Here is a 43,149-nt window from a genome sequence, read left to right on the forward strand (position 1 = left end):
AATATTATGTTTAAAATAATATTTTCAATACATTTGTCTACAAATTAGAATAATTATGTATGACAAGTTGGTGAGATCCGAAGTGATGAGGACGATGAGCAAGGAGGTTGACGGCTTCATTGAAAAATATTTGACGCCAGTTGAGAAAATTTGGCAACCTTCTGATTTCTTACCAGATCCAAGTAGTGCAGATTTTAAGCATGATTTGGAGGAAATTCAGACCTTTTCGAGAGAGATGGATTATGATGTTTTCGTTACTTTAATTGGTGATTGCATAACAGAAGAAGCATTACCAAGTTACGAAAGTTGGATTATGGGGATTGATGGGATTAATCAGGAAGACCGAGAAGATGGTTGGGCAAAATGGGTAAGATTTTGGACTGCTGAGGAAAATAGACACGGAGATTTGTTGAACAAGTATTTGTATCTTTGTGGAAGAGTTAATATGAGGGAGATGGAGATTACCACTCAATATTTGATTCAAGATGGATTTGATTTAGGTACTTCAATGGATCCTTATAGAAACTTTGTCTACACCAGTTTTCAGGAAACAGCAACTAATATTTCTCACCGAAGAGTAGGTACTTTTTCCAAGCAAACGGGAAATAAAAAATTAGCAAAAATGTGTGCGGTGATTGCAGCTGATGAGGCGCGTCACGCAAAGGCATATAAGAATTTTGTAGAAAGAATTTTTGAACTTGATCCGTCTGAAATGATGTTGGCATTCGAAGATATGATGAAGAAGAAAATTGTGATGCCGGCGCATTTGATGAGAGAAAGCGGACAAAAAGCAGGAGAATTGTGGAGTCATTTTTCTGATGCAGCGCAGAGATGTATGGTCTACACAGCACAAGATTATATTGATATTCTGAAGGAGTTATTAGATGATTGGAAGATTGAGCATATTGATGGACTTACAGAAAGAGCTCAGAAAGCGCAAGAATATTTGATGAAACTTCCGAGTAGACTACAAAAAATTACGGACAGAATTGCAACTCCAGATTTGCAATATCAGTTCCGATGGGTGAGATCCTAATTTAGATTTATATTTTTATAGAGAGAGGGATGGTGCTTTTTGGCATCATCCCTTTTATTTGTATCTTTGCGAAACACAAAATTTTTATTGATGAGGAGTAACAAAAAACTAGCAATTGATTTTGATGGAACTATCGTTCAGGATGCGTATCCGGGAATTGGGAAACCTATGACCTTTGCATTCGAGACGCTTAAGAAACTTCAAAGTGAAGGTTACAGATTGATTCTTTGGACGTACCGATCTGGAAAAACTTTAGAGGAAGCAGTCGAATTCTGTAAAAAAAACGGAATCGAATTTTATGCTGTTAATTCAAGTTTTGAAGGGGAAGTTTTCGATCACAAAACACAATCAAGAAAAATTGATGCTGATCTCTTTATCGATGATAGAAACTTGGGAGGTTTTCCAGGTTGGGGAGAGATCTATAACATCATCAATGAAAAAATAGAATTCAGAGTAGAAGGAAAAGAAGTCTTAGCTTATTCTAAATTAAAAAGAGAAAAGAAAAAAGGGCTATTCTGGTAATATTGAACCAAGATACAAGAGCCAAGCATCAAGATATTTTTGTCTCGATTCTTGGCTCTTGGTTCTAAAATCAAAAAAAATGATTCATCTAAAAACTATAGAAGAACTCCGATTAATGAAGGAGGCAGCTCAATTGGTTTCCAAAACTTTGGGAATGTTGGCTAAAGAGATAAAACCTGGAGTGACCACTAATTATTTAGACAAATTAGGAGGGGAGTTTATCAGAGATCACGGTGCCGAACCAGCCTTTTTAGGAATGTATGGTTTTCCAAAGAATTTGTGTATTTCTCCAAATACTGAAGTCGTACATGGGATTCCTAATGACGTTCCGTTGGAAGATGGGGATATCCTTTCTGTTGATTGTGGAACCTATATGCATGGATTTTATGGTGATCATGCCTACACTTTCGAAGTAGGAGAAGTTAATGCGGAGACCAAGAAATTACTCAAAATTACCAAAGAATCTTTATACAAAGGTATCGAACAATGTGTTCGTGGGAAAAGGGTTGGTGACATTTCCAATGCCATCCAGACTTATTGCGAGAAAGAAGGTTATGGTGTAGTAAGAGAATTGGTAGGACATGGTTTGGGTCGCAAGATGCACGAAGATCCGCAAGTTCCCAACTACGGAAGAAAAGGGAGTGGAAAAGTTTTGAAAGATGGAATTGTTCTTGCCATAGAACCTATGATTAATATGGGAACCGAAAAGGTAAAATTCCATAAAGATGGATGGACTGTAACAACTTTGGATAACAAACCATCAGCTCATTTCGAGCATGACGTGACCATTATCGGAGGAAAGCCAGTATTGTTGTCAACCTATCAATATATCTATGACGCGCTTGGAATCGTGAGTGACGAAGAAAAACCATTTCAATTGGATTTTTGATGAAGAAATTAGCCAAATTTTTTCTGAACAAAGTGCCAAGACCAATGCTGATTAACTTCAGTATTGCAATGCGTCCAATTACAGACTTTTACTTCAAAGGAGATCACTTTGTAGATCCTATCAATGGGAAATCTTATCGCAAATTTCTGCCTTATGGTTACGGAAAGCAAAGAGAAAATGCACTTTCTCCAGGAACTTTAAGCCTTGAAAGACATCGTCAAATGTGGCTTTACCTTCAGAATGAAACCGACTTTTTTACTAAAAATTATAAAGTTCTTCATATAGCACCAGAGCAAGAATTCTTGAGAAAATTCAAGAAGATGAAGAATTTGGATTACATTTCAGCTGACTTATATTCTCCGATTGTTGATGTCAAAGCTGATATTTTAAATTTACCTTTTGAGGACGAGTCATTTGATGTTGTTTTTTGTAATCATGTTTTAGAACATATTCAGGATGATCGAAAAGCAATGTCCGAATTATATCGGGTAATGAAGAAAGGAGGGTGGGGAATTCTACAAGTACCCATGAAAAACTCTCTGGAAGTGACCTATGAAGATTTTAGCATTACTGATCCTAAGGAACGTCAAAAGCATTTTGGTCAATATGATCATGTGAGATGGTACGGAATGGACTATTTTAATCGTTTGGAAAGCGTCGGTTTTGATGCACAAAAGCTTTTTTATTCTCAGAAGTTTTCTAAGGAGGATCAAAAGAAATTTGGCCTTATGGAAAACGAAATTCTCCCAGTAGTTAACAAAAGATAATTTTTTTCATTTTTTCTTAAATTTCATATTTAACAATTTTGTTAAATCATTTGTTTGACATACATTTGCACGAAATTGTTTAACAAAAATGTCAAACCAAAATAAGGAACAGACCGAAAAGCTGATTAAAGAGACGGTGAAGAACCTTCTTTTTGTCCAAGGTCGCTTTAATGCGACGACTCAGGAAATCGCTGATGAAGCTGGAGTTAATCGTACTTTGATTAACTATTACTTCCGTTCTCGAGACAAGCTGATGGATATTGTTTTCAAGGAAGCGCTTGAAGTAGAGAAGGGGAAATCACAGCACGTACTTAATTATAATTTAACTTTCAAGGAGAATCTTTCTCTGTTTATAGAGAAAAGTTTGCAAACCAATCTCAAATATCCTTACCTAGAAACATACATAGTTTCTCAGATGAACACTCAGGATTGTCAACCTCTCAAGGAAGGAAAAGGAGAGATGATGGAGTATTTTCATGCTGCTTACAAAGAGGAAGTTAAAAACGGGAATATTGAGGACGTTGGAGCGTTCCAATTTTTGCTAAATCTCATTTCACTACTCGTTTTTCCAAGTGCATCAAGGCCATTGCTTATGGAGAATTTTGATCTAGATGCGGCGGAATACGACCAGCTAATTTCCGAGAGAAGGGATATTATCCTTAATGTACTTTTTAAAAAATAAGAAACAAACAATAATAATGAGAAACAAAAATCGAAACCTTGCTAGTCCGCTGAAGATTGGGATTGCAACTGCTTTTATGATTTTTGGAGTTAATGCTATAGAAGCACAACAGGTGGTGACTTTGCAGGATGCCATCACACAGGCGCTTCAAAATAAGGCTGAAGCCCAAAAGGCATCTCTGGAAATTCAAAAAGCCGAATACAAAATCAAGGAAGCGAAAGCAGGGGCGTTGCCACAAGTCTACGCAAGTCCACAACTTACATATAATCCTATGATTCAGCAGAATGTTTTGACGATGACCAACGGTCAAACTGGTGAATCGACAACTATGTTGCTTCAGATGGGGCAGCCATGGACATCAACGATTGCAGCTTCAGTTCAGCAGACCATCTTTGATCAAAGAGTTTTTACTGGTCTTAAAGCTGCCGAAACCACGAGAGAATTCTATGTTCTCAATGCGCAGTTGACCAATGAACAGATTATAGAGAATGTCGCTTTGGCGTACTATGATGTATTTGTTCAGAAGGAAAACCTTCAAACAGCAGAGGAAAGTTATAAGAATATGGAGAAGGTCAGAAATGTTATCAAAAGTTTGGTTGATAATGGTCTTGCAAAACCCATTGACTTAGACAGAACGACAGTACAATTGACCAATATTGCCGCAACAAGACAGAGGTTGATTAATGCGGTTGAAATTACGCAAAATACTCTTAAATTCTATATGGGAGTTCCAATCTCGACACAGATTGCACTTAACGACGAAGATATCGAGCCTAATGAACAATTGATTGCTGAAGGAGTTGACCTTGAAAATCGTTCTGAAATGAAAGTTCTAAAAAAGCAAAAAGAACTTTTGCAACTTAACAAAAAAGCAACCGAAGCCTATCTTTATCCAACTGTTGGTTTGCAAGGTAATTATGGTTGGTACGGCACAGGAAGCAAGTTTCCATGGGTGAACGGTGCCAATAACGGTGTTAACTGGAGTGACTTTGCGAGTATTGGACTTAATATTAATATTCCAATTTTTACAGGAGGAGCGACCAAATCTAGAATTCAACAGGCTGAAATTGACATCCAAAGTCTTCAACAAGATATTAATAATACGGAGTTAGCATTGGATTTAGAATACAGAAATTCGGTTTCTAATCTAGAGAACTCATTGATTAATCTTGAAAACATGAAAGATAATGTGGCTCTAGCAGAGAAAGTTCAGAAAAATACTCAGTCCAATTATCAATATGGTTTGGCTAATTTAACTGAAGTTTTGGACTCGGATAATGCATTGACACAAGCCAAGCAAAATTATGCAACTGCTTTATTAGAGTATAAAAGTGCAGAAATCAAAGTCATAAAATCAAAAGGATTACTCACCACATTAGTTCAACCAAAAAATTAATTAACACATGAAAAAGACGCTTATATATATCGTTATCGCTGCTGTATTAATCGGACTTGCAGCTTGGAAAATTACTGGAAACAAAGAAAAACAAACCGCTGAGGTTGCTGAAGTTGCAAAGCAAGTGGATAAGGTTAATGTTAACGTACTAACGACAAAATACGAAGAAATCAACACGGATTACCTTGCCAATGGTAATTTTATCCCAAAACAAGAATTGTCTTTCCCATCAGAAATTGCGGGAAGAGTGACAAGAGTAATGGTTGACGAAGGTTCTAGAGTTGGTGTTGGACAAGTTCTCGCGATTATTAAAAAAGATGCAATCGAAGTCGATATGACGCAAGCCAATAATACGTTACAAAATGCAATTATTGACAATCAACGATATGAAAATGCTTATAAAACGGGTGGTGTGACCAAGCAGCAATTGGATCATTCTCGTTTGCAATTGAAGAATGCCCAAGCTGCTGTTAGAGCGCAAAATATTAGAGTTAATGATACTTACGTTAAAGCAACAATTCCAGGAATTGTTAATAAAAGAATGATTGAACCGGGTTCTGTAGTGGCACCAGGAACACCAATGTTTGATATCGTTAATATCAACTCACTGAAACTTTTAGTTTTGGTGGACGAAAGTCAAGTTGGAAAAATCCAAATTGGTCAGAATGTGAGCATCAATGTCAACGTTCTTCCTGACGATACTTTCTCTGGTCGAATTACATTTATCGCTCCTAAAAGTGACGCTTCTCTTAATTTCCCTGTGGAAATAGAAGTAGCTAACAACGGAAAGCTAAAAGCAGGGATGTATGGTACAGCTCTTTTCAAAACCAATGGTGGAAGCGAGACAAAAGCGATGTTGACCGTCCCAGCTTCATCTTTTGTTAATGGAGTAAGTGCCGGAGAAATCTTTGTAGTTCAGAACGGCGTTGCCAAATTGGTTAAAGTTGGAGTTGGAAGAGTGTATGGAGACAAAGTTGAGATTTTAAGTGGATTGAAGGAAGGAGAACAAGTCGTGACAAGCGGTCAGATTAACCTTGATAATGGGTCCAAAATTAATATTATAAAGTAGTGGATTTATGAAGTTAGCAGAAATATCCATAAAAAGGCCCACGTTAATCATCGTACTCTTTACGATATTGACTTTGGGTGGTTTGCTTAGTTATTCGATGATGGGGTATGAATTGATTCCGAAATTCGAAGTTAATATCATTACCATTTCTACTGTTTATCCTGGTGCATCACCAAGTGAGGTAGAAACCTCGGTAACTAGAAAAATTGAAGATGCAGTTGGAGCGTTAGAAGATGTCAAAAAAGTGGAAGCTTCATCATACGAAAGTCTTTCGGTAGTGATGATTCAGTTAAATGACGGAGCTGATGTTGATAATATCTTGAACGACGCCCAAAGAAAGGTGAATGCGATTCTCGGTGATTTGCCAGAAGATGTTGATGCGCCTTCTCTTAATAAATTCTCTTTGGATGATTTACCGATCATCACGATGAGTATTTCGAGTGACAAACTCAATGATAAGGAGTTGTATGACCTTCTTGATAAGAAGATTCAGCCTGTCTTTTCGAGAGTAAATGGTGTAGCGGAAGTGGATCTTGTTGGAGGACAAGAAAGAGAGATCAAAGTTAATATCGATGATAAAAAATTAGAAGGTTACGGATTGTCAATTGGCCAAGTTCAACAGGCGATTTTGTCTTCTAATTTGGATTTCCCAACAGGGAATATCAAAACAAGAACAAGTCGGTCTACCATTCGTATTTCTGGTAAGTACAAGACAGTAGAAGAACTTAATAACTTGGTGATTTCTGATATCAGTGGAGCACAGGTGAGATTATCTGATGTTGCAACCGTTTTCGACACTCAAAAGGACGCAGATAAGATAGCACGATATAATCAAAAGCCAACCATTTTGCTTCAAGTTAAAAAGCAAACTGATGCTAATGCGGTTGCTGTTTCGGAAAGCGTTAGAAAGACAATAGAGAAAGTGCAAAAAGACTACGTACAGCAAGGCATAAAACTAAATATCGTTGATGACTCCACCGAATTTACATTAGAGTCAGCTGACCACGTTATTTTTGACTTGTTTCTTGCAATTGTGTTAGTGGCAATCGTGATGTTGTTGTTCTTGCATTCAGTTAGAAACGCATTTATCGTAATGATTTCGATTCCAATGTCATTGATTGCAACATTTATTGGAATGAATTTGATGGGCTACACCCTTAACTTGATGTCATTATTAGGGCTTTCCCTTGTTGTTGGTATCTTGGTGGATGATGCGATTGTTGTGCTTGAGAACATCTATCGACATATGGAGATGGGTAAAGGCAAAATAAGAGCAGCCTATGATGGAGCTTCGGAGATTGGATTTACGGTATCGGCGATTACTTTGGTAATTGTAGTAGTATTCTTACCAATTGCGATGAGTTCTGGTTTGGTAGCAAATATTTTAGCACAGTTTTGTGTCACGGTAGTTATTGCAACGATGCTATCCTTATTGGCTTCCTTTACGATTATTCCATGGTTATCTTCAAGATTTGGAAAATTAACCCACTTAACTGGGAAAAATCCATTTGAGAAATTTATTCTATGGTTCGAAAGAATGATTGACGCATTCACCCATTGGATTACAGATATTTTAGAGTGGTGTCTTAAGACCACTTTAAGAAGAGTGTTGACGGTGGTTATAACTTTCATGGTTTTAATTTCTTCTTTCGGGTTGGTTGGAGCAGGTTATATCGGAGGCGAATTCTTCCCAGGAATGGACCGCGGACAGTTTTTGGTACAAATGGAATTGCCTAAAGATGCCACCATTGAAAAAAGTAACCAAATTACACTTGAAGTTGAAAAATTCCTTAGAGGAGATAAGGATGTTCTCAATATGATTACGACGGTTGGTCAACAATCTAACGGTTTTGGTGGAGCACAGTCTACGCCATATCAATCGGAAGTTCAGGTTATTTTGGTTGATAAATCAAAACGTCCAGATAACACCAATATTAAAGCGGCAAAAATTAAAAGAGCCTTAGAAGAAAAATTCACGGGAGTTGAATTCAAAACTGCACCAATTGGAATTATGGGTGCTGAAAACGCACCAGTGGAATTAACAGTAACGGCTCCTGATAACGAAACTGCAAATAAAGAAGCGAACCGAATTTTAGCTTTATTGAAAAAAGTTCCAGGTGCAGTTGATGCAGAATTATCTACAGATACTGGTAGTCCAGAAGTTCAGGTGAGTATCAATAGAGATAAAATGGCAGCTTTGGGACTGAATTTGGCGACTGTTGGTCAGACGATGCAGACTGCATTTAGCGGAAATACTGATGGTAAATTCAAGGCAGGAGAGTACGAATACGATATCAACATTCGTTTTGCAGACAACGATAGAAAATCTATTGATGACGTAAGGAATTTGATTTTTACAAATAATAAAGGCGAACAGGTCCGTCTAAGTCAGTTTGCCGATGTTGAAATGGGTTCTGGACCGAGTTTACTTCAACGTAGAGACAAAGCTCCAGCGGTAAAAGTTTTAGCAAAAGCAGTAGGACGACCAGTGGGGACCGTAGCTCAAGAATGGGCTGACCAATTCATGACATCGGATAAAAAGCCTGCGGGTGTTAACTATCTGTGGGGTGGAGATATGGAAAATCAGGAAGAAGGATTTGGTACTTTAGGTATCGCTTTATTGGCGGCTATCGTTTTGGTTTACTTGGTAATGGTATCATTGTATGATAGTTTTGTATATCCTTTTGTGGTATTATTCTCTATTCCATTGGCGTTAATTGGAGTAATGCTAATCCTAGCTTTAACTGGTAACTCTTTGAATATTTTCACCATGTTAGGGATGATCATGTTGATTGGTTTGGTGGCGAAAAATGCGATTTTGATTGTCGATTTTACCAATATGAGAAAAGCAGCAGGAGCAAGTACGCATGACGCTTTGGTTCAAGCTAATCACGCTCGTCTTCGTCCAATCTTGATGACAACTATTGCGATGATTTTTGGTATGTTGCCGATCGCTTTAGCAGAAGGAGCAGGAGCAGAGATGAACAAAGGTCTAGCTTGGGTAGTTATTGGAGGTTTGACTTCCTCTTTATTCTTGACATTGATTATCGTACCAGTGGTATATTCGATATTTGATTCGATATTGAGAAGATTTGGTAAAGATATTAAAGTGGATTACGATGCCGAAATGAAGGCTGATTACGTTCACCGCGAATTAAGTGAGGACGGATATACTCCGAAACATATCGATGATGATATGTTGTAAAACATATTTAATAAAACGGCACTTCCAGAGAAGTGCCGTTTTTGTTTATTTCGTGTTGTCCGTTTTTTTCTTTTTAGCGATATTTTCACTTCGTACTTTCAGGGAAAGTCGGGTTCTTTTATCAATCATTTTTCTATTGATCGTATTCCATTCTTCACGTGTAATCCACTGAAGGTTATTGGCTTTGTTGTTAGCCGCTTTTTTATCAATATGATGTAGTATTTTTTTACCTTCTTCTGGTTCTGGCAAAAATAATTCTGCAACCAAGTGAGCAACACTGAAGCTTTTAACCGTATTGATTTTATTAATGGTTTTTGAGAAAGTAACTTGCGCTGTAAATCCTCGACTCAACCTTGTTTTCAATAGAGTCTCTCTTCCACAGCGTCTCACTCTACCATGATTTGATACTTCGTAATCAAATTCATGATACTTTTTCCAAATTTCTTTCATGAGTAGATGTTTTTTAATATTTAATAACTTGCAGCTTATATAATAAAATTTCTAGACCTCTCTTTTGACTAAGCTAAAATCGTAACTCCTTTTTGCAACATTTCGTAGATGGCATCTTTACCATTTTCAGGTTTTACATTAACAGCACGAGTCCCACTAAAGTGCAGGCAAGTAATAAATCCAGCATTAACGGCATCAATACAAGTGTATTTAACACAATAATCCAATGCGAGACCAACAATTTCGACCAATTCTATGTCGTGAAATTTCAAAAAATCCTCCAATCCTGTTTTTATGAAATGGTTATTATCCTGAAATCCACTATAGCTGTCAATATCCACGTGGGTTCCTTTTTGGATAATGTGGGTAGCTTTTTCGATTTTCAAATCTTTATGAAACTCCGCTCCGAAGCTTCCTTGGACACAATGATCTGGCCACATAAATTGGGGAAGACCGTTCAATAATATGGTTTCTCCCACTTTTTTTCCGTTGGTAGATGCAAAACTTTTGTGATTTGCAGGGTGCCAATCCTGAGTAAAGACAATTTGATCGTAATTATTTCTATCTATTAAGAGATTAACAAATGGAATGATTTCGTTAGCGTTGGGGACTTCGAGAGCACCTCCTTGGCAAAAATCGTTCTGAACATCAACAACAATAAGCGCTTTTTTCATTTACTATTTTTTATTTGAATAAATTTGTTCCTATTTTAAAGTCGTAAATTTACAAAACATAATTTCTAAAAGAGTTACCAACTATAATTCTTTTGGACAAAATCAGATACTATGGGATTTTTAGATTCAATTTTTGGAAGTTCGGAAGGTGGACAATTGCCTGCTTTTTGGAATGTTATCGATTCGGAAGAGGCTTTGGATAAGGCTATTGAAGCTTCATTTCAAAATAAAGTTGTGATCTTCAAACATTCTACCCGATGTTTTATCAGTAAATCTGTTTTGAAAAATTTTGAAAAGGAAATCGAAAACAGTGATGCAGATTACAAGTTTTATTATTTGGATCTGTTGAATTATCGACCTTTTTCTAATCGTATTTCGGAAGAGTTTGGGATTCATCACGAAAGTCCTCAAATGATTGTTCTCGAAAATGGAAAATCAATAGCAGATGCTTCTCATGAAAGTATAAGCCTACAATTGGTATAAAAAATATGGAAAATATAGAAATTTATCTGTCAGAAGTTTTGGAGATTCCCAAAGATGCGGTCTCAGCCTGCAGCAATTTTTATGTGGCGAAAACCGTTTCGAAGAACGAGTTTCTTTTAAGAGAAGGAGAAATTTGCGAATACACTTTCTTTGTAGAAAAGGGATTGTTAAGGATGTATTCCATTGACAAGAACGGGAAGGAGCATATTATCCAGTTTGCGCCTGAGAAGTGGCTTATTTCGGATAGAAGTTCGCTTTACTTCAATGAAAAGTCTAAATATTTTATTGAAGCAGTTGAAGATTCAGAAATCCTATTGTTAAAGAGTGATTTTTTTCAAAATATGTCCAATGAGTTTCCGAAAACGTTGGGTAATAATGACTTGTTGCTTCAGAAACATATCAAGAATCTTCAGAATCGAGTCAATTCTTTGCTTGCAGAAACAGCGGAAGAAAGATACATGAATTTCATCAAGATGTATCCCGATATTTTGCTTCGAGTCCCGCAATGGATGGTCGCTTCTTATCTTGGAATTACTCCCGAAAGTTTGAGTAGGGTAAGAAAAGAATTGGCCAAGAAAAATTTTAAAACTTCATAAAAAAAAAGGAATCCAAACTGGATTCCTTTTAAATGTTGTTACCTAAAGAAATTATTTACCCAAATACGATTTCAAGATTTTGCTTCTCGTATTGTGTTTCAATCTTTTGATTGCTTTTTCCTTAATCTGTCTTACACGCTCTCTCGTCAAGTCGAATGTTTCTCCAATTTCTTCCAAAGTCATTGGGTGTTTCCCATTAAGACCGAAGTACAATCTTACCAAATCAGCTTCTCTTGGAGTCAAAGTTTGTAATGCTCTTTCGATTTCGATTTGAAGTGATTCCAACATCAAGTCTTTATCTGGACTTGGAGACTCTCCAGAACGAAGTACGTCATACAAGTTAGAATCTTCTCCTTCAACCAACGGCGCATCCATAGAAAGGTGTCTTCCGCTGTTTTTCATAGATTCCTTGATGTCTTCTTCGCTCATATCCAAAACTTCAGCCAATTCTTCAGGAGAAGGTGGTCTTTCGTTTTCTTGCTCTAAGTGAGCATACGCTTTATTGATTTTGTTGATAGAACCAATTTTGTTAAGCGGAAGACGTACAATCCTAGATTGTTCTGCTAAAGCTTGTAAAATAGACTGACGAATCCACCATACAGCATACGAAATAAATTTGAAACCTCTGGTTTCATCGTATCTTTTGGCAGCTTTCATCAATCCGAGATTTCCCTCGTTAATCAAATCTGGAAGAGATAAACCTTGATTTTGATATTGTTTAGAAACCGAAACAACGAAACGAAGATTGGCTTTGATTAATTTTTCCAAAGCTGCTCTGTCTCCAGCGCGAATACGCTGTGCTAATTCTACTTCTTCGTCTGCGGTGATTAGGTCAACTTTTCCAATTTCTTGTAAATACTTGTCGAGTGAGGCGGTTTCCCTGTTGGTAACCTGTTTAGTAATTTTAAGTTGTCTCATTTATAAATGTCTCGATTTTTTTTCGAACTGTACTTACATATACGAAGCAACTTTGCCAAAGGTTACAAATATTTCGGAAATAGATGATTTATTTTTGAAAAGAATTTTCGTTTTACTTCACAAAAATTGAAATAGAGGGTAGTAATTCTCCTATTTATTTTAGAATTTCCCTTATTTTATTGGCGTTGACAATGAGTTCTTCTAGAAATTCCCAGTTCTCTTTCTCCAAAGCGGATTTAAATTTCCTTAACTGCGTAATATGTTCGTTCAAAACATCCAAAACATTTTCCTTATTTTGTTTGAAGATTGGAACCCACATTTCTGGATGCGACTTTGCCAATCGAACAGTACTGGAAAAACCAGAACTCGCCAGCTGAAAAATGGTGTCCTCTTCTTTTTCTTTTTCCAAAACAGTATTGGCGAGGGCGTAAGAAGTGATGTGGGAGATGTGCGAAATGTAAGCGGTGTGAATATCATGGTCTTTACCAGACATATAGATAGGGTGCATCTCTAATTGTGAAGTTAAATTTTTGACAACTTCTAACGCATCCACATCCGAATTTTCTTGATCACAAATGACGGCAGCTTTGCCCAAAAAGCTTTCTGAAGTTGCTGCTTCTGGACCAGAGTTTTCAGTTCCCCACATGGGATGAAATGCCACAAAGCGGCTTCTCATTGGGTGATTTTTGATGTTTTCTAAAATTTCAAATTTGGTTGAACTTACATCAACTACTGTTTGAGATTTTGTCACTTGATCTAGAATTTTTGGAAGCAAGTCTTTAACGATACTTGCTGGAATAGCAAGAATGATCAAGTCAGATTGAGAAATACCTTCTTCTAAAGTCACTGATTGGTCGATGATTCCTAAGTTTAAGGCTTTTTCTAGATGTTGAGGATTGTTGTCAACACCGAAAATATGCGTGACAAAATTTTTTTTTCTAAGCTTTAACGCAATGGAACCTCCAATGAGTCCGACTCCGATAAGGGTAATATTCATTTATCTCAATTTTTTAAGTGTCAAAAATTTTGCATTTTCTTCACACTTTTCGAAAGTGATAATGTATTGTGGATTTTCTTTTGGGTATTGCAAAAGATAGTCAGGGCAAGGTTTTTTCTGCGCATGACTTTTATCAAAATCAACGTATCCACCCATAATAATACTGTCTTTGAGAAATTTCTCATTGACGTTATTGAGTTTCATCTCCTGAGAAAAAGTAGGGGTGTACTCAAGATCTTTGCTCAATGTTTCGGCAATTACTCTCGAATTCGGGAGATATCCACTGCAGCTTGCGCCTTTTTTGTTCAAAATAAAAAACACAATAATGAGTCCAGGAATTACCCCGATAAGATAGAATTTCAGTTTTCTTAACATTGAAATTGATTAAAAAATAAGTAAATTAATATCGTGATAGGTCAAATCGAATCGATCACAAATTGATTTGTTAGTGTGTCTGCCTTTGTACATATACAAACCTGGTTTCAGATGGTTTTTGCGCAAAAGCATATTTTCCAAACCGCCTTCTTCATCATAGTTAAGAAGATAGGATAGGAAAAAGTTAGAAATAGCCTTGGTGGTTGTTCTAGGCATTTTCGACGTGATATTAGGTAACCCACAATGCACGATATCGTGTTTGATAAAAAATGGATTTTCCATTGTTGTAAGCTCCGAAGTTTCGAATATCTTACCATTGTCAATTGATATATCCAATATGACGCTCCCTTTCTTCATCCTCATTACCATCTCCTCACTTACAATTGGAGTTCTGTTCATCGTTGGAAGTGCACCAATCACCACATCTGCTCTTCTCAAAGCTTTTTTTAATTCTTTTGGGTCTATAATTGAAGTGGGGATTCTACCATCAACTACGGTCTGAAGTCTTCTCAACTTAGAAAGGGAATTGTCAAATACTCTAACACTGGCTCCAAGCCCTAGTGCAGCCTTTGATGCGTATTCGCCGACGATTCCTGCTCCGATAATGAGGACTTCTGCAGGTCTAACACCCGTAATTCCTCCAAGCATTAATCCATTGGAAAGGGCTAAAAGTTCACTTGCATAAAGGATCGAAATGTTTCCCGCAATTTCACCAATCATCCTTACTAAAGCCAATTGCTTGTATTCGTCTAAAATAAATTCAAAAGCAATAGCGTTGACTTTCTTTTCAGCAAGTTGCTTGAAGTAATCAGAGTCTCTCAAGTTGATCTGAAGAGCAGATACCAAGTAGGAATTACACTTTAGATACTGGATTTCCTCTGTTGTTGGAGGGTTGATTTTTAGGACAATATCTTGTCCAAAAGCAACTTTGGGGTCATCTGTAATTTTTGCCCCTGCTTCTGCATACTGTAAATCGGTAAAAAAGGAACTTTTTCCTGCGTCTTTTTCAATGAAAATTTCATGTCCGTGATCTGTAAGAACTTGTACTGCATCAGGTGTGATGCATGTTCTTCTCTCATTAAGACAGGTTTCCTTTGGAATCCCGATGCTGAATTTTTTGCCTTTTTTTACAACTTCTAGTTTTTCTTCAGTTGGCATCAGTTCCGTTTCGGAAAAAGGGGTAAAGATTGGTGAGTTTCCCATTGTTTACAGTTAAGTTGCAAAGATAAAAAATTACCTTACACAAAATGCAATGTTCTGGAATCTCCGTCATGTTCGATGGTGATTTCGTGATAATCCCAGTTTTTGAGTTCGGATTCGTAGATTTCTGGCCACTCGATAATCGAAAGGTAGCCTCCTTCCAAATATTCTTCGATACCGATATCAAAAGCTTCATTAATATTTTTTAATCGGTAAAGGTCGAAGTGAAAAACATTGCCTTTCGGCGTGATATATTCGTTTACAATGGCGTAGGTCGGAGAGGAGACTTCATCTGTACTCCCCATTTCTCTTAATAAAAATTGGGTGAATGTTGTTTTTCCAGCACCAAGATTTCCTTTTAACAAAAGGATGTTATGTTTCAGTTGAGGAAGAATGGCTTCAACTATCTGTTGCCAATCTTTTTCTGTTGGAACTTGCATTTTCATGTTGCAAAATTACTCAAATTTCTAGCCTATTGAAAACTAAATTTATAATCAGTTTTTCGTTTTTTAATCCTATTTTTGAATTAAATCATTCATGCATTCCCATTAATTGTCATATGATTTTCCGTATTTTTACGCCATGATTACGAAACAGACCATAGACAAGATTTTTTCAACCATAAGAGTGGAGGAGATTATCGGAGAATATGTTCAGTTAAAAAGAGCGGGGACCAATTTCAAGGGATTGAGTCCTTTTCATGATGAAAAGACTCCAAGTTTTGTAGTGTCTCCAAGCAAACAGATATGGAAAGATTTCTCTTCTGGGAAAGGAGGAACTGCTATATCTTTCTTGATGGAAATCGAAGGGTTTACCTATCCCGAAGCACTTCGCCATGCTGCTAAAAAGTATGGAATCGAAGTTGAAGAAGATATCCAAGAACTCAGCGAAGAGCAAAAGCAAGCGCAGACAGACAGAGACTTGCTTTTCAAAATTCATGAGGTCGCCAACGATTTTTATCAAAATCAATTATACGAAACTGAGGAGGGTAAACTTATTGGACTTTCTTATTTCAAAGAAAGAGATCTTAAGGAAGATACGATTAGAAAATTTCAGTTAGGGTACTCTCCCGAACAGAAAAATGCCTTCACTGAGTTTGCTTTAGAGAAGGGGTATTCCAAAGATATCTTGGAAAAATCAGGATTGTCCATCTTTCCAGAGAATTCACCTGCGGGAATCGACCGTTTCAGAGAACGAGTAATTTTTCCTATTCATAGTTTTTCTGGAAGAGTTTTAGGCTTCGGAGCAAGAATTTTGAAGTCTAATGTTAAGACAGCCAAATACCTTAACTCTCCCGAAACTGAAATCTATCACAAGTCCAACGTTTTATACGGACTTAATCAAAGTAAGCAATCCATTTCAAGAAATAATCTTTGCCTTTTGGTGGAAGGTTATATGGATGTTATAGCGCTACATCAGGCTGGTATAGACAATGTGGTGGCAAGTTCTGGAACTTCGTTGACCGTCGAACAAATCAAACTTATCAAGCGGTTAACGGAGAATGTGACCATTCTTTTTGATGGTGATGCTGCGGGAATTAAGGCAAGTTTCCGAAGTATTGACATGTTGTTGACGGATGGGATGAATATTCGCGTGGTCCTTTTTCCAGATGGAGATGACCCAGACAGTTTTTCCCGAAAACATCCTCGTGAATTTGTCGAAAATTATATCAAAAGCGAAGCAAAGGATTTTATTGATTTCAAAGCTGAAATTCTTTTAAAAGAAGCAGGAGAGGACCCGATAAAAAAAGCCGAAGCTATTAGAGATATCGTGAAATCGGTAGCTTTGGTTCAGAACTCTTTGAAGCAAGAGGTTTTCTTGAAGGAAGTTTCAACGAAATTTGGAGTTTCGGAGCAGTCTCTTTTCAATGAATTGGGTGTCCAGAAGGACCAGAATGTCGAAAATAAAAGACGCGAAAAACCTTCCATTCCGACCAAATTAGAAGTCGTTGCACCTCCTAAAATAGAACTGAGTGCCCTTCTTATTTTGGAAGAAAAATTGGTGGAGTTGATGTTAAAATATGGAGAACAGATTCTGCATCGTCGAGACCTCAATAATGAACCTTATGATATCACGGTGATTGAGGAGATTATTCATCATTTGGAGGAGGATAATTATCGAATTCAGTCCGAACTTAATAACAAAATTATTTCTCATATCAAAGAAGGAATGGGGCAGAATGAACTTCGGTCGGGTAACTTTTTCTTTGGATTAATGGATGAAGAAATGGACGGAAAAATTGCAGATGTTTTTGTGGAACCTTATGAAACCAGCAATTGGGAAAAACATAATATCTATTTCGGAAGAGAAAGCGAATTGGTTCCTCAGATTGTAAGCGATGTAATCATCCGACACAAGAGGGAGTTTATTGTACAAATGATTCGAGATATCAAGATAGAGCTTGATTATACCGATGAAAAGACGGAGTTATATCAAAAAATTGTACATCTTACTCAGCTCAAAAACCAAATCGACACAGACTTATATCGAATTCTGTGACATTTTGGCTATATTTGAAATAGGAATGGTTTTTGGAAAAAGCAAGGAAACCTTTCATTAAAAATAGGTTTTGAAACAAAACTTTCAGTATTAGTAAAATTTAAAAACGTATGAATATTAAAAAAGAATTTAGGGATTTTTCCGTAAAACACATGGGAAACAGCGGATTAGCTACTGATGAATATATGGGATTAATGCCTCAGAATCTTACACCTTACATTATGGAAGAACGTAGGATGAACGTGGCTCAAATGGACGTTTTTTCTCGTTTGATGATGGACAGAATCATCTTTTTAGGAACAGGAATCGATGACCAAGTGGCAAACATTGTAACAGCGCAGTTGTTATTTTTAGAAAGTTCTGATCCTAATAAGGATATTCAAATCTATATTAATTCTCCAGGAGGAAGTGTATATGCTGGTTTGGGTATCTACGACACGATGCAGATTATTAAGCCAGATGTTGCTACTATCTGTACAGGAATGGCTGCGTCAATGGGTGCTGTTCTTTTGGTTGCAGGTGAAAAAGGAAAAAGATCAGCGTTGAAGCATTCAAGAGTAATGATTCATCAGCCATCAGGAGGAGCTCAAGGTGTAGCTTCTGACATGGAAATCAACCTTAGAGAAATGTTGAAGTTGAAAAAAGAACTTTACGATATTATCGCTCAACATTCTGGTCAGTCATATGACTGGGTGGAGAAATCTTCTGACCGTGACTATTGGATGACTTCTTCCGAAGCAAAAGAATTCGGAATGGTTGATGAAGTATTAGAAAAGAAGAGCTAATAGAGCTTTCGATAAAATAAAAAGGAGCGATTAATTATCGCTCCTTTTTATTTTATATTTTTTTAGAATTTAACTTGCAGTCCCAAACCGTTTTGATTAGCTACTACAAAGTACTCTTTTTTTGTATAGGCTTCTAACATTGCTGTCTTCTTTGCCTCTTTCATTTGGCTGTGTCCACTGATTTTCAGTATTGCTCCAACACCCATTGCTCCAAGACCAATCAGGACAGGTACTTTTGCACCCCCTGTTGAAGTGGAGGAAACGCCATCCTGTGTTGGAATATTTAAAATAACTCCAACAAGAGCAATGGTACCGCCACCAATTAAAAAACCGTTGCCAACGCTATTTAATTTTTTTCCACGGATGTAATCCACATTGGTTTCATACTTTTTAGAATCAGCTTTTTGAACATCATCTTTAAAAGAGCTTGTTTCCTGAGTATTGATAGTCTTAATAGAATTAACATATAAAAACTCAGCAACATTGGTTTCTGCATTTACAAAATTGACCTTGTCACCATTGTGAACTAGATCCCTGTAAGGAATTTTAAGGTCTGTAATCGTCGTAATAATGCCTTTAGGTGATTTTTCTGGAATGGTGGTTTGTCCAAAAATTGTCAAACTACAAAACAAGGCAAAACACAGAATGAGCGTTTTCATTATGGATTAAATCCTTCAATAATTTTTGAAAAATCAGCGATATTAAGAGCTGCACCACCAATTAATCCTCCATCAACATCTGGTTGAGAAAAAATTTCTTTAGCGTTATCTGGTTTTACAGAACCTCCGTAAAGGATAGAAACTTCGTCAGCCACTTCTTGACCATATTTTTCAGCAATAAGACCACGGATATAAGCGTGAACTTCTTGTGCTTGTTCTGCAGTAGCTGTTTCACCTGTTCCGATTGCCCAAACTGGTTCGTATGCGATAACTACTTTTTTGATTTCGTCAGCAGAAAGCGTGAAAAGAGCAACTTGCGTTTGATTTTTGATCACTTCTAGGTAAGAACCATCTTTTCTTTGCTCTAATTTTTCACCATTACAATAGATAGGAGTAAGACCGGCATCCAACAGCAATTTAACTTTTCTATTAGCATGACTATCCGTTTCACCATGATATTGTCTTCTTTCCGAATGTGCGATGATAGAACCATCTAATCCGATAGATTTCAACATTTCTACAGAAATTTCTCCTGTGTAAGCACCACTTTGATACTCGCTCATGTCCTGAGTGTAGACTTCAACTCTGGAATTTTCAAAAATATCTTTTGCCAACATGCTGTAGACAGCAGGAGGTGCAATATACACTTCGCAGTTGGAGTTATGGCTATTGGTATAAGCCAATAAATCGTTCATCAACTGTTGCGCTCCGGATAAATCTTTGTTCATTTTCCAGTTTCCGGCTACAATGTTCTTTCTCATAATTTTTTTTATTTTTTTGTTCTTTAATTATTCTTTAATTCCCTCTAACTTAAACATAAATGCATACACTAATGCCACATCTTTGAGATAATCAAATCTACCTGAAGCTCCACCATGTCCGTAAGACATGTCTGTTTTTAGAAAGATGATATTATTTCCAGACTTGATGTCTCTAAGTTTTGCGGTCCATTTTGCAGGTTCAAAATACTGAACCTGAGAATCATGAAGTCCAGTGGTTATCAATAGATTGGGATAGTTTTTCTTTTCAATATTTTCGTAAGGCGAATACGATTTCATATAGAAATAGGCTTCCTTATTATTTGGATTTCCCCATTCGTCATACTCATTGGTTGTCAATGGAATGCTTTCGTCTAACATGGTGTTGACCACATCTACGAAAGGAACTTGTGCAATAACACCTTTCCACATTTCTGGTGCCATATTAGCAATTGCTCCCATCAACAATCCTCCAGCTGAACCTCCTTGAGCATAAAGTTTTTTTGATGACGTGAAATTTTGTTCGATTAAATATTTTCCAGAATCAATGAAATCGGTGAAAGTATTTTTCTTTTTCATCATTTTTCCATCTTCATACCACTGTCTTCCCATTTCTTGTCCGCCTCTTATATTCGTTAATGCATAAACAAACCCTCGATCTAACAACGAAAGTCGAGCACTGCTAAATGTAGCATCCATCGAATTTCCATAAGAACCATACGCATAGAGAAGCAAAGGATTTTTACCATTTTTAACCAATCCTTTTTTGTACACCAGCGAAATTGGAATTTTAGTGCCGTCTTTTGCTGTTGCGAAAACTCTTTCAGTTACATATTGATTTTTGTCGTAACCACCGAGAACCTCCTGTTGTTTAAGCAAAATTCTTTTTCCCGAAGCTAAATCTTGCTCATACTGAGAAGATGGAGTAATCATGGATGTGTATCCGAATCTGAAATTATCTGTATTGTATTCTGGATTTCCTGATGGATAAACGGTATAAGTTGCTTCGTCAAATTTTAGAAACTCCTTCTTGCCAGTCTTTCTGTTCATAATTACCAATTGCGAAAGACCATTCTGACGTTCAGAGAAAACCAAAAAATTTTTGAATTCAGAAATACCTTCCATCAAGACATCTTTGCGATGTGCAACAAAATCTTTCCAGTTTTCGACCCCCGTATTATTGATAGGAGTTTCTATAACTTTGAAATTAAGCGCATCTTTATTGGTGGTGACAAGAAATCGGTCTTCTAAAGCCGTTACATCATACAAAACGTTTTTCATCCTTGGTTGAAAAACTTTGAAATCGTCCATTGGTTGATTAGCATCGATATATTGAACTTCGGAAGAGGTTGTTGCCGCTGAATTTATGAAGATAAATTTTTCATTCTTAGATTTGTAAACACCAATATAGTTGGTTTTATCTTTTTCGTCATAAACCGTGACATCATTACTGGAATCTGTTCCGATAACATGTCGAATGATTTTCTCTGAAAGTAAAGTTTCAGGATTATTAGAGGTGTAAAAAAATGTTTTATTATCATTAGCCCAAACAGCGTAGCCAGATGTGTTTTTAATATTGAGATCGGTGATTTTACCAGAAGGTAAATCTTTGATAAAAAGCTTATATTGTCTTCTGGAAACATCATCAACACCAAACACCATTTTGGTATTATCAGGACTAATATTATACCCCGATGCCGAATAATAAGGTTTTCCTTCTGCCATTTGGTCTACATCCAAGAGAATTTCTTCAGGAGCTTTAAGATTTCCTTTTTTTCGACAATATTTATAATACTGTTTTCCAGTTTCGGTTTTCGTGTAATAATAGTAACCATTTTTAAATATAGGAACAGATTCATCCTTTTCCTTAATTCTGGCTTTCATTTCCGCGAAAAGTTTTTCCCGAAAAGTTTCAGTATCTTTCATCATCGACTCCCAATACTTATTTTCCTCGGTAAGATATTCAACCACTTTTGTAGAGTCTTTACCTTTTTTGAAGTAATCAATCATCCAATAGTAAGGATCATTAACCGAGTCACCATGAATTGTTCTGATGTGCTCTTGTTTTTCGGCTATAGGCGGTTTTACATTTGGCCAATTTTGTGCAGTGCTCATACTTGAAAATAAGATAGCAGAAATGATTAGAAAATTTTTCATCATTACTATTTTTTAAGTTTAGTCCATCTGCCACATGTTTTTCAACAGTTTGTAGAAGCGGTGTTCCTCTTCACGAACTATGTGGTCGGCTTTGATTAATGATTTTGCGAATTTTACAAAATCTACTCTTTCTTTTTCTGTCGAATCGTCATGGAAACAACGAGCATGAAACTCAAAATGGTCTTTCCAATCTTCTGGTTGTAAAGTAGAAATAACTTCTAACTCATTATCCAAATTGATGCGGAAAGGAAATTCTTCCGCCAAATATTCTTGAATTTTCATCCCTTCTGCTGGTACGAATTCTCCGTCAACAGCCGAAAGAATCATTAATAAATGGTAACCTGCAATGGATTTGTTTGATTTTTGCAACATAATTATTCTTTTATTTATAGTAGTCTAATGCTCTTAGTTTATCAACAATTTTTCCTTTTTCTAGAATCAAAATGGAAGGATTACTTCTCGCAATTGTTTTGATTGCTGTTCCGTCCATAATGGTCTCGTTGATATTTTTAAAGGTTCCTGGTTCTGAAGATACGCCCATTACAACAGTGTTCTTCTCGGATTTTAATTGAGTTTCTATTTTCTGCAAAACTTCCGCATCAACTTGTTTCGGATAATACGTGAAAACCAATATCGCTCGTGGAGCTTGCAGAATTTCAGCTTTTCTGTCAACAAGGTCTTTATCCAATAAATTGAATTTGGTAATTTCGGAAACATAACCCTGTTTAACTAATTGAGAAACGCTTTTGCCTTCCTCTACTTCCCAAGGTGTGCCATCTTGCCAATATTCTTCCTTGTTGAGGTAATCATCTTGATTTAAAGTGATTTCTTGACCCGTTTTTTTATTTTTTAAAGTATATATCGTGGTATAGACAGAAGGATTTTCATTAATTTTCTTAAGTTCAGCGTTGATGTCCGTTCCGATTTTGTAGTCTCTAAAATCAATAAGTGGTTCTTTTCTAATTCCCCAAATCATCATCATGGTGAAAATGAACATGCTCAATATAAAAAGTCCTTTACTCCCTTTGTTAGAGTCGGTTACTTCTTCTTTTTTGTACATCATCCAGAGAATAAGAAGGGCAACCAACAAGACCATATCCTTGATAAAACTTTGCCAAGGCGTGAATTTAATAGCATCACCAAAACAGCCACAATCCGTTACTTTATTAAAATATGCTGAGTAAAATGTCAAAAACGCAAAGAAAACACAGAGTGAAATTAGGGCAATTAGCGTTTTCTTAAGATTGATTTTAAGAAGAAGCATCACTCCCAAAGCAAGTTCGAGAAGAACTACAAAAATAGCAATGGGTAAAGAATTAGATTCCAAAAATCCGATGTTGAAAACATCTGGTGCAAAGTACTCCTCTAATTTGAAGGAAAATCCTCTTACATCGACCGCTTTAACAAAGCCTGATGCAATAAATATGAGTGCTACAACAATTCTTAAAATCCCTTTCATTTATATTTTTTTTCTAGTTACTAGTTTCTCGTTGTTGGTTTCTAGTTTCTAAGTGTTACTATAATTATTTTTCATCCATCATCCATCATCCATCATTTATCCATCATCATTTACTACGCTTCTCGCGTAATTACTTGTGATTTTTGGTTGCTGTCTTCCATCATTTTGATAAGACAAAATACAGCGTAATTGAGCATGTCAAAATAATTGGCGTCGATTCCTTCCGAAACCAAAGTAGCTCCTGCATTGTCTTCTATCTGTTTAGTTCTCAACACTTTTTGATAGATAAGATCCGTAATGGACGAAATTCTCATTTCGCGCCATGCTTCACCATAATCATGGTTTTTGCGTTGCATTAGTTGTTTGGCTTCCTCAGCGAAGCGGTCATACAAGGCCATTATCTCAATAGGATTGCTTTCCAGAACATCCGAAACACCCTTCTCTAATTGTATTAATCCAATGATTGAGTAATTAATAATAGCGATGAATTCCTCATCTTCGCTTTCGTTAACTAACTTTTTTCCATTGATTTGAATGGTCCTTATTCGATTGACTTTGATATAGATTTGATCGGTTACAGAACTCGTCCTCAAAACACGCCATGCTGTCCCATAATCTTTCATTTTTTTGGTAAACAAATCACGACAGGTTTTGATGACTTGGTCGAACTCTTGTGAAGTTTTCAACATAATTTAATTTGTTGTTCAAAGATAGGTAATTTGTCTGGAAGATGGAAGTTAGATGATAGATGTCAAATTTTATTTTGTGCTTTTTCACTTGCTTTATTGCCTATATTTGAAGTGTAAATTTTCAATTTGAAAAAAATAGCACTACTTTGTCTTTATATTTTTTTTCTTGGTTGTCAAGAGAAGGAAGCCGTATATGTTGAAACTAAGAAAGGAGATGTTTATTTGGATTTCATAGCCACTTTGGAAACTGTAGTCAGCTACAATGCTAATCCTGATGCGGACGGGAACTTTCAATCAATTGCAGATTTTGACTATAAAAAGGATCCTCTTTTGAGGGAACTTACGAAACAGCCTTACTTTGAGGGAGATCTTCTCAATGTGAAAAAGCTAAAACCTAATGTTGAGCCGAATAAAAAATATTTCTTAGACAAGGATAAAAAAATCAGTTTTGAAGTTGTATTGAAAAATTATGCGTCTGAAGCAAAGTTAAAATTACAATCAGGAAACCAGCTATACACTTATCTGAGACCAATGCTTCAAGTGGAAGTAGTTAGTATTCTAGACCTTGACAAAGATGGAATTAAGGAGGTAATTATTATTCAGTATGGTTATTTTATGAATACAGAACATTATTATTTCGAAGTTTATAGTCCATTAAAAAAGTGAAAGTTACCGCATGAAGATACTTCGACTATTAACCATTGTTTTATTCCTTTTTTCATGTAAAAAAGAGGAAAAAAAAGTGATTCCGTGGAAATTGGGTGAATTGACTTTTTCTACCCAATGCATATTGGCTACAGATTTTATTAAAGATGGTGCTCCTTTGAAAATAAATATTGATTCGGTACTTACAAATGAAAATAGAAAGTATGTAGAACCCTTATCAAAAGAAAGTTTCTTAAGTGGCAATCAAATTCTTTTGGAAAATTTTAAAGCAAACGCCATTGCAGATAAAGCGTATTTTCTTGATGAAAATCGTCAAATCATACTATTGTATCATAATAAGTCCGAAGAATCCATCAACTTTAGAATACAAAGAGACAAAGAAAATGTGGAGGTGGATGAAATTTATTTTACTGACAAATTGAAAGGAGTTCTTTTGAAAGATTTGGACAAAGATGGAATAAAGGAGATTATCATGTTGCGATATTACCTTTCTGAAGAATCATATAGTGGTAATATGTATCAAGTAAATGTTTATTCGGTTGTTGACTAATTTTTATCTTTGTGATTATGTTGAATATGCTTAGCGAACAGAATTTTTTTATTAATTGCAAGGGCAAATTAATTGATTTGTCAACTCCCAAAATCATGGGAATTCTCAACTTGACACCGGATTCTTTTTCGGATGGTGGACAATTTAATTCTGAGAAATTAGCTCTACAACAGGTTGAGAGAATGATTTCCGAGGGAGCTGATTTTATTGATATTGGCGCGCAATCGACACGACCTAATGCAGATTTGATTTCAGCAAAGGAGGAAATTTCAAGAATTGGAAATTTAATTTCATTGATTAAAAAGGAATTTCCAGATATTCTGATTTCTTTAGATACGTTTTATGCCGAGGTGGTAAAGTTTGGTTTTGATCAAGGAATTGATTTAGTAAACGATATTTCTGGAGGAAACTATGACGAAAATTTATTAAAAACAGTCGCAGAAACGGGTCTTCCATATGTATTGATGCACAGTCCTATTTCGTATGAAAGTATGCATAACAAGAATATCGAAGATGATGTGACTATTTTTATTAATCGATATTTTTCTCAGAAAGTTTCACAAATTTACACACTTGGAATCAAAGATGTTATCTTGGACCCAGGTTTTGGATTTGGTAAAACCATTGTACAAAATCACCAAATGATTGACGACTTACCATATATTGGTTTTGATCGTTTGCCTTTGTTAGTAGGTATCTCGAGAAAATCTTTCATATATAAACCACTTGACAAAATGCCTTTGGAAATAGGAGAGGAGACTCAAGTTTTGCATCAAAGACTTTTAGAAAAAGGAGCTAAAATTCTTAGGGTTCACGATGTTGCGGCAACAAAGAAAACATTTGATGATTTCTTTCTGAAAGGCTGAAATTATTTGAAATCCTTTTCTTGCATTTCGATTTCTAAAAGGAGCTTTTCATTGCTATTTCTATATTGATAAGTAATCGCAGAAATCCCGAAAATCTTCATTTCCTTCAAGGTTTGTTTGTAGTTTTTGTCTTTCGCCATGTTTTTTTTAATCACATTTTTGGCTTCGGGCTGTTGCAAAAGTGGTGCAATATCTTGCGGGACAATCGCAGTGTAAATGAGGTCGTTGTGATTTCCCAAAGTTACTTTAGTGATTTTGACGCCTGCTGAATCTACTTTAGGAAGCTGGTTGTTGACGATTTCTAGCATTCCGTTAAGTTGCCTTGCATTTTGGTCGGCAAATATATTTTTTCCTAGGGTGTTGAGATTGGATTTGTTGACCGTTTCCGAAAAAAGTTTGGTTCCATCTTTTCCCAAAAGCATGAGTCTTAGATTAATTCCTTGATTAATCAGAAGCATATTTTTAGGGTTTTTCTTGATGGTTTTCAGCATAAGGTCGGTCATCGTGTTTTGGATGACCATTGGTTCTGATATGTCTTTGTCTAAATCGGTTTGAAACTCCATTAGGATTTCTTGTTCGCTTATTTTTTCTACTTTAGAAAGCCAAACAAGGGAGTCAGATTCGGATTTTTTGACTTGCTCCGCCGACTGTAAAAAATCTTTGATTAAATCTTCTCTCGTTTGCTCCTTTTTTTTGCAAGAAGTTGCATATATGCATAGGACAATGATGGACAAAAAAATACGCTGAATTCTTCGCATTACTAAGATTTCTATTTATACTAAAAATTTTCGGATTATGATTTTATTTAGGAACTACATTTACAAGTAACTAACTGGAATTCTGACAGTGTTTTACATATTGCTACATCTGTAAATTAGTCTTCCTATTACAAAAAGTGCAACAACAACACTAAGAACAGTTCTCCAAATAGGTGTTTCTTTATTTTGACTCATTATTTTAAATCATTTTTTGATATTACAATCTCCTTAATCAGCTTTCCTTTTGCGTCTTTATACTGGTATTTCAAAGTGGTTATGTTAAATTTTTCAACGGAATTAAGAACACGTCCAATTTGAGGGTCTTTGATTGTTTCCTCTTTTATAAGGTCTTCGGCTCCTTCACTACTAAAAATCTCTGCATAACTTTCGGAAATCTGCGCCTCATAAATGATGTCATGATCTTGACCAGCTCTAATTTTTAAGATTTTCAATCCAGTCTCTGGATCTTCAGGCGGTAACGCTTTGTTAAATGTTTCCAAGACTTTGTTGAGGTCATCAGGTGAGCTCATGTCCATAGAACTCATATCCATTTTTAGAGAACCAATATTGGCTTTGTTATAAACTTTTGTTTCGACAAGTTGACTATTTTTATCTACTATTTTTAGTTTGAAATCTACTCCCTCTTCAATTAAATCGATGAATTGAGGTTCTGTTTTTAGGGCATTTGCCATCAATTCAAGGACTGGACTGGCCATCATTTCCATTTCGGAATCATTCTTCAGAAAGTCCAAATAAGTTCTGATGGTGACCTCGTTTTCGCCCGTCTTTTCAGCGGAGATGTAGGTAATGTTCATTCCCGCTCCTGTTAAGTCTTGTGAAGTATTATTAAAAGCTTGGACAAATTCTGCAATTTTTGTTTTTACTGCTTTTTTACATGAAACTAAACTTAAGGGCAAAGCCAAAAGACAGAAAAATAATATAATCCTTCTCATATTGTGTTTTTTATTATCTATATTAAATATCCAACGCCTTCTGATAAGCATTCTCAATTCCTGCTAAATTTTTCCCTCCCGCAGTTGCAAAACCTGGATTTCCTCCGCCACCACCTTGGATTTCTTTAGCCAATTCTTTAACGATATTTCCAGCGTGATATTGAGCTTCTAAATCTGCAGAAACACCCACAGAAATCAAAGGTTTTTCACCAGCGTCAGAAATGATAATCGTAACCGAATTCGGAACATCTTTTTTCAATTGAAAAACAATATCCTTCACAGAACCTGCATCTAATGAAGTCTTTTTCACCAAAAGTTGTTTGTCACCTTTTTGTGTGAACTCATTTTTCCAATTCTGAACTTCCATTTTAGCTTGTTGAGCTAAGAATTTATCTAATTGATGTTTCAAATCTTTGTTTTCGTCCATCAATTTGTTCACCGCATTAATTGGGTCACTTGGATTTTTAAGTAAGTGAAGAATTTCGTTGTATTTTCCAAAAGTTTCTTTCAATTCTTCAATGGCAGTTGCTCCTGTAATCGCTTCAATACGACGGATTCCAGCCGCACTTGACGATTCACTTTGCAATTTAAACAACGTAATATCTCCTGTATTTTCAACGTGAGTCCCTCCACAAAGTTCCACAGAATCCCCAAAACGAATCATACGAACCACATCGCCATATTTTTCACCGAACAAAGCCATTGCTCCTTCTTCCAAAGCTTTTTTGAAAGGAACTGCTCTTTTTTCATCTAACGGAATTCGGTCAAAAATTTTCTGATTAACTTTTTGGTTGATTTGCTTTAACTCATCTTCTGTCAATTTATTGAAATGAGAAAAGTCGAAACGCAAATAATCCGGACCAACATAAGAACCTTTTTGCTCTACGTGAGTTCCCAAAGTTTCTCTCAAAGCTTCGTGCAACAAGTGTGTTGCGGAGTGATTGCTTGTGATTTTTTTTCTTCTTTCTTTATCAACCACCGCACGGAAAGGGAAATCCAAATGCTCCGGTAAAACTTCCGTAAAATGAACAATCAGATTATTTTCCTTCTTGGTATTAAGAATTTGAATTTTTTCAAATTGATTTTCGATAAAACCAGTGTCACCAACTTGTCCACCACTTTCAGCATAGAAAGGCGTCGCCTGAAACACCAATTGGTATTGAGTTCCTGCTTTACTTTCAATTTTGCGGTATTTTGTGATTTTAACTTCAGTTTCCAAATAATCGTAACCGATGAATTCTTCTCTTTCATCTTCTCTCAAAACTGTCCAATCATAAACTTTGAATTGGTTCGCTGATTTTGAAATATTTCTTGCCTCTTCTTTAGCTTTTTCAAAACCGTCTTGATCAATCTCAAGATTTCTTTCTTCAGCGATAATTCTCGTTAAATCATCAGGGAAACCGTAAGTTTCATAAAGATCAAAAACTTCGTCACCAGGAAGAATTTTTTCACCTTTAGCCAAAGTTTGCTCAATTAATTTTTCAACACGGATTAAGCCGTTTTCAATATTTTGAAGGAATGAATGTTCCTCTTCTTTAATCACTTCAGTTACCAATTTCTCTTGCTTCACAATCTCAGGGAAGAATGATCCCATTTGATCTTTAAGAACAGAAGCCAATTGATAAATAAAAGGCTCTTTCATATCTAAAAATCGGTAAGCGTAAGAAATCGCGCGTCTCAAAATTCTTCTAATCACATAACCTGCTCCATTTGCAGAAGGCAATTGTCCATCTGCAATCGCAAAAGCTACTGCACGAACGTGATCCACAACTACACGAATCGCTACATCTTTTTCGTCCTCTAAAATTCCTGTATATTTTTTACCAGAAAGTTCTTCAACTTTAGCAATTAAAGGTGTAAAAACATCAGTATCGTAATTGGAAGTTTTTCCTTGAAGTGCCATACACAAACGCTCGAATCCCATTCCGGTATCGATGTGTTTTGCAGGTAAATTTTCAAGACTTCCATCGGCTTTACGGTTGTATTGCATGAAAACCAAATTCCAGATTTCCACTACTTGTGGATGGTCGTTATTTACCAATTCTAAACCTGAAACTTTTGCTTTTTCTTCATCACTTCTAATATCCACATGAATTTCCGAACATGGTCCACAAGGTCCAGATTCTCCCATTTCCCAGAAATTATCTTTCTTGTTTCCGTTGATAATTCGACTTTCGTCGATATGATCTTTCCAGAAATTGTAGGCTTCGTTATCTCTTTCAAGATTTTCTTTTTCGTCACCTTCAAAGATGGTTACGTAAAGATTTTCTTTCGGGATTTTATAAACTTCCGTCAATAATTGCCAAGCAAAATCGATTGCATCTTTTTTGAAATAATCTCCAAAACTCCAGTTCCCTAACATTTCGAACATGGTGTGGTGATAGGTATCACGACCTACATCGTCCAAATCATTGTGTTTTCCCGAAACTCTCAAACATTTTTGCGTATCTGCAATTCTCGGTGCTTTTGGCGCTTTGTACCCCAAAAAATAATCTTTGAATTGGGTCATCCCCGAATTTGAGAACATTAACGTTGGGTCATCCTTCAAAACAATCGGTGCAGAAGGAACGATAAGGTGTTCTTTACTTTTGAAAAAATCTAAAAATTGTTGGCGTATTTCTTGTGAAGTCATATTGTGGCTTTATGCTCTCAGCAATAGGCTTTAAGCTTTTATTAAAGTTGCAAATTTAGTGAAATTTTGGAGATCATTATAGAGAATTTAACGATAAACTTTGTTGTCAATAACAAAACAAAAAAGGCGCAACTAATGGCGCCATTTTTAATTTGTTAACAATATCAAATAAAAGAACCGCGAGGGTTCGCGGTTCCTTGCTACATCTATATAAATGAACTAAAACGATTCTCCAATTCTAAAGTAGAAAGCAAAATCGTCTTTCCCTCTTGCAACGTCTATCCCTAACCGCATCTGCGTAGATTTCACGGCGAGATATCGAAACCCTAAACCAACGGATGGATAGAGTTTCCAATTAAAACTTTCTGTGTCCGAACCATAAAGTGTCCCAAGACCAGCAAAGCCTACAGCCCCAATTCGAGGCAAAAAATTCCAACGGTATTCTCCTTGGATATCCATCTTCCCATCACCTCGATACTTCCCATCTGTATATCCTCTTAAGTCAACGTTATTAATGACCACTTGCCTTTGGAAATCCAAATTTCCTGACCCAGCTTTGATGTACGCTCTAGCTACAATTACATTTCTTTTTCCAGATGGAAAATATTGATTGTGATAAGCGTTAACTATTCCGTAGTTAGCATCGTTATTAAACCATTCAGGATAAAAACTAATCATAGCGCTGGTTTTGCTTCCTTTGGTTGGATAATATACATTGTTTCTACGGTCGTTAAGGTACATTAAGGTAAGTGAGTTGGATGTTATACTGCTTTTGTATCCTACACTGTAGAAAGCTGTGTCAACTTGATTGTAAAAGTAACCTAATCCAACGAAATTCTTTTTACCAACATTTCTTAGCAAACGGATTGTGAAGAAAACGCTTTCGCTTGAATATGGATAAAAATTGCCTTCATCTTCACCTGGAATCTCCACATATGTCTGAAAATGGTAATCTCCAATTCCTCCCGCTGATACAACTCTCCATTTGTCTTCATCAAAGTACATTTGTGCAAAAGCCACAGCAAACCAAGTGTCATTAGTTGTTCTAACGTAAGTAGCACCCACAGTTGAGCGAGGGCTTATTTGGTCGTTTTTAGAGGTTTTGAAGGAAAACAAAGTTCCAAGTCCATAAGTAAACCCCAACGTGTTACTGTAATTGACGTAAGGAAAAGGGGTTATCTCCACCTTTTTCCGAGGTTTGGTCACTTGAGTTTCTACGGAGTCTTTTACCTGAATGCTGTCCTGCGCAAAGCTCAAAAGTGAGAAATAAACTGCAAATAGCAATGTTAAAGAAAGTCGAATTTTGGTTATCATAGTAATAGTTTATAACAAATTTAAACTTTTTTATTTCAAGTAAGTCTTTTTTTGTTATAAATTTTTATACGTAAATTTTTGAAATTCAGTAGAGTTAAAGCTCTTCTTTCGGAAGGTTACTAGCCATTTCTAATCTGCTTGAGATAGCGAGCTTTAAGGATTTCATAGAATGAATGGCGATTAACGGCAATAGAAAATATCGAAGAAACCATTCCTGCTAGCATGAGGTAAAAGATTAGCGAATGTCTATCGGTCATTTCCAAAACCAAAATAGCAGAAGTAAAAGGAGCTCTTGTCATCCCTGTAAGAAATGCCACCATCCCGGCGAGAATAATCACATTGGTTTCGTTAGGTTTCAAATCCAGCCATCCGGAAAAAACGGCTCCAAAGCTTGCTCCTGCAGATAGAGAAGGGGCAAAGATTCCTCCTGCGCCTCCCGAAGAAAAGGATAAGGCGGGACCTAACATTCGGAAGAGAGGATTGTACCAGTTTTCGTGTTTGTCCTCGTTGTAAAGAACCCTGTCCATCACTTCTTTTCCCGAACCAAGAATTTCGTCACTTACAAAATAGGCGAGACTTGCAATGATTAAGGAGATTGTGATTAAATAAATGATGTTGGCTCTATTTGATTTTAATCTTTTTTTGAGGTGTTGGATATACAAAATGAAATTAGCCAATTGACTTCCAAATACCCCAGAAATAATTGAAATCAAAATAACAGGGAAAACAATCATCACGGTGATTCCTTGTGTTTTGGGATATCCAAGATAGAGGTAAGGACCGGATAATGATTGAGCCGTAAGACCTGCCACAATTACTGCGGTGAATAAGGCGGTTTTAAAATAATTAATATGGGTCTTCGCCAATTCTTCCACTGCAAAAACAATTCCTCCCAAAGGAGTATTGAATGCCGCAGAAAGTCCTGCAGCTGCACTCGCCATAATCATGTTTTTTTTGGAAATTTTTGGCCACCAATCTGGTAAAAGAGTGTAGATTCTGTGAAAAATAGAGCCTGCAATTTGTATGGTTGGCCCTTCTCGCCCAATGGCACCACCACCAATTATTAAAATCAAAGAAGATAGGATTTTAATGAACATGACTTTGAGGCTCAGTAAATTGACAATGAAACCTTTTTCTCGTGGATTAGCGAGCTCTACAGAAGCCATAACTTGAGGAATTCCACTTCCCCCAGAATAGGGAGCAAATTTCTTAACAAGCCACCAAGATGATACAAATCCAATGGGAGCGATAATGAAGATAATCCATCTTTTCCATTGCATGAGATGGATAAGTTGGTCTTCTCCCCACAAAAATAACTTTGCATAGAGAACAGCAACAATACCTGTTATCAAGGAGCCTATCCAAAAAGGAATCGCTTGAAGTAGATTGTACTTCAGTTTTTCATTTCGAATATTATCGAATGACCTTTTTAAAACAAGCCGAATCCTTTTCAAAATCATTTGCATTGCGCAAATTTAGTGATTTTCCAAAAAGGGGGGATAAGAAAATCGTCAAATTATAATGAAAATCAGGTCGATGCAAGGTTTTTAATTTCTTCTTCTGTAAGCCGAAAAACAGTCCATTCGTCCATGGGTTTAGCAGCAAGAGACTTGTAGAATTCGATGGAAGGGGTGTTCCAATCGAGGACGCTCCATTCCATTCGGCCACAGTTTTTTTCTTGTGCCACTTTTGCTAATTCGATGAGAAGTTTTTTTCCGTAACCTTTTCCACGATGTTCTGGCTCCACAAAGAGGTCTTCCAAATAGAGTCCTGGCTTACCAACAAAAGTCGAAAAATTGAAAAAGTACAGTGCAAATCCCACAGGAATCCCGTTTTCTTCTGCAATAAGAACTTCCGCATACTTGTTTTCGAAAATTTGCTTAGAAAGTTCTTCTGGACTGGTAACCATTTCATGTTCGAGTTTTTCATAAATCGCAAGCTTCCTAATCAAATCAAAAATGGTGGTAGTGTCTCTTTCTTCAGCCTTTCTTATTACAAATTCCTGCATTATTTTAATTTTAACGACAAAGATAAAGATGTTTTTTCAGAATTTTGGGCTTCAAGTTTTTCGATTATCTTTGAATTTCTAAACTTTCAAAACAAGAAACAAATAATCGAATGAGAGCGCTTCTATTCATTAACGGAACTCCGCCCAATGCTTTTCCTGAAGTGGGAAATTATGATATTGTTGGATGTACGGATGGCGCTTTTGATTATCTTTTGGAGCGAGGTTTTCCATTGACTCAACTTGATTTTGTTTCTGGCGATTTGGATTCCCAAACCAATTATAAAGATTTAAAACAGTATTCTGAAGAATTTAAATTTAAGGTTATTGAGACTCCAGACCAAGATTTTGCAGATTTCGAAAAAGCACTTGAGGTTTTGCTGAACAAAGGAGCGACAGAAGTAGATGTTTTTGGAGGAAGTGGAGGAGAGATGGACCATTTTTTGGGCAATCTTACGGCGGCATTTAAGTTTAAAGATAAATTGAAAATTAATTTTTTGGATGAGTTTTCAACTTATTTTTTTATTCCAAAAAACTTTGAAATCACTAATGTTAAAGGTCAATTGATTTCGCTTTTTCCGTTTCCAATTGCAAAAAATATCAAGACGAAAGGGCTTAATTGGGAACTCAACAATGAATTTTTGGACATGACTTCAAGAATCGGCACACGTAATTATGCCTCAGAAAATACAGTGGAAATCACTTACGAAGATGGAGATTTGCTCATTTTTGTGGGTGGTCAATATTTGTAATCACGCATTTTTGTTACTGTCAATCATTTCGAAAGCGCTTTTCCGTGAGTGAAATTTATTTTTTTCGAGATTCAATCAATAAATGAATTATTTTTGCAAAGAAAATGATGAGAGAAGTTCAGTTTCTGAACTTTTGGATGTATTAAAATTGTGTATTAAACTTCAAATTTCGAATTTTTAAGAATGAAAATAAAATATTCTGAGCTGATTGACCAAACGTTGTATTTCCCGACAGAGGAATTCAATGTTGCTGAGAACAAACTTTTGTTTCATGATATTCCATTGATGGACGTGATTGAGCAATTTGGAACTCCATTGAAAATCAGCTATCTGCCAAAAATTTCGCAGAATATTCAACGAGCTAAAAACTGGTTCAAAGAAGCATTCGAGAAAAACGATTACAAGAAGAAGTACCAATATTGTTATTGCACAAAGTCGAGTCATTTTAATTTTGTTTTGGAAGAAGCATTGAAAAATGATATTTCGATTGAGACCTCTTCTGCTTACGATATGGATATCGTGAAGTCGCTTTATGACAACGGAAAAGTTGATAAAAACATTGAGGTTATTTGCAATGGTTTCAAGACGGACGATTATTTATTGAAAATCTCCGAAATGATTAATTCGGGATTTGAGAATATCACTCCGATTTTGGATAATTATCGTGAGTTGGATAAGTTGACAGAAAGCATTGACACTACATTTGATATTGGAATCAGAATTGCTTCTGAGGAAGAACCAAAATTTGAATTCTATACTTCACGTTTGGGAATTGGATACAAGGATATAATCCCTTATTACTCTCAAAAAATCGCTGAACACCCGAATGCGAGATTGAAAATGTTGCATTTCTTCATCAATACAGGAATCAAGGACACCGCATATTATTGGAACGAATTGTACAAGTGTCTACGTGTGTATGCAAGATTGAAGAAGATTGCGCCAGAAGTAGATTCATTGAATATTGGAGGCGGTTTTCCGATTAAGACTTCGCTTAATTTTGATTACGATTACCAATATATGGTGAACGAAATTGTTTCTCAAATTAAAAAATTCTGTGAAGAAGAAGGGGTAGAAGAACCTAATATCTATACAGAGTTTGGAAGTTTTACGGTTGGTGAAAGTGGTGCTAATTTATATAAAATTATTTCTCAAAAACGTCAGAATGACCGAGAAAAATGGAATATGATTGATTCCTCTTTTATGACGACACTTCCTGATACTTGGGCGATTTCAAGACACTTTATAATGCTTCCGCTCAATCGTTGGGACGATACTTACGAAAGAGTATTTTTAGGTGGATTGACATGTGATTCGGACGATTATTATAATTCAGAACAGCATACCAATGCGATTTATTTACCTGTTTTTAGCGATACCAAACCTTTGTATATTGGATTTTTCCATACTGGAGCATATCAAGAGACAATTGGCGGTTATGGCGGGGTTCATCATTGTCTGATGCCTCAACCGAGACACGTCTTAATTGATAAGGATGACGAAGGTAATTTCCATTATGAGGTTTTCCGAGAAAAACAAGAACCTCAAGATATCTTGAAACTTTTAGGATATTAAAGATTAAAAAGAAAAAATATGAGAGAGCTTATTCTGTAGGATTAGGCTCTTTTGTTTTGTTTAGATCCTTTTTGTGCTTAGTTCTCCAGTAAAACTTCCAAATCTTCGTAATCTTGCCAAAGAATTAATAACTCTTGATTGCCTTCGCTAGTGATTTCTTCATTAGCGTGACAGCTTGTACAGAGCTTGATGATTTTTACGATTTTGTCTAGTTTTTTATAAACGAAAATATCTCGATAGGTGTGAAGACAAGAGAACTGATAGTTGAGTTTCCCAAATTCGAGGCCGTTTATTTTTTTACAGATTTGCTCGTACTTTTCAGGAGAGTGATTGACGAGACGATATCCGAAATTGTGCAGTTTTTTCTCGAAATTATCAGCTAAGTCTTTTGGACTCGAACTTCCATGGATTAATTGGTAACGAGGGTCACCCTTTTTCCATTTTTTCTTTAATGATTCATTCTTTAGCTTGTAAATAATAATTGAATCATATTCAACAGTTGCCTTTGTAGAAGAAATCAAAAAGCTACAGCTAACACTCAGAATAAAGAAAAATAAAAGCTTAAAGTATTTTTCCATGATGCAAAATGAAAAAGGGGTTCATCAGAACCTTTTCAAAGCTTTTTCTTATTGTTTAGACGGTGAATCTATTTCGAATTGCAGCCTTCCAAAAAATCAGCTCCAAAGTAGATAACCACCAACCAAACGAGTCCTTTGATGGTGAAAAAAGCTAAACCAGCCCAACCCACTCTTTTGAACCATTTCTTAAATTTGGATTGTTGTTCTGTATTTTCTTCTGGCGTATTCATTTCAAATTTTTTTCAAAATTAGAGATTCCATTTCAAATGATTGTTAGAAAGTTATTGAAAATCTTGATTATTCCGATTGAGGTTAACCTTTTGGAGATTTGAAATGGATGGTGTTTTTCAACTTGCGTTATAGAATATTTAATAGTGGCATTAAAGATTTTTTGCCAATTTCGGAATTGTTGCTATCTTTAAGAACGAACCAAACACTAAATTATGGCTAAAAAACAGAACGATTTCGGAATCGAAAAATCTTTGAAAAGATTAGGAATAAAAGAAGAAAACAAAGGTGTTTCCATGGGAAGTAAATTTTTTGCTTCGGGAGAAATTATCGAAAGTTATTCGCCTACGGATGGAAAATTGATAGCAAAAATCAAAACAGCTTCTTCCAAAGATTACGAAAAAGTTATTGAAACGGCTCAAAAAGCATTTAAGGAATTCCGGATGATTCCAGCTCCTAAAAGAGGAGAATTGGTTAGACAATTTGGTTTGAAGTTAAGAGAATACAAAGACGACCTTGGGAAATTGGTTTCCTACGAAATGGGAAAATCGCTTCAGGAAGGGTTGGGAGAAGTTCAGGAGATGATTGATATTTGCGATTTTGCAGTCGGATTGTCTCGTCAACTTCATGGTTACACGATGCATTCGGAGCGACCATTGCACCGCATGTACGAACAATATCATCCTTTAGGAATTGTTGGCGTTATTTCAGCCTTTAATTTTCCAGTTGCAGTTTGGAGTTGGAACACCGCTTTAGCTTGGATTTGTGGTAACGTTACCGTTTGGAAACCCTCCGAAAAAGTAGGGCTTTGCGCTATTGCTTGTCAAAATATCATCAATGAAGTTTTAAAGGAAAACCAAATGCCAGAAGGCATTTCTGCTGTTTTGGTTGCAGACCATGAAATTGGAGATTTGTTGGTGAGTGATAAAAATATTCCTTTGGTTTCGTTTACGGGTTCTACAAGAGTAGGAAGAATGGTAGGTTCTAAAGTGGCTGAACGTTTTGGTAAATCCATTTTAGAATTGGGCGGAAACAACGCCATTATTATTACAGAAAATGCAGACTTGGATATGTCAATAATTGGAGCGGTTTTCGGAGCAGTGGGAACTGCAGGTCAACGTTGTACTTCTACAAGGCGTTTGATTATCCACGAATCGGTTTATAATGAAGTTAAAAATCGTCTGGTAAAAGCATACGGACAACTTAAAATAGGAAATCCTCTTGACCAAAATAATCACGTAGGTCCTTTAATTGACCAAACTGCAGTAAATCAATATTTAGATGCGATTAAAAAATGTAAAAAAGAAGGAGGGGAGTTTGTTGTTGAAGGTGGTGTATTAGAAGGTAAAGAATACGAGTCAGGTTGTTATGTGAAACCATGTATCGCTGAGGTTAAAAATTCTTACGAAATTGTTCAACATGAGACATTTGCACCGATTCTTTATTTAATGAAATACAAAAATTTGGAAGATGCCATTGCTATGCAGAATGATGTTCCGCAAGGATTGAGTTCCGCAATTATGACTCAAAACTTACGAGAAGCTGAACTTTTCTTATCGCATGCAGGTTCGGATTGTGGAATTGCCAATGTCAACATTGGAACTTCTGGTGCAGAAATCGGTGGTGCTTTTGGAGGCGAAAAGGAAACGGGAGGTGGAAGAGAATCAGGTTCCGATGTTTGGAAATACTATATGAGAAGACAGACCAATACGATTAATTATTCTACGCAATTACCTTTAGCACAAGGGATTAAATTTGATATATAAAAATGAAAAATCTATTAGCAGCTTTTTGCTTTTTACTTCTTGTCTTTTCATGCGGTGATGACGAGACGAATAATCCTACAGATAACACGTCCTGTAAAGTGATAAGTGCTAAAACTTACAACTATAATTTTGATGATCTCTCGCTTTCCAATGCAGTCAATGATTTTACAAAATTCTCTTTTGAATATGATTCTCAAAATAGAATTTCTAAGGTAATTGGAAGTTTTGTAGCATTATCGCCAGGTCAAACTGGTGGAACGTTCTACTTTTCGAGTAGTGCCACAGATGAAATCACATATACAGGGAATACTGTTTACGTAAAAGTTTCATCTAATCAAGTTGTAAGACCTTATGACAAGGAATTTGTAATTGAAAATGGAAAAATTGTTAGTCAAAAAATAATTTCTCAATATCCAATTCAAAATAGCACCCCTATATCTTTTACTTATGAATATTCAGGCAATGTCATTACCGAGAGGTATTCAGGTGTTAATAATAACAGAGTTTCAAAGACATTTACTGTTGAAAATGGAAATTTGGCAAAAATTGAGAAATGGTGGTATGATTTGTCTGGCAACGTTTCTGGAAAAAGAGAAATTAAATTTTCTAATTATGTTTCTCAAGAAAATCTTTTAAAAGGTAAATTCTTTATCAATGGTGCCTTTTACATGGCGTTTTCGCAGAACGTCTATAAGAAAATGGAGTACAACGATTATGTGTTACAAAACGGAAGCTATGTAATGAACGGAAGTTATGGAAGTGCTGAATTTTCAGATGCGCAAATAGTAGATTATTTTGAAAAAAATTGCAATTAAAACAAAAATTATATGAACGACGCAATAGCAACACAACCAACGGACACCAATCCTGTTAAGCAGGTTTTATCAAGACATCTTCTTGCAGATGGATTCGATTTGATTATGGATTTGGAAAAATCTCAAGGAAGTTGGATTTATGATAAGGCAACAGGGAAAAAGTTTCTCGATATGTTTTCGATGTTTGCTTCTGGTGCAATAGGTTATAATCATCCGTATTTGTTGGAAAAATCTAACTGGTTAGGGAAAATGGCGGTCAACAAACCTACTTTAGCCGATGTGTATTCCGAGGAATATGCGCAATTTATGGAAGTGTTTGAAAGGGTGGCTATTCCAGAGGAATTGCAATATGCGTTCTTTATTTCGGGTGGAACATTAGCCGTTGAAAACGCTATGAAAGCTTGTTTTGACTGGAAAACCAGAAAGAATTTCGAAAAGGGAATCGAAAAAGAAGCAGGAGTTTGCATACATTTTCGTCAAGCGTTTCATGGAAGAAGTGGATATACTTTGAGTTTGACCAATACTTTTGACCCAAGGAAATATGAATATTTCCCAAAATTTAATTGGCCAAGAATCCTGAATCCTAAGTTGATATTCCCGATTACAGAGGAAAATTTGGAAGAAACGATAAGAGAAGAAAGATTGGCTTTGTTGAATATCGAAGAAGCGATTCTTACGCATCCAGATGAGGTGGCTTGCATTATTATTGAACCTATTCAAGCGGAGGGAGGAGACAATCATTTCCGAGATGAATTTTTTGTTGAATTAAGGAAAATATGTGATGCTAATGAAATCCTACTCATTTTTGACGAAGTCCAAACCGGAATAGGAATTACGGGTAAAATGTGGGCTTTTCAACATTTTTCAGTAAAACCAGATGTGATTTCGTTTGGTAAAAAAACGCAAGTTTGTGGAATTTTAGCCAACAAGGAAAAATTTGATGAAGTCCCAAATAACGTTTTCCGAGAGAGCTCCAGAATCAATTCTACTTTTGGAGGTAATTTTATTGATATGCTTCGTCTGCAATTGGTTTTAGAAGTCATCGAAAAAGAAAATTTGGTCGAAAATGCCCGTTTTGTCGGAGATTATCTATTAGAAAGATTGAAAAATTTAGAAACAAAATATCCACAAATATTTTCAGGCGCAAGAGGAAGAGGATTGATGTGCGCTATTGATTTGCCTTCAAGCGAAATGCGAGATGAGCTTAGAAACAAGCTTTATGATGATGGATTGATTATTCTGGGTTGTGGAAAGCAAGCCATTAGATTCCGTCCACACCTTAATGTAACCAAGGAAGAAATCGATATTGCGCTGGAAATGATAGAACGTTGCATTAATGAGAATTAATATTTCGAATTTGTAATACAATAATTTTTTCCCTACTTTGCGTAATTCAAAATTATAAATTATGGAAAGACAAACAAGAGTAGTCGTTTTTGAAAGTGAGAATCCTGCAGAAATTCAGTTGATAAAATCTAAATTAGATGGTCAAGATATCGTAAGTTTTACTCAAAATTCTTACATGTCTTTTATGACCACGCCAACTGCTGCAACACTTAAACTGCAAGTCAATTTGGAAGATGAAGCCAAGGCTTTCGAAATTATTGATGCATATCTGAAGGAAACCGATTTGGATATAAAAAATTAATAGAATTTTATACTAACTTTATAATTACCTCGAAGTTTTTTCGGGGTAATTTTGGCTAAATACATTAAAATGCAATTAAGAAAAGCCGTAAAATCAGACGCGGAACGTATTTGGGAAATTCTTTTTCAAGCAAAGGAAAGAAGGAGGAAAGATGGGTCTTTGCAGTGGCAGGATGGATATCCCAATCCTGAAACCGTAGATAATGATATAGATAAAGGTTTTGGTTTTGTCTTAGACAATGGGGAAGGAGTTATTGCGTATTCGGCATTGATTCCCAATTTTGAACCAGCTTATGAAGGTATTGAAGGGAAATGGTTGACCCAAGGTGACTTTTTGGTAGTCCATAGAGTTGCTGTTTCCGAAGACCATTTGGGTAAAGGAATGGCGACTTTAATTTTGAAAGAGATTGAGGTCTATGCTGTGAAAAATGGCTTTCCATCTATTAAATTAGATACTAATTTTGATAACTTTGCAATGTTGAAAATTTTAGAAAAATTAGACTATCAATATTGCGGTGAAGTTTACTTTCGAGGGTCTGCCAGAAAAGCATTTGAAAAAGTCTTGATTAAAGAATAATTAAAAAACTTTCACAAACTTTAACTTAGATTAATCGATATCTCATTTTTAATGAGGTAACTTTAACCTTTAAAATTATAATTATGAATTCTTATAAAGTAAAAGCGTACGGAGCAGAGTCTAAAGAGGCTGATCTTCAGGAAATGGTGATCGAAAGAAGAACGGTCAATCCAAAAGATGTTGAAATTGATATTTTGTATTGCGGCGTGTGTCACAGTGATCTTCATACTGCAAGAAATGATTGGGGAGGGACTAAGTATCCTTCGGTTCCAGGTCATGAAATTGTGGGGAAAGTAACCGCAGTTGGTTCTGAAGTCACTAAATATAAAGTTGGAGATACCGTTGCAGTTGGTTGTTTGGTAGATTCTTGTAGAACTTGTAGCAGTTGCGAACAAGATTTGGAGCAATATTGTTTAAATGGATTTACAGGAACTTACAATGGTGCAGATAAGGTTTTAGGTGGACACACTTTTGGTGGATATTCGGAAAAAGTGGTGGTTGATGAACATTTTGTTCTGAAAGTGCCTGAAAATTTGGACTTGGCTGCTGTTGCACCAGTACTTTGTGCAGGTATTACTACTTGGTCTCCACTTCGTCATTGGAATGTTAAGGAAGGTAGCAAAGTAGCAGTTGTTGGATTGGGAGGACTTGGACATATGGCTGTTAAATTAGCAAAAGGTTTGGGTGCAGAAGTTTCTCTGTTTTCCAGAACTCCTTCAAAAATTCAAGATGCTTTGGATTTAGGAGCTGATAATGTGGTGATATCAACAGATGCTGAACAAATGAAATCTGTGTCCGGGAAATTTGATTTAATTATTGATACGGTTCCTTATGACCACGACCTTAACCCTTATATCAATACATTAAGTATTAGCGGAACATTGGTTTTGGTTGGATATTTAGGAGAAGTTAATTCTTTATTACAGACCGTTCCTATGATTTTAGGAAGACGTTCAGTTGCGGGTTCTGTGATTGGCGGAATCGCTGAAACACAAGAATTATTAGATTTCTGTGGCGAAAAAAATATCGTTTCTGATATCGAAATCATCAAAATGCAAGATATCAACAACGCTTATGAACGCATGTTGAAAAGCGATGTCAAATACCGTTTCGTTATTGATATGAAATCTTTGAAAGATTAAAATTTATTGAATTAGGCATTTAAGCAATAATTTGTTTGTAAGAGATTGGTTTTGATATAA

General features: G+C 36.0%; 44 protein-coding genes. 23 read left to right on the plus strand and 21 right to left on the minus strand.

The window, feature by feature from the left end:
• Positions 1–55 precede the first annotated feature (55 nt).
• The 8 genes from AC4AGG_RS04205 to AC4AGG_RS04240 all read left to right on the plus strand — a co-directional run bounded on the left by AC4AGG_RS04205 (position 56) and on the right by AC4AGG_RS04240 (position 9,566).
• The gene (locus AC4AGG_RS04205; RefSeq protein WP_489770733.1) at positions 56–1,036 is read left to right on the plus strand and encodes an acyl-ACP desaturase; all 981 of its coding nucleotides are present in this window, start codon (positions 56–58) and stop codon (positions 1,034–1,036) included.
• 90 nt (positions 1,037–1,126) lie between these two features.
• The gene (locus AC4AGG_RS04210; RefSeq protein WP_489770734.1) at positions 1,127–1,558 is read left to right on the plus strand and encodes a BT0820 family HAD-type phosphatase; all 432 of its coding nucleotides are present in this window, start codon (positions 1,127–1,129) and stop codon (positions 1,556–1,558) included.
• A 79-nt stretch (positions 1,559–1,637) separates the two neighbouring features.
• The gene (map, locus tag AC4AGG_RS04215) at positions 1,638–2,447 is read left to right on the plus strand and encodes a type I methionyl aminopeptidase (protein ID WP_489770735.1); all 810 of its coding nucleotides are present in this window, start codon (positions 1,638–1,640) and stop codon (positions 2,445–2,447) included.
• The gene (locus tag AC4AGG_RS04220) at positions 2,447–3,214 is read left to right on the plus strand and encodes a class I SAM-dependent methyltransferase (protein ID WP_489770736.1); all 768 of its coding nucleotides are present in this window, start codon (positions 2,447–2,449) and stop codon (positions 3,212–3,214) included. The genes map and AC4AGG_RS04220 overlap by 1 nt, the downstream gene beginning before the upstream one ends.
• Before the next feature lie 88 nt (positions 3,215–3,302).
• Positions 3,303–3,896, plus strand: a complete 594-nt coding sequence (locus AC4AGG_RS04225; protein ID WP_489770737.1) for a TetR/AcrR family transcriptional regulator — start codon at positions 3,303–3,305, stop codon at positions 3,894–3,896.
• Positions 3,897–3,912: 16 nt separating this feature from the next.
• Positions 3,913–5,292, plus strand: a complete 1,380-nt coding sequence (locus tag AC4AGG_RS04230) for a TolC family protein (RefSeq protein WP_489770738.1) — start codon at positions 3,913–3,915, stop codon at positions 5,290–5,292.
• A 7-nt stretch (positions 5,293–5,299) separates the two neighbouring features.
• Positions 5,300–6,361, plus strand: coding sequence for an efflux RND transporter periplasmic adaptor subunit (locus AC4AGG_RS04235; RefSeq protein ID WP_489770739.1), 1,062 nt, complete (start codon positions 5,300–5,302; stop codon positions 6,359–6,361).
• Positions 6,362–6,368: 7 nt separating this feature from the next.
• Positions 6,369–9,566, plus strand: coding sequence for an efflux RND transporter permease subunit (locus AC4AGG_RS04240; RefSeq protein ID WP_489770740.1), 3,198 nt, complete (start codon positions 6,369–6,371; stop codon positions 9,564–9,566).
• Positions 9,567–9,611: 45 nt separating this feature from the next.
• Here the strand turns inward: AC4AGG_RS04240 and AC4AGG_RS04245 are convergent, their stop codons facing one another.
• Entirely contained in the window at positions 9,612–10,016 is a 405-nt protein-coding gene (locus AC4AGG_RS04245; protein WP_489770741.1) for an NUMOD4 domain-containing protein, read from the minus strand.
• A gap of 68 nt (positions 10,017–10,084) precedes the next feature.
• Complete coding sequence (pncA, locus tag AC4AGG_RS04250) at positions 10,085–10,690, minus strand: bifunctional nicotinamidase/pyrazinamidase (protein WP_489770742.1); 606 nt, start codon at positions 10,688–10,690, stop codon at positions 10,085–10,087.
• Positions 10,691–10,801: 111 nt separating this feature from the next.
• On the opposite strand from pncA, the gene ytxJ reads away from it, so the two are divergent.
• Together ytxJ and AC4AGG_RS04260 are read left to right on the plus strand one after the other, a co-directional pair.
• Complete coding sequence (gene ytxJ, locus AC4AGG_RS04255) at positions 10,802–11,173, plus strand: bacillithiol system redox-active protein YtxJ (RefSeq protein ID WP_489770743.1); 372 nt, start codon at positions 10,802–10,804, stop codon at positions 11,171–11,173.
• A 5-nt stretch (positions 11,174–11,178) separates the two neighbouring features.
• Positions 11,179–11,769: a Crp/Fnr family transcriptional regulator gene (locus tag AC4AGG_RS04260; protein WP_489770744.1), complete on the plus strand. Its 591-nt coding sequence runs from the start codon at positions 11,179–11,181 to the stop codon at positions 11,767–11,769.
• Positions 11,770–11,820: 51 nt separating this feature from the next.
• Here AC4AGG_RS04260 and AC4AGG_RS04265 read toward each other — a convergent pair whose 3' ends face one another.
• From AC4AGG_RS04265 to tsaE, 5 genes are all read right to left on the minus strand, one after another.
• Positions 11,821–12,687 carry a sigma-70 family RNA polymerase sigma factor gene (locus tag AC4AGG_RS04265; RefSeq protein ID WP_297984577.1) on the minus strand — a complete coding sequence of 289 codons (867 nt, stop codon included), beginning with the start codon at positions 12,685–12,687 and terminating at the stop codon, positions 11,821–11,823.
• Between the two features lie 154 nt (positions 12,688–12,841).
• Positions 12,842–13,684, minus strand: coding sequence for a prephenate dehydrogenase (locus tag AC4AGG_RS04270; RefSeq protein WP_489770745.1), 843 nt, complete (start codon positions 13,682–13,684; stop codon positions 12,842–12,844).
• Positions 13,685–14,059 carry a hypothetical protein gene (locus AC4AGG_RS04275; protein ID WP_489770746.1) on the minus strand — a complete coding sequence of 125 codons (375 nt, stop codon included), beginning with the start codon at positions 14,057–14,059 and terminating at the stop codon, positions 13,685–13,687. It abuts the gene before it with no gap.
• 9 nt (positions 14,060–14,068) lie between these two features.
• Positions 14,069–15,262, minus strand: a complete 1,194-nt coding sequence (locus tag AC4AGG_RS04280; RefSeq protein ID WP_489770747.1) for an alanine dehydrogenase — start codon at positions 15,260–15,262, stop codon at positions 14,069–14,071.
• Between the two features lie 35 nt (positions 15,263–15,297).
• Positions 15,298–15,705, minus strand: a complete 408-nt coding sequence (gene tsaE, locus AC4AGG_RS04285) for a tRNA (adenosine(37)-N6)-threonylcarbamoyltransferase complex ATPase subunit type 1 TsaE (RefSeq protein WP_489770748.1) — start codon at positions 15,703–15,705, stop codon at positions 15,298–15,300.
• 136 nt (positions 15,706–15,841) lie between these two features.
• Here tsaE and dnaG point away from each other — a divergent pair, with 136 nt between their 5' ends.
• Entirely contained in the window at positions 15,842–17,758 is a 1,917-nt protein-coding gene (dnaG, locus tag AC4AGG_RS04290) for a DNA primase (protein WP_489770749.1), read from the plus strand.
• A 110-nt stretch (positions 17,759–17,868) separates the two neighbouring features.
• Positions 17,869–18,543 carry an ATP-dependent Clp endopeptidase proteolytic subunit ClpP gene (gene clpP / locus AC4AGG_RS04295; protein ID WP_489770750.1) on the plus strand — a complete coding sequence of 225 codons (675 nt, stop codon included), beginning with the start codon at positions 17,869–17,871 and terminating at the stop codon, positions 18,541–18,543.
• Positions 18,544–18,605: 62 nt separating this feature from the next.
• Here the strand turns inward: clpP and AC4AGG_RS04300 are convergent, their stop codons facing one another.
• The 6 genes from AC4AGG_RS04300 to AC4AGG_RS04325 form a co-directional block, all read right to left on the minus strand.
• Positions 18,606–19,202: a hypothetical protein gene (locus tag AC4AGG_RS04300; RefSeq protein ID WP_489770751.1), complete on the minus strand. Its 597-nt coding sequence runs from the start codon at positions 19,200–19,202 to the stop codon at positions 18,606–18,608.
• Positions 19,202–19,963: a triose-phosphate isomerase gene (gene tpiA / locus AC4AGG_RS04305; protein ID WP_489770752.1), complete on the minus strand. Its 762-nt coding sequence runs from the start codon at positions 19,961–19,963 to the stop codon at positions 19,202–19,204. Before tpiA ends, AC4AGG_RS04300 begins: the two co-directional genes overlap by 1 nt.
• Positions 19,964–19,990: 27 nt before the next feature.
• Positions 19,991–22,117, minus strand: coding sequence for a S9 family peptidase (locus AC4AGG_RS04310; RefSeq protein ID WP_489770753.1), 2,127 nt, complete (start codon positions 22,115–22,117; stop codon positions 19,991–19,993).
• Between the two features lie 18 nt (positions 22,118–22,135).
• The gene (locus AC4AGG_RS04315) at positions 22,136–22,486 is read right to left on the minus strand and encodes a tellurite resistance TerB family protein (RefSeq protein WP_489770775.1); all 351 of its coding nucleotides are present in this window, start codon (positions 22,484–22,486) and stop codon (positions 22,136–22,138) included.
• A 13-nt stretch (positions 22,487–22,499) separates the two neighbouring features.
• Positions 22,500–23,576, minus strand: a complete 1,077-nt coding sequence (locus AC4AGG_RS04320) for a BT_3928 family protein (RefSeq protein WP_489770754.1) — start codon at positions 23,574–23,576, stop codon at positions 22,500–22,502.
• A gap of 113 nt (positions 23,577–23,689) precedes the next feature.
• Positions 23,690–24,265, minus strand: coding sequence for a DUF1599 domain-containing protein (locus AC4AGG_RS04325; RefSeq protein ID WP_489770755.1), 576 nt, complete (start codon positions 24,263–24,265; stop codon positions 23,690–23,692).
• Between the two features lie 126 nt (positions 24,266–24,391).
• Between AC4AGG_RS04325 and AC4AGG_RS04330 the strand changes: the two genes are divergently transcribed.
• The 3 genes from AC4AGG_RS04330 to folP are packed head-to-tail and all read left to right on the plus strand — an operon-like array spanning position 24,392 to position 26,347.
• On the plus strand, positions 24,392–24,931 hold the full coding sequence (locus AC4AGG_RS04330) for a hypothetical protein (protein ID WP_489770756.1): 540 nt from the start codon (positions 24,392–24,394) through the stop codon (positions 24,929–24,931).
• Positions 24,932–24,941: 10 nt separating this feature from the next.
• The gene (locus AC4AGG_RS04335; protein ID WP_489770757.1) at positions 24,942–25,481 is read left to right on the plus strand and encodes a hypothetical protein; all 540 of its coding nucleotides are present in this window, start codon (positions 24,942–24,944) and stop codon (positions 25,479–25,481) included.
• 17 nt (positions 25,482–25,498) lie between these two features.
• Positions 25,499–26,347, plus strand: coding sequence for a dihydropteroate synthase (gene folP, locus AC4AGG_RS04340; RefSeq protein WP_489770758.1), 849 nt, complete (start codon positions 25,499–25,501; stop codon positions 26,345–26,347).
• Between the two features lie 2 nt (positions 26,348–26,349).
• Here folP and AC4AGG_RS04345 read toward each other — a convergent pair whose 3' ends face one another.
• The 6 genes from AC4AGG_RS04345 to AC4AGG_RS04370 all read right to left on the minus strand — a co-directional run bounded on the left by AC4AGG_RS04345 (position 26,350) and on the right by AC4AGG_RS04370 (position 34,012).
• Complete coding sequence (locus AC4AGG_RS04345) at positions 26,350–27,105, minus strand: hypothetical protein (RefSeq protein WP_489770759.1); 756 nt, start codon at positions 27,103–27,105, stop codon at positions 26,350–26,352.
• A 194-nt stretch (positions 27,106–27,299) separates the two neighbouring features.
• Complete coding sequence (locus AC4AGG_RS04350; RefSeq protein WP_489770760.1) at positions 27,300–28,058, minus strand: hypothetical protein; 759 nt, start codon at positions 28,056–28,058, stop codon at positions 27,300–27,302.
• Between the two features lie 22 nt (positions 28,059–28,080).
• Positions 28,081–30,690, minus strand: coding sequence for an alanine--tRNA ligase (gene alaS, locus AC4AGG_RS04355; RefSeq protein ID WP_489770761.1), 2,610 nt, complete (start codon positions 30,688–30,690; stop codon positions 28,081–28,083).
• A gap of 219 nt (positions 30,691–30,909) precedes the next feature.
• On the minus strand, positions 30,910–32,004 hold the full coding sequence (locus tag AC4AGG_RS04360; protein WP_489770762.1) for a BamA/TamA family outer membrane protein: 1,095 nt from the start codon (positions 32,002–32,004) through the stop codon (positions 30,910–30,912).
• A 119-nt stretch (positions 32,005–32,123) separates the two neighbouring features.
• Positions 32,124–33,470 carry a chloride channel protein gene (locus AC4AGG_RS04365; RefSeq protein WP_489770763.1) on the minus strand — a complete coding sequence of 449 codons (1,347 nt, stop codon included), beginning with the start codon at positions 33,468–33,470 and terminating at the stop codon, positions 32,124–32,126.
• Between the two features lie 62 nt (positions 33,471–33,532).
• Entirely contained in the window at positions 33,533–34,012 is a 480-nt protein-coding gene (locus AC4AGG_RS04370) for a GNAT family N-acetyltransferase (protein ID WP_489770764.1), read from the minus strand.
• Positions 34,013–34,122: 110 nt separating this feature from the next.
• On the opposite strand from AC4AGG_RS04370, the gene AC4AGG_RS04375 reads away from it, so the two are divergent.
• Together AC4AGG_RS04375 and AC4AGG_RS04380 are read left to right on the plus strand one after the other, a co-directional pair.
• Positions 34,123–34,761, plus strand: coding sequence for a thiamine diphosphokinase (locus AC4AGG_RS04375; RefSeq protein ID WP_489770765.1), 639 nt, complete (start codon positions 34,123–34,125; stop codon positions 34,759–34,761).
• Between the two features lie 183 nt (positions 34,762–34,944).
• Complete coding sequence (locus AC4AGG_RS04380) at positions 34,945–36,336, plus strand: type III PLP-dependent enzyme domain-containing protein (protein ID WP_489770766.1); 1,392 nt, start codon at positions 34,945–34,947, stop codon at positions 36,334–36,336.
• Positions 36,337–36,413: 77 nt separating this feature from the next.
• Here AC4AGG_RS04380 and AC4AGG_RS04385 read toward each other — a convergent pair whose 3' ends face one another.
• Both AC4AGG_RS04385 and AC4AGG_RS04390 read right to left on the minus strand, forming a co-directional pair.
• Positions 36,414–36,914, minus strand: a complete 501-nt coding sequence (locus AC4AGG_RS04385) for a hypothetical protein (protein ID WP_489770767.1) — start codon at positions 36,912–36,914, stop codon at positions 36,414–36,416.
• 68 nt (positions 36,915–36,982) lie between these two features.
• Complete coding sequence (locus AC4AGG_RS04390) at positions 36,983–37,144, minus strand: hypothetical protein (RefSeq protein WP_489770768.1); 162 nt, start codon at positions 37,142–37,144, stop codon at positions 36,983–36,985.
• Positions 37,145–37,357: 213 nt separating this feature from the next.
• Between AC4AGG_RS04390 and amaB the strand changes: the two genes are divergently transcribed.
• From amaB to AC4AGG_RS04420, 6 genes are all read left to right on the plus strand, one after another.
• A complete protein-coding gene (gene amaB, locus AC4AGG_RS04395; RefSeq protein ID WP_489770769.1) occupies positions 37,358–38,908 on the plus strand; it encodes an L-piperidine-6-carboxylate dehydrogenase in 1,551 nt (516 codons plus the stop codon).
• A gap of 2 nt (positions 38,909–38,910) precedes the next feature.
• Entirely contained in the window at positions 38,911–39,723 is an 813-nt protein-coding gene (locus AC4AGG_RS04400; protein WP_489770770.1) for a hypothetical protein, read from the plus strand.
• 12 nt (positions 39,724–39,735) lie between these two features.
• On the plus strand, positions 39,736–41,070 hold the full coding sequence (lat, locus tag AC4AGG_RS04405; protein ID WP_489770771.1) for an L-lysine 6-transaminase: 1,335 nt from the start codon (positions 39,736–39,738) through the stop codon (positions 41,068–41,070).
• Between the two features lie 61 nt (positions 41,071–41,131).
• Entirely contained in the window at positions 41,132–41,371 is a 240-nt protein-coding gene (locus AC4AGG_RS04410) for a DUF2007 domain-containing protein (protein WP_489770772.1), read from the plus strand.
• Between the two features lie 69 nt (positions 41,372–41,440).
• Positions 41,441–41,947 carry a GNAT family N-acetyltransferase gene (locus tag AC4AGG_RS04415; protein ID WP_489770773.1) on the plus strand — a complete coding sequence of 169 codons (507 nt, stop codon included), beginning with the start codon at positions 41,441–41,443 and terminating at the stop codon, positions 41,945–41,947.
• 83 nt (positions 41,948–42,030) lie between these two features.
• On the plus strand, positions 42,031–43,089 hold the full coding sequence (locus tag AC4AGG_RS04420; protein ID WP_489770774.1) for an NAD(P)-dependent alcohol dehydrogenase: 1,059 nt from the start codon (positions 42,031–42,033) through the stop codon (positions 43,087–43,089).
• Positions 43,090–43,149: the final 60 nt, after the last annotated feature.

It is taken from the genome of Chryseobacterium sp. CG10_8 (genome assembly GCF_058117085.1).

Bases quoted from the DNA above. Each gene is read 5' to 3' on its own strand.
- AC4AGG_RS04370 (WP_489770764.1), bottom strand. From the start codon at position 34,012: ATGCAGGAATTTGTAATAAGAAAGGCTGAAGAAAGAGACACTACCACC.
- amaB (WP_489770769.1), top strand. From the start codon at position 37,358: ATGGCTAAAAAACAGAACGATTTCGGAATCGAAAAATCTTTGAAAAGA.
- clpP (WP_489770750.1), top strand. From the start codon at position 17,869: ATGAATATTAAAAAAGAATTTAGGGATTTTTCCGTAAAACACATGGGA.
- folP (WP_489770758.1), top strand. From the start codon at position 25,499: ATGTTGAATATGCTTAGCGAACAGAATTTTTTTATTAATTGCAAGGGC.
- AC4AGG_RS04300 (WP_489770751.1), bottom strand. From the start codon at position 19,202: ATGAAAACGCTCATTCTGTGTTTTGCCTTGTTTTGTAGTTTGACAATT.
- AC4AGG_RS04410 (WP_489770772.1), top strand. From the start codon at position 41,132: ATGGAAAGACAAACAAGAGTAGTCGTTTTTGAAAGTGAGAATCCTGCA.
- AC4AGG_RS04350 (WP_489770760.1), bottom strand. From the start codon at position 28,058: ATGAGAAGGATTATATTATTTTTCTGTCTTTTGGCTTTGCCCTTAAGT.
- AC4AGG_RS04365 (WP_489770763.1), bottom strand. From the start codon at position 33,470: ATGCAAATGATTTTGAAAAGGATTCGGCTTGTTTTAAAAAGGTCATTC.
- AC4AGG_RS04335 (WP_489770757.1), top strand. From the start codon at position 24,942: ATGAAGATACTTCGACTATTAACCATTGTTTTATTCCTTTTTTCATGT.
- lat (WP_489770771.1), top strand. From the start codon at position 39,736: ATGAACGACGCAATAGCAACACAACCAACGGACACCAATCCTGTTAAG.
- AC4AGG_RS04280 (WP_489770747.1), bottom strand. From the start codon at position 15,262: ATGGGAAACTCACCAATCTTTACCCCTTTTTCCGAAACGGAACTGATG.
- AC4AGG_RS04225 (WP_489770737.1), top strand. From the start codon at position 3,303: ATGTCAAACCAAAATAAGGAACAGACCGAAAAGCTGATTAAAGAGACG.
- tpiA (WP_489770752.1), bottom strand. From the start codon at position 19,963: ATGAGAAAGAACATTGTAGCCGGAAACTGGAAAATGAACAAAGATTTA.
- AC4AGG_RS04325 (WP_489770755.1), bottom strand. From the start codon at position 24,265: ATGTTGAAAACTTCACAAGAGTTCGACCAAGTCATCAAAACCTGTCGT.
- AC4AGG_RS04270 (WP_489770745.1), bottom strand. From the start codon at position 13,684: ATGAATATTACCCTTATCGGAGTCGGACTCATTGGAGGTTCCATTGCG.
- AC4AGG_RS04230 (WP_489770738.1), top strand. From the start codon at position 3,913: ATGAGAAACAAAAATCGAAACCTTGCTAGTCCGCTGAAGATTGGGATT.
- AC4AGG_RS04375 (WP_489770765.1), top strand. From the start codon at position 34,123: ATGAGAGCGCTTCTATTCATTAACGGAACTCCGCCCAATGCTTTTCCT.
- AC4AGG_RS04415 (WP_489770773.1), top strand. From the start codon at position 41,441: ATGCAATTAAGAAAAGCCGTAAAATCAGACGCGGAACGTATTTGGGAA.
- dnaG (WP_489770749.1), top strand. From the start codon at position 15,842: ATGATTACGAAACAGACCATAGACAAGATTTTTTCAACCATAAGAGTG.
- tsaE (WP_489770748.1), bottom strand. From the start codon at position 15,705: ATGAAAATGCAAGTTCCAACAGAAAAAGATTGGCAACAGATAGTTGAA.
- AC4AGG_RS04205 (WP_489770733.1), top strand. From the start codon at position 56: ATGTATGACAAGTTGGTGAGATCCGAAGTGATGAGGACGATGAGCAAG.
- AC4AGG_RS04420 (WP_489770774.1), top strand. From the start codon at position 42,031: ATGAATTCTTATAAAGTAAAAGCGTACGGAGCAGAGTCTAAAGAGGCT.
- alaS (WP_489770761.1), bottom strand. From the start codon at position 30,690: ATGACTTCACAAGAAATACGCCAACAATTTTTAGATTTTTTCAAAAGT.
- ytxJ (WP_489770743.1), top strand. From the start codon at position 10,802: ATGGGATTTTTAGATTCAATTTTTGGAAGTTCGGAAGGTGGACAATTG.
- map (WP_489770735.1), top strand. From the start codon at position 1,638: ATGATTCATCTAAAAACTATAGAAGAACTCCGATTAATGAAGGAGGCA.
- AC4AGG_RS04240 (WP_489770740.1), top strand. From the start codon at position 6,369: ATGAAGTTAGCAGAAATATCCATAAAAAGGCCCACGTTAATCATCGTA.
- AC4AGG_RS04345 (WP_489770759.1), bottom strand. From the start codon at position 27,105: ATGCGAAGAATTCAGCGTATTTTTTTGTCCATCATTGTCCTATGCATA.
- AC4AGG_RS04400 (WP_489770770.1), top strand. From the start codon at position 38,911: ATGAAAAATCTATTAGCAGCTTTTTGCTTTTTACTTCTTGTCTTTTCA.
- AC4AGG_RS04220 (WP_489770736.1), top strand. From the start codon at position 2,447: ATGAAGAAATTAGCCAAATTTTTTCTGAACAAAGTGCCAAGACCAATG.
- AC4AGG_RS04360 (WP_489770762.1), bottom strand. From the start codon at position 32,004: ATGATAACCAAAATTCGACTTTCTTTAACATTGCTATTTGCAGTTTAT.
- AC4AGG_RS04265 (WP_297984577.1), bottom strand. From the start codon at position 12,687: ATGAGACAACTTAAAATTACTAAACAGGTTACCAACAGGGAAACCGCC.
- AC4AGG_RS04385 (WP_489770767.1), bottom strand. From the start codon at position 36,914: ATGGAAAAATACTTTAAGCTTTTATTTTTCTTTATTCTGAGTGTTAGC.
- AC4AGG_RS04210 (WP_489770734.1), top strand. From the start codon at position 1,127: ATGAGGAGTAACAAAAAACTAGCAATTGATTTTGATGGAACTATCGTT.
- AC4AGG_RS04245 (WP_489770741.1), bottom strand. From the start codon at position 10,016: ATGAAAGAAATTTGGAAAAAGTATCATGAATTTGATTACGAAGTATCA.
- AC4AGG_RS04235 (WP_489770739.1), top strand. From the start codon at position 5,300: ATGAAAAAGACGCTTATATATATCGTTATCGCTGCTGTATTAATCGGA.
- AC4AGG_RS04275 (WP_489770746.1), bottom strand. From the start codon at position 14,059: ATGTTAAGAAAACTGAAATTCTATCTTATCGGGGTAATTCCTGGACTC.
- AC4AGG_RS04260 (WP_489770744.1), top strand. From the start codon at position 11,179: ATGGAAAATATAGAAATTTATCTGTCAGAAGTTTTGGAGATTCCCAAA.
- pncA (WP_489770742.1), bottom strand. From the start codon at position 10,690: ATGAAAAAAGCGCTTATTGTTGTTGATGTTCAGAACGATTTTTGCCAA.
- AC4AGG_RS04310 (WP_489770753.1), bottom strand. From the start codon at position 22,117: ATGAAAAATTTTCTAATCATTTCTGCTATCTTATTTTCAAGTATGAGC.
- AC4AGG_RS04380 (WP_489770766.1), top strand. From the start codon at position 34,945: ATGAAAATAAAATATTCTGAGCTGATTGACCAAACGTTGTATTTCCCG.
- AC4AGG_RS04320 (WP_489770754.1), bottom strand. From the start codon at position 23,576: ATGAAAGGGATTTTAAGAATTGTTGTAGCACTCATATTTATTGCATCA.
- AC4AGG_RS04390 (WP_489770768.1), bottom strand. From the start codon at position 37,144: ATGAATACGCCAGAAGAAAATACAGAACAACAATCCAAATTTAAGAAA.